The sequence below is a fragment of the candidate division KSB1 bacterium genome (assembly GCA_034506335.1).
GTDB lineage: Bacteria > Zhuqueibacterota > Zhuqueibacteria > JANLFK01 > Oleimicrobiaceae > Oleimicrobium.
The window spans coordinates 1-55,815 of sequence record JAPDPR010000017.1 but is presented as its reverse complement, the minus strand read 5'-3'; the positions used below and the strand labels follow the sequence as shown (position 1 = coordinate 55,815).

Sequence of the window (55,815 nt, the reverse complement as noted above, 5' to 3'; positions counted from 1 at the left end):
GGTGTGGCGCTGAGTCGCGAAAGGGCTCTTCTCCGCAAACCTTGGCCGTGGTTGGGATTTGCATGTGGCCTTGTGCTCCTTACGCCGCATTTCGCATGGTTGCAGAGAGAGGGTTTCTCTGGAGAAAGGGCGACTGCCGCGGTGCAGGCTATCTGGGGTGGCACAGGACACGGGGTGCTCGCGCCGGCACTATCCTCGCTGGCAGTTGCTCCACTTGCGCTGGCGGGCCTCCTTCGCCTCCTTTTTGGCAAAGCCGGGCGTGGGTTGCAAGCCCTCGGGTGGGCAAGCGTGTGTCTGCTGGGGGGCCTTTTCTTTGGGTTCAGACCCCATACCGTTGCGGCTGCAGTGGTGCCACTGGTTGCAGCAGGCGGGGTTGCCCTTGAGCAGATGCAAACGTGGCCGGGTCCCTGGCTTCGGCGTGTGGTGGTCGCATTCGTCCTTGTCGTGGGATTAGTGGGCCTGCCACTCAGTCTGCCGGTATTGCCCGCGGATACGACTTCTCGCTACGCAGCATTCCTGCGCGATGAGCTGGGCGCTTCGGAGCCCCTGCGGTGGGAAGATGGGCACACGCACGAGCTACCCCAGGATTTTGCCGACATGTTAGGGTGGGATAGCCAGGTGGCCACCGTAAGCTTGATCTACGGCAGCCTTCCGCCAGAGCTCAAGGAGCAGTGTGTGATTGTGGCTGCAGACCGGGGACAGGCAGCCGCCGTCAATGTGCTGGGGCCCCAGTATAGTCTTCCGCGTGCGGTGAGCACTGATGGGGACTACTACCGGTGGGGGCCAGGCCCGCTGCCGGGTGAGGTGCTGATTGCCATAGGAATGTCTCCGGAAAGCTTAGCTTCCCACTACGACGTCGTGGAGACGGCAGCTTCCGTGGTGACCAGATTTGCCCGGCAGGGTACTGTGCATGTGCTTGTCTGTGCTCAGCCGCGCATGCCTCTGTCGCTCCTTTGGCCCAGGCTGCGGCAGTTCACCAAAAGGTGAAGGCGACATGCAGCGTCTCACGGCGGTCGCATGCCTTCTCACCTCAATGACCCTGATTGTCGTCGCTCCCGCCGCCCAGCAGCGCGAGCGCTTTCGTGTCTACGCCCCCACCCGGCACGATGTGGAGACAGTACTTGCGCAAGACGTAGAACTTCTTGCCACCGACTTTGGCCGATCCCTTGACGTGTTCTGTACAGCGGAGACGGCGAAACTTCTCCAATCTGCCGGCCTGCAGGTACAACGCCTAATCGGGCCCCTCCCCGACCCCCGTGCGCAGGGCTTTCACACCTACGAGGAAACGAAAGCCTTCCTCCTGCAGGTGGCTGCCGCCTACCCTTCGATTGCGAGGCTCGACTCACTGACGTCATCCGTGCAGGGCCGCGGCATCTGGGCGTTGAAAATCTCGGATAACCCTTTCGAGGATGAGGACGAGCCGTGCCTGCTCGTGGAGGGGTGCATTCACGGCAATGAGCACCATTCTCTGGAAGCCTGTCTCTACTTCATCAACTACATGGTCACTCGCTATGGAACCGATCCCGAGGTGACCTCTTGGGTGAATGAGCGAGAAGTTTGGGTGGTGCCGTTAGTCAACCCGGATGGGCACGAGTTAAACAGGCGCACCAATGCTCATGAGGTGGATCTCAATCGCAACTTTGGGTATTGGTGGGGTTTTGCTGCCTCCAGCTACGGGACCGCGCCGTTCTCTGAGCCGGAAAGTAGGGCCATCCGCGACTTGGCAGAGAGTGTGAGACCATATGGGTCAATCGCGTTCCACACGGCTGGGAGGCTTGTGCTATACCCGTGGGCCTACATCGACAGTCCCCCCACCCCGGACGACCGTCTCTTTGCGCTGGTGGCAAGGGAATTGGTCGACTCTATCAACGCGGTCTCTACGTTAGGGCGATACAGTTTCCGCCGGTCGGGCACCTGGTACTGGCACGGTGGCGAGCACAACGACTGGATGTATTCGCAATACGGAATACTGTCGTTCACCATCGAAATGATGGATAGCCAGACTGCACCTCCTTCGGAAGAGGAGAACAAGGCGGTCCTACCAGCTTTGCGGGTCATGCTGCGGTTACCGGACCGCCGCGCGGTCACTGGGCGTGTCACCGAGGCGGTGAGTGGTCTCCCTTTGCCCGCGCGGCTGTCGGTCTTGGAGCTATTCGACCCTGACCAACCTGTGTGGAATCTGGCTGAGCCGGTCTTTGGACGCTTCATCCGTTTCCTGTTGCCTGGGGCATACACGCTTGAGGTGCAGGTTCCCGGCTATCCGCGGTATCAGTTTCCTGTGCTTGTGAAGACTGGCGATGCTCGCATTGAGCACAATCTGGTCGTGAGGGGTGGCGCCGACCTGGTCGTACAGCGCATCGTGGTATCCGACGGACCCGGAGCGGGAGAACAGGGCGACAGCAACGGTCAGATCAACCCTGGAGAAGTGGTGGCGCTTGTGCCGCAGGTGTACAACAGAGGGGGAGGTCTGGCTTCCGCGCTGCGCGCGGTACTGCGCTCCGCGTCGCCCCTCGCCCACATTGTCACCGCCTCCCTCTTTTTGGGCGATGTCCCGGCTGGAACAGAAGTGGTTGGAACGCCAGGCTTTCTTGTCCGGGTTGGGCAGCAGGCTCGCCCTGGGGAGGCGCTTCCTCTCGAACTCCGTTTTGCGGCTGCAGATGGCTATCCATGGTCAGAGTTCACTCAGGTCCGACTCCAAGGGTTCAACGACGACATGGAGAACGGATGGGATCAGTGGACTCACGGCGTCTTTCCGGATGCCAGCAACACAGTGGACGACTGGCAGTATGGTCTTGTGCGTGGAGAAGGAGGTGACCCCGGCACTGCCTACTCAGGGCGCTTCGTGTGGGGGAACGACCTGGGAGAAGGTGCCTATGATGGTCGGTACGCGAATGATGTGCATAACTACTTACAGATGCGCACGCTGAACTGTCGGGGCTGGTTGCAGGTGTACCTGCATTTTTACCGCTGGCTGACGGTGCAGCAGGGAGATCGGGCCTACATCACCGTCAATGACCGCGTGGTCTGGGACAACCTTTCCCATGCCTTCAGCGAGGCGAGCTGGTCATATCAGGTCGTGGACATCTCCGCGGCGGCTGCTGATAGGGACTCTGTGGTGGTGCGCTTCTGCCTTCGCACCAACAGCTCCGGCACTGCCGGTGGATGGACCATTGACGACGTGATGGTGAGCGACAGAGCGCAGGTAGGAGTGGCCCCCACCACCGCGCCGCCCATGTCGCACCTCCTTGCTCAGAACTTCCCGAACCCGTTCAATTCAGCTACTACCTTTGTGTTTACACTCCCGGAACGGATGCACGTCTCACTCATCGTCTACAATCTTGACGGTCAGGAACTAAAGCGGCTGGTGGACGGCGTTCTGCCTGCCGGTCCGCACCGGCTTTCCTGGAACAGTGAGGACGAGCAAGGGCGAAAGGTAGCCACCGGTATCTACCTGGCCTCTTTGTGCTCCCGGCTCGGCGCCCAGACCCTGAAGCTGGTGTGTGTGCGGTAGTAAACTGCGAAAGGTCAGAACATGAAGAGCAATCCACTGCGCGATTCCACGTTGCGTTGGCTGCTCGCCGTCCTGCTCACGGTGCCGTTCTTGGCTTTTCAGCGGCGAACAGGACCCACGTACCCGGTGCGAGGCAAAGTGGAGTTAGGCGGTGCGTCAGTTTCCTATCGCCTGCCTCGATCGGCCTCTGTGGGTGCTGACGCCGTCGTGCGCATTTCCGTTCCCGACACCAGCATTTGCGGCTCGCTCTCTTATCGACGCTACAAATCTCTGGATGCGTGGGCGGAGACGGCTTTGCGCCGTGAAGGCGAGTTTCTCGTGGGCGAATTGCCAGAACAGCCTCCGGCCGGCAAGGTTATGTACACGGTCACACTCAGGAAGGAAAGCCAGACGGTGACCCTTCCCATGCAACCGGTGGTGCTGCGCTTCAAGGGGAAAGTTCCCGTCGCGGTTCTTGTGCCGCATGTTCTTTTCATTACGCTTGCCATGCTTTTCTCGACGCGTGCAGGAGTCGAAGCGCTTGCCCGCGCGGGCCAGCCGCGCAGATTCATGCTCTGGACCATTGGGCTCTTCCTCGTGGGCGGATTCATTCTGGGCCCCGTCGTGCAGAAACTGGCCTTTGGTGCGTTCTGGACCGGTTTCCCCTTCGGCCACGACCTGACCGACAATAAGACGCTCGTCGCCATGTTGGGGTGGGTGGCGGCATGGAAGGCGACGGCTGGCGGCCGCAAACGCCGCGGGTGGGTCATTGGTGCAGCCTTGCTCATGGTTGTGGTGTACTTGATCCCGCACAGCCTGCTGGGCTCTGAAATCGACTTTACGTCGACTGGCCCTGGCCGGTGATTCTTGCCAAGAAAGCCATTGCTTTTTTGCCATCATTTTCGTAGAATTAGTGCCGCGCGAGGTGGTCAGGGGAAAGCTAAAAGACTTTCCCGTGAGCCTCGCGTTTGTAATTTGTCAGGCGGAACAGTCCAGGAGTTTCAATGAGTCTCAGTTACATTGCCAAGACGATCAAGCCTTCCCCGACGCTGGCCCTGAATGAAAAGGCGGCCATCCTTAGGGAGAAGGGCGAGCCTGTAATTCACCTTGGCGGGGGAGAGCCCAAGAGCCGCGCGCCCATCGACGCCATTGTGGCTGCCGCAGCCCACTTGAACACCGGCGAGGTGCGCTATGCACCTCCCGATGGCATTCCCGCGCTGAAAAAGGCTATTATCCGCTACACTGAGGAACACTATGGGCGCCTCGTGGCCCCGGAAAACGTCATAAGCAGGCAATCATGGTCGCACTGCAGGCAATTCTGAATCCTCAGGAGGAAGTGATCTTCCCCGCACCGTACTGGGTGAGCTACCCCGACATGGTGCGCTTGTGTGGGGGGGTCCCCGTACCGGTCTTGCCGGAGGACGGGACCTTCTACCCGCGGCTCCAGGACATCGAACAGCGCGTTGGGCCCTATACCAAGGCCGTTATCATCAACAGCCCGAACAACCCCACGGGCGCCATGTACAGCGAAGAGTTTGTCGCCGACATAGTGGAGTTTTGCGAGCGGCGCAATCTCTACCTCATCATGGACGACATCTACCATCGCCTTCTGTTTGATGGACGCAAGCCGATTAGTTGCTACAAGTACGCCAAGGACCTCTCGGAAAACTCAAAGCTGATTGTCATCAATGGTGTCTCTAAGCAATATGCGATGACTGGTTTTCGCATTGGCTGGGCGGTGGCAAATAGGAAGCTCATCGAAGCGATGACCAATATTCAGGGGCACCAGACTTCGGGGCCCTCGGTGCTCTTGCAGGTGGCGGCGGTGGGAGCGCTCAACGGACTGCAGTCGTGCGTGGAAAACCTGCGTGTCACCTTGGAAAACAACCGCAATGTCATGATTGATCGCCTGTCTTCTTTCGAAGGGGTGCGCGTCACCAAGCCGGACGGTACCTTCTATTGTTTCGCCGATTTTAGCGCCTACAGCAAGGACTCGACCAAACTCTCCAATTTCCTCATCGACAAAGTCTTGGTCTTGACGGTGCCAGGGGTGGAGTTTGGCCTGGAAGGGTACTTGCGCCTGAGCTTTTGCGGTTCGATTAAGGACATCACCGAGGGTATCGAGCGGATGAAGTGGGCGTTAGACCTGCAGTCGCCAAATGAGCTCTACATTGGAGATCGCAAGTTGGTGAGGGATTGGGCATGAAGTACCTGGAATTCGACACGCCGGCGAGCAAGCAGGCAAAGGAGCTAGCCTCCGACTTTGGGCTGAGCAACCACGGCCTCTCCTTTTTGGACAGGGTGTACTGGAATCTCCCCGAACCTGCTCTGTACGAGGAGGCGGTGTTTCGCAATGAAGGGCACATTCTTGCCCAAGGACCATTGGTGGTGCACACCGGCAAGCATACAGCGCGTGCCGCGGCTGACAAGTTTATCGTGCGGGAGGCTTCGACCGAGGACCGCATCTGGTGGGGTGAGTACAACCGACCGTTGAGCGCAGCCAAGTTCAACGAGATTCTAGCCAGAGTGCAGGCCTACTGCCAGGGGGAGGAGCTCTTTGTGCAAGACTGTTATGTGTGCGCCGACCCTGCCTACCGCATGCCCATCCGCATCGTTACGGAAAAAGCCTGGCAAAGCCTCTTCGTGCGCCACATGTTCCTGACCACTTCCAACCAGGAAGAGCTGAAGCATTTCGTGCCCGAGTTCACCGTACTAGCGGTGACAGGGTTCAAGGTCGACCCCCGCATCGACGGCACGCGCACAGAAACGGCCATCCTGTTGAATTTCGGCGAACGGCTTGGCATCATCGCGAATACCCTGTACGGCGGCGAAATCAAGAAATCCATCTTTACCCTACTCAATTTCCTCCTCACGTTTGAAGACGTGCTGCCGATGCATTGCTCGGCCAATGTGGGCCCGAAGGGTGACGTGGCGCTCTTTTTTGGGCTGAGCGGCACTGGCAAGACCACGCTATCTGCCGACCCGCGGCGCCGTCTGATTGGCGATGATGAACATGGATGGAGCGCTGAAGGGGTTTTCAATTTCGAAGGAGGGTGCTATGCCAAGGTGATTCGGCTGTCGCCAGAGCACGAGCCCCAGATTTGGGCAGCCACTCACCGGTTCGGCACTATCCTCGAAAACGTTGTCTACGACCCGGTCTCTCGGCTCATGGACCTTGACGACGACATGATCACGGAGAACACTCGGGCGTGTTATCCTCTGGAGTTTATCCCTAATGTGGTACCGGAGGGCTATGTCCATGCGCACCCGAAGAACGTCATATTCCTGACCTGCGACGCCTCCGGCGTACTGCCCCCCATCGCTCGCCTCACGCCCGCGCAGGCGCAGTACCACTTCATCAGTGGCTACACCTCAAAGATCGCCGGCACCGAAATCGGGTTGGGCATCGAGCCGCAGATAACTTTTAGCACCTGTTTTGGGGCACCTTTCATGGTGCGTCATCCGTTCGAATACGCCGAAATGTTGAAGAAACGCCTCATCCAGCACAAGGCGCAGTGTTGGCTGGTGAACACCGGTTGGGTAGGCGGACGTTTTGGCGTGGGAAAAAGAATCAGCATTCGCCACACGCGCGCGCTGCTCAATGCCGCGCTGGAAGGGAAGCTGGATGGCGTGGAGTACCGCAAGGACCGGATCTTCGGGTTTGACGTGCCGCGCACCTGTCCGGACGTGCCCGAGGACGTGCTTGACCCGGCCAGCTCGTGGGGGGACAAAGATGAGTACTGGAAGAAGTACGACGCACTGGCGGCGCGTTTTATCGAGAACTTTAAGCTCTTCGCCAGCGGCTGTTCCCAGGAGGTGCGGGACGCGGGACCAAAGCGTTTAGCCCAAGTGTGAGGAGTGCCCTACCCCGGAGTAGCGCCGCTCAATCTTGGATGATTGTTTTTGCCTTCGGTAGCGTGGGGCGCTTTGTCCGCCTTTGACGCATTCACGAGAGAATTCGCCTCCTCACCGCGGACTACGCCGATACTAGATTATTTTTTTGCGGGGTGTTGGTGAGCGTCATCGCATCTCTGCTCTCACGTGTTATTGGAGCCGTAACCCCTGGCAGTAGACGTTTATCACTGAGCCCCTGTGGGGGTGGGGGCGCGCCATTCAATGAAGATTCATCGGCGCGGCTCTGCGTTTTTCCGCTTCTCGCATCGGTGTACCTCCTTGTAACTATCTTCGACCCTTCCGCGATTTCGTGCCATTGCCGTAAGCAACAGTAGGTAATTTTTACCCCCTGATGGGTCTTTTTTGCCTACAGCTGGACGGCCCCTGATCCGGCAGCACAGTGATTGGGGTGCCACGGAGGCCAATGGGCTCGTGAGAGGGTAGTTGTAACTTGCTTGAGAAACAAATGATTAGCGAGTACAGCTGGTCAGGGGAGCATGAAGGAGTATCGTCGGCCACAGTTGCGGGGAATGGTGCCAAATTTGCCCCGATAACACAGCTCAAACTGTGCGAATGGCGCGTTGGGGACGAGCAACGAGGCGATCATGGCAGACGGCCGAGGTTTCGTCGATCTGGTCAGCTTTCTTTCCTCCAGGCAAGGACAAGGGGAACCCCTTGGTGCGGTGCCGCGCCGGGTCATACCCTCTCACCGCGTAAAGGTGGAACCGAACCCGGTCCAGATCGGTGCGGGCGGGCATTGTGGAGGAGAGCCAAAGGTCCGGGTGCACACCCGCGATAACGTGGTGCAGCGAATAGAGATCCTCTGTGCATGCGGGCGGACTATCGAACTAGCATTGGATTATGGCGATGGGCGGACAGCAGAAGGGCAACGGTCGTAGCGTAGCTACCGGACCCAGTGCCCAGACCGATGGCTCCGTTCGTCCCGCTGCGGCAGTGGGTGGAGAGCTGGCGTTGGGCGCCGCGCTGGCCGACTTTAGCCAAGCAATGGCCTCCATTACCAGCGCCCACCAAGAGTTGAGCAGGCGAATTGCCGAGCTGGACCTACAGCTTGCTCAGCGCAACGCAGAGCTGGCGCAGAGTCTGCTCGAGACGCAGCGCCTGAAGACCTATCTCAACTACATTCTTGACAGCATGTCCAATTGCCTGGTGGTGGTGGATCGTGCGGGTACCATCACCCTTTTCAACAAAGCGGCGGAGCGCCTGACGGGTTACCAGGCAAAAGAGGTAGTCGGCAGGCGCTACGAGGATGTGTTTCGCTCGTGCACCACGGATGCTTTTGCCCCTTTGCACGTGGTGAGCTCGGCGAGCGGCGTATCGGAGGGGGACAAGGAGATTGTGGGCAAGTCAGGTCAGAGGATACCAATCAAGTTCGCTTGCTCGCGGCTGACCGATCCAAGCGGACAAGTGTTGGGTGCCATCGAGGTGTTCAGCGACCTGAGTACCGTGCGGCTTTTGGAAGAGCAACGCCGCCGCATCAGCGTGCTCTCTGCGTTGACGGAGATGGCAGGAGTTGTCGCCCACGAGATACGCAATCCCTTGCAGGGAATCGCCGGCTACGCTGCACTGTTGTCGGAGGAGCTCCCTATCGATGATCCCCGGCACGGGATGGCCAGGCAGATCCTGGAAGGCGTGCAACGTCTGGATGAAATTGTCAACAATCTTCTGCTCTTAGTGCGCCCCGGGAAAGGTTTTCTGACCGGTCTTGACCTCACGGCGTTTCTCCGCGAGTTTGTCGCCTCCTGCCGCAGGCGGTTCGGGAGCCATAGCTCGATCCTGGTTGAGGAAGACATGCCCACTCGTTCCCTTTTCGCAAAGGCGGACCCGGTCCTTTTGGAACGTGCACTCTGGAGCATCGTGCACAACGCGGTTCAGGCTATGCCTGAGGGAGGCAAGCTCCGCGTGGCGTTGCGCAGGGCCGCAGGATCCGGACAAAGGCAGGGCGCCTGCCAGATAACAATTGCCGATACGGGCTTGGGCATGTCCCGCGAGGTGATGGATCGCCTGTTCATGCCATTTTTCACCACCAAGGAGCGCGGGGCGGGTCTGGGCCTGGCCATCGCGCGGAACCTCATCGCCTTCCAGCAGGGGGAGATTATGGTGCGCAGCAGTGAAGGCAATGGTACATGCGTGACTGTTACCCTGCCGTGCGTGCGAGGCGTGCATGAGTAGACTCGCAATACTCGTGGTGGAAGACGACCCTCTCGGTGGGCGCTTTGTGCGCGACGCCATCCAACGCTGGGGCTATGACGTGACTCTGGTGCAAGATGGTGCCTCGGCGTTAGAACTGGCCTCACGGCAGAGCTTTGCTCTGGTCCTGACTGACCTGAAAATGGAAGGCGTCAACGGCATGGATGTCCTTTGTGGCATCAAAAGGCTCCACCCGGATACTGAGGTGGTGATCATGACCGCCTACGGCACCATCGACAATGCCGTGGAGGCGATGAAGAAAGGGGCCTTTGATTACATCACCAAGCCGGTGGCGCCGGAAGAGCTGCGTCTCGTGGTGGAGCGGGTTCAAGAGCGCCAGCAGCTCCTGGCCGAGAACCGCTTTCTGCGCGCCGAGCTGCAAAAGCAGCAGGGCGTGAGCACGATTCTTGGCCAGAGCCTTGCCATGCAGCGCATCCGCGAGACGGTGCAAATGGTGGCCCCCACTTCGGCGGCAGTGCTCATCGAAGGGGAAACGGGGACCGGAAAAGAGGTCGTGGCCAATGCTATCGAGCGCGCCAGCCCCCGCCACGGAAAACCATTCGTGAAGGTCAACTGCGGCGCATTACCCCACACTCTGCTGGAAAGCGAGCTCTTCGGGCACGAACGAGGCGCTTTCACCGGCGCGGTTGCCCAAATGAAAGGGCGATTCGAGCTTGCCGATGGCGGTACGATGCTATTAGACGAAATCGCCGATCTGGACAAGGCAATGCAAGTGAAGCTGCTGCGCGTGTTGCAGTTCGGTGAGTTCGAGCGTATTGGGAGTGGGCGCACCCTGCAGACAGATGTGCGCATCATCGCCACCACCAACCGCAACCTCTTGGAAGAGGTGAAGAAGGAGCGCTTTCGCAAAGACCTCTACTTCCGCCTGAACACCCTGTGCATACGCATCCCGCCCCTCCGGGAGCGGCGCGAGGACATTCCTTTGTTAGCCGAACACTTCCTTGCCCGCTTTGCGGCACGCAACGGAGAGCGTAAGAGACTCTCGCCGGAGGCTATGCGCGTACTCATGGAACACAACTGGCCCGGGAATGTCCGCGAGCTGGAAAGTGCCATTGAGCGAGCGGCGGTTCTCAGCAGGGGCATTGAGATTCTTACCCCGGAGCATTTCCCGTACATTCGTGAGCATGCCGAGCTTCTACAGACGGACAGCCCCTCACCACTTGTGACTCTGGCCGATGTGGAGCGAGCCCACATCCTCAAGACCCTGCAGCAAATGCAGGGCAACAAGACCCAGACGGCTCGTGTTCTCGGCATCACCGTCAAGACCCTCCGCGCCAAGCTGCGGGCTTACGGGATTGCAGAGTAAGACAGTCCGACACGGTCTCACCGGCCTGAGCGGCCCTTGGGCCACGTGATCCGTTGCCCGGGTGACTCGCTCCGTGCTCAAGAAATCGCTCCTCTGTTGGTGCACTTGTCCCGCTACCCCTGCTGAGTAGGACCTCACCGAAACCATAGCCCTTCTCGGCTGTCGCTTCTCCTCCTAAGGCGCAGCACGTGGTCAACCCAATTGGGCGATCGTGCCGGACGTCGACCGGCACGAACCTGGTGTAAGCAAGTCTCCCCGCGCCGAGTTGTGTGTTGCCACCCTGCCTGCGTGAAGCGGTGTGAGTGAGGCTCAGGGCTTCCACATTGCCGCCGGGACTGCGACCTCACTGGCCCAGTTGAAGTCTCGCCCCCTCCAAAATGCCCACTTGGCAGAATCTGCGGCAGGTGCTGGTTCGCTAGCTGAGAAGGGCTTCTGCCTACCCGGGGCCTCCCCTCAAGTTTCTGCCGTCCATTGCCTCGCCAATGTGAGAAAGCCGGTTCTTGGAGCTCCTGCTGCGTGTGCGGGAGGGTAAGAAGGACGCGCGGGGCACATGTGCGCAAATCGCCCTGTTCCTCCCATAGCTTCGAGCGTTGTCCGCGCCTCTTCCGTTGGACAGAGTGAGGCACTCCGAGCTCTGCCTTGTTCGACACATGCGCCACCGAGTGTGGCATGTGCTGGACAGTTGCGGGCTGCATTGGGCACTGCCCTCTACAAACCTAAGATTTTGTTTTCCTAATATCTGGTGCTTCCGATCGGTGGCCGGTGTGGCGTGTGCTACACAGTAGCCCTGGCGCCACATCCAATGAGGTGGTCTAGCCTCGCTTTCCTCATGGATTAAGCTGCGTAAAAACAAATTGATGGTCCCACCACGGCAAATCTTTCTACATGGCACATAACTTGTAAGGCACGGCGTGCGTAGTGGACAATCGCCGGTGGTCGTGCGACTGCAGGCCACGGCGGCTTCCGGCAAGCAAACGGGCCGGCAGAAGGCGCCATACGGCTATGTTTTCAGACGAGTAGGCCAGCAGCTTGGCGGTCTTGGAGCCACCGCTGTGGTGGAAGTGAGGTGAGGATGGTGGGCGGATGTCCATCCCGACGGCGGAGCCGTCCTCTTTGCCGTCGGCATGTCATTTCTTGTGGGAATGCTCTCGCTTGGGCTGCAGCCTCTTCCGCCCCTTTTCAGGGGCCTCTGCACACCTTCGCTTCCCAGTCCTGTGCCCTCGCATTGTGCCTGTGGTTGGTTCGTAGATCGAGCGCCCCGTCCCGTGGAAAATGGCCCGCGCCGAACTGTGCACGCAATATCGATTAGAGGAGGCTGAATGACTTTCGCTGCATTCATGGGAGAACGAACATGAACGAGACCGTCTGTACTCCCCAACCACGAGCTGCGCAGACAGGTCGACCATCGCGCCGAGAGATTAGATGCGCGGGCGACCGAACTTTCCGTGAACTGGTGGAAGGGGTCAAAGACGTGGTGCTGCATCTCACCGCGGATGGGGTTATCCAGTATTGCAGTCCGGCCATCAGGCCACTTGCCGGCTATGATCCTGAGGAGGTGCAGGGTACGGATGTGCGCGGGTACTTTGCCGACCCGTTCGAGCAGCGCAATGCGTGGAGGAGCCTCGGGCGAGCGGTGCGCACCGGCGCGGATACAACAATTGAATTTCTCCTGAGGACCAAAGGGGGGCGTCCTGTACCGGTAGAGGTTACCGTCAGGCCGTCCAGGGCAAGAGGCGGTCTTGAAGGGGTTTTGTGCGTCATGCGAGACGTCAGCGCGCGGAAAGAAGCCGACGCCGCTCTGCAGGAGAGCGAGCGCAAGTTCAGGGCCATAACCGATAACCTAGAGGTGGGGATATTTCGCACTTCTGCAGGAGCGGATGGACGTGTGCTTGAGGCAAATCCGGCACTGGTGAGCATGTTCGGCTACGCGAGCAAGGAGGAGTTTATTGGCACAAGGGTGAGGGACCTGTACGTGGACCCAGCGGACCGTGCGGCGTTGGTAGCGCGTATCAAGGCTGAAGGCGTGCTCAAGCGTGCCGAGGTTCCCTTTAGAAAGCGGGACGGCAGTCGGATGTGGTGTGCGCTCACCGCGGTGGCAGTCCGTGACCAGCGAGGGCGGGTGCGGTACTATGATGGCCTGGTGGAAGACATCACCGCACGCAAGCTCACGGAGTTATCCCTGCGTGAATCCGAAGGGCGCCTGCGGCACGTGGCCGAGCAAGTGCACGCTTGGGTGTGGGAGGTGGATGCTTCCGGCCGCTACACCTACAGCAGCCCCTTGGTCAAGGAACTGCTGGGCTACGCGCCAGAAGAGCTCGTGGGCAAGAAAGGCTTTTGCGACCTTCTCCACCCCAGCAAGCGCGTGGAATATGAGCGCGCACTCCTGCGCCTGCTAGACGCCCGGGCCCCAATTCATGACTTTGTCGCGCCTTTCCAGCACAAAGACGGCGGGACATTGTGGCTTTCGCGCAACGCGGCGCCAATCTACGACACAGGCGGCAACTTTTCTGGTTACCAAGGGGCCGACATCGACGTCACAGAGAGGCACTTGCAAGAGGAGAAGATACGGCAGCAGCGCACCTACTTGCAGGCGCTCATCGAATACAATCCTCTTGCGGTGGTGGGCATGGACGCTGAGGGCAGAATTACGCTGTGCAACACCGCCTTTGAGCGTCTGTTCCAGTACGAGCGCGGGGAAGCGATGGGGAAGCAGGTGGACGAGCTGCTAGCCGGAGAGGGGCAATTGGCCGAGGCAAGGGATCTGACCAGTCGGGTGATGGCCGGCGAGCGCGTGCACGCTATCACCCGCCGCCGGCGCAAGGACGGTGCGGAGGTGGACGTGGAGGTTTTCGGTGTGCCTGTCATGATCCAGGGCGCCCGCTACGGCGCCTTCGCTCTCTACCAGGACATCAGCCAGCGCAAACGCGCAGAAGAAGAGCTCCTGAGTTCCTTGAAGGAAAAGGAGATCTTGCTCAAGGAGATCCACCACCGAGTGAAGAACAACATGCAGGTCATCTCCAGCTTGCTGAGTTTGCAGTCCTCTTACATCACCGACCCACGCGCCCTGGCCATTTTCAACGACAGCCAAAACCGAGTCAAGTCCATGGCGCTGATCCATGAAAAGCTCTATCAGTCCAAGAACCTGGCCAGGGTTGATTTTGCCGAGTACGCGCGGAGCCTCACAAGTCATTTGTTCGACTCCTACGGTGTGGACCCAGAGCGCATCGGCATGGAGATAGAAATCAACGGGGTGGAACTCGCCATCGACACGGGCATATCGTGCGGTCTGATCGTGAATGAGCTTGTCTCCAACGCGTTGAAACACGCGTTCCCGAACGGCCGCAAAGGGCAGGTAACGCTAAGGCTGGAGCGCGTGAATGGCTCGTACGTGCTCAGCGTGAGCGATGACGGGGTGGGCTTCCCGTCGCATCTTGATTTTCGCAACACCGAATCGTTAGGTCTGCAGCTGGTCAACACGCTGACGGACCAGTTGGAAGGGAACATAGAGCTTCTGTGCAATGGAGGTGGGACCACCTTCACCATTTGTTTTCCTGATGGAAGCACTAGAGGGTGATCGATCCGGCGGTAGGAGCACATGTGCCACGAACGAAAGAGTAGGGACTGTCACATGGATCGAGCTGCGCGAATTATGGTCGTTGAGGACCTCAACATCACCGCTCTTGACCTGAAGAACAGGCTGCGGAAGATGGGATACGAGGTGCCAGCGCTGGCGGGGTCAGGAGAAGAGGCAATCCAGAAAGCGGAGGAGACCCATCCCGACTTGATCCTTATGGACATCCGCCTCAAGGGCGAAATGGATGGCGTCGAGGCAGCCGAACGGATCAGGGCGAAGCTGGACATCCCGGTCATCTACCTGACTGCGCACGCGGATGACAACACTCTGCAGCGGGCTATGGTCACAGGCCCATACGGCTACGTGCTAAAGCCATTTGAGGAGAAAGAGCTGCGCATTACCATTGAAATGGCCTTGCATCGACATCGCGAGGAGGCGAAATCGCGGGAGCAGACTGGCGCTCCCGCTGTGGCAGAATGATTCTTACCTCCGTGTCGGATTAGGGCTCCCGTGGGAGTCCTTTTGCTGTCGGAGGCCAAGGCACAACTAGGGCGGGCGAACTGAGCCCCAGGTTTGCCCCGTGAGCAGTTCGGGGCAGATCCGACGGAGAGACCCCAGGGTCGCACAAGGAACGCATGCATATGGAGCAACACGTGAACACTTACTCGCCATCGGGGAGACCCCTTCGACACACCAAGATCGCGGTGCTTGTCCTTGCCTTCGTCTTGATCTGCGCATTCCATGCCTATTACTACTTCTTGAGGGGGCTGCCCGTGGGGAAGGACCTCGTGGCCTGGCTGCTGGCGGTAGGCGGTGCCACAGCCCTTGTTGAGGCCAGCTTTCGGCTCTTTCGGCGTGAACAGGCGAGCCTGACGCACGAAATCGAGCTCTGCAAACAAGCGGATGCCCGACGCGAAGATGAGCAGGAGCGGCTGCGACGTTTCAATCGAGCGCTAGCCAGGATATCTGGAGCGCCTTTGCTCTACAGTGGCAACCTCAGCGCCGCACTAGACCAGGTCACCGAGACTTCTGCTCATACACTGGAGGTGGAGCGCGTGGGGGTGTGGCTCTTTGTCGAGGAGCGGACCAAGATTCGCTGCCTCAACCTCTACGAACGCGGGGCTAATCGCCACACCTCCGGTCACGAACTTGAGGCGTCGCGTTACCCTGCCTACTTCGCCGCGCTGGAAGAGGAGAGGATTATTCCCGCGCACGATGCCCGTACCGATACCACTACGTGGGAGTTTGCCAACGACTACCTTGTGCCGCTGGGAATCAGCTCTATGCTGGACGCGCCCATTCGTGTGAACGGCCAGACCATGGGCGTGTTGTGTCATGAACACGTAGGGGCGCCCAGGCAATGGACCGTGGAAGAACAGGCCTTTGCCAGTTCCATGGCGGACATGGTGGCCCTGGCTATGGAGGCGAGCGAACGTCGTCGTGCCGAGGAGTCGCTACGGGAGAGCGAGCGGAGCCTGCGCAGCATCTTCGACAACATGCAGGACATCTACTTTTACGCAGATACTTCCGGGCTATTGCGCAACGTGAGCCCCGCGGTTGAACGATACGGGTACAGGCGGCAGGAGCTCCTTGGCAGGCACGTGGAAACGGTATTCTTTAGCATGGAAGAGCGGGAGCGCTTCCTGGCAGAACTGGCGAGGGAGCGGGCGGTGAGCGATTTCGAGGTGCGCCTCAAATATGCCGACGGCACGCCGTTCTCTGCTTCGATCAGCGCCCGGCTGATCCTGGGCGACGATGGCCGCTGCTTGGGGACCGAGGGGATTGTGCGTGACATTTCCGAGCGCAAGCGCCAAGAAGCAGCCCTGAAGGAGGCCAAGGAGCTGTACGAGACTCTGGTGCGCACCTCGCCGGAAGCCATTTTGGTGGTAAACCCGATGGGGATCTTCACTGAGGTGAATGAACGCGCCGCACAGCTCTTCGGGTTCGCCTCGGCTGCGGAGATGGTGGGGACGCAGGTGGGCGTGTTTCTGCCCGAGGCGGTCCGCCAATGGGCGCGAAGTTCTCTCCCCTCCTGTCACTCAGAAGAGGTCCTGCAAGCGGAGCAGATCCTCTTGCGGCGAGACGGCAGTTCCTTCATTGCCGAACTGAGCGTCTCTGCCCTTTGCACCGCCGACCAGCAGCTGTGCGGGTACGTGGCCATAATAAGAGACGTGACGGTCCGTAAGAAGGCAGAGGAAGAGATCGAGCGGCGGCAAAAGTACCTGGAATCGGTGCTGAACAACTCACCCAGCGCCATTGTGACCCTCGACAATGAGCATCGGGTGGTCGAATGGAACAAGGCCGCCGAGCAGATTTTCGGCTATCGCCGCGAGGAGGTTCTGGGCAAGGACCTGGACGGGTTGATTGCCACCGGTGCCGTCCACGAGGAAGCAGCAGGGCTCACCCGGCACGTGTTGAGCGGCAAAGACATCCTGGCGCACGAGGCTGTGCGCATACGCAAAGATGGCACACCGGTCGACGTGATCGTCTCCGGCTCCCCCATTCGCGTGGGAGAGACGCTTCACGGGGTGGTGGCCGTGTATACCGACATTTCCGAGCGCAAGAGGCAGGAGGCTGAGCTGCGTGCCAGTGAGGAGCGCTTCCGGAACTTGGTGGAGAGCTCGCCGGAGGGGATCGTCATCCACAGCCAGGGGAAAGTCATATTCGCCAACCCCGCTGCTGCCCGCATCATGGGTGCCAAGAGCCCCGAGGAGATGCTCGGCGCCTCGGTGATGGATTTTGTCCATCCGGACTATCGCCAGATAGTGCTGGAGCGTGTGCGCAAGATGATGGAGACCGGCGAACCCGCGCCCCCCATCGAGGAGCAGTTCCTGCGCCTGGACGGCAGCGTGCTGGATGTAGAGGTGGCTGCCTCGCCCGTGGTATTCGCCGGGCAGAAGGCTTCGCAGGTGGTGTTCCGCGACGTCAGTGCCCGCAAACGCGAGGAGAAGGTGCGCGAGGCGATCTACAAGATCTCCGAGGCCGCCAATACCGCCGCCGACTTGCAGGGACTGTTCGCGTCCATTCACGCCATCGTGGGCGAGCTTATGCCGGCCCAGAACTTTTACATCGCGCTTCTTGACCAGGAGTCCGGCATGTTGAGCTTCCCGTACTTTGTGGACGAAAAGGACGAGCCGCCAAGCCCCCGCAAACTCAAGAGAGGGTTGACAGAATACGTGCTGCGCACCGGTGAGCCACTGTTGGCCTCGCGCGAAGTCTTCGCGCAGTTGGTCGAGCGCGGCGAGGTCGAAGCCATCGGTACCCCCTCGGTGGACTGGCTCGGAGTCCCATTGGTGGGCACCCAAGGAATCATCGGGGTATTGGCGGTACAGAGCTACACCGAAGGTATTCGCTTCGGCGAGGAGGAAAAGCGGATTTTGCAGTTTGTCTGTAACCAGGCGGCCATGGCCATAGAGCGAAAACGCACCAACGAACAGCTCAAAGCTTCGCTGCGGGAAAAGGAGGTCCTGCTCAAGGAGATCCACCATCGGGTCAAGAACAACATGCAGGTCATCTCCAGCATGCTCAACCTCCAGTCGGGGTGTGTTGGTAATCCTGAAGTGGTGGCGGTTCTCAAAGACAGCCAGAACCGCGTCCGGTCCATGGCGCTGATCCATGAGAAACTGTATCAGTCCAGAGATTTGAGCAGGATTGACTTTGCCGACTATCTGCGCAAGTTGACCGACGATTTGTTCCGCTCCTATGGGGTGAGCCCTGAGCGCATCGCGCTCGTGACGCATGCGGAGGGGGTCTCTTTGGGCATCGACGCAGCCATCCCTTGTGGCCTGATCGTCAACGAGCTGGTCTCCAATTGTTTGAAGCATGCGTTCCCAGCAGGAAGGAAGGGAGAAGTGCGTGTTGCCCTGGTTCCCAAGAACGGCATGTATGAGCTCATGGTGCGGGACAACGGCGTGGGGTTTCCAAAGGGTGTCGATTTTCGCAATACTGAATCCCTTGGCCTGCAGTTGGTCACCACCCTGACCGACCAGCTGGAGGGCACTATCGAGATGAATTCCAACGGGGGTGGCACCGAGTTCAGGATTTTGTTCAGGCGCGACCAATAGCGGCGTTCACCCAAGCGACTGAGCGGCACAGAGGCACGAGCGAAGGTGAGACTATGGAAGCGAAAGCCCGGGTGTTGATCGTGGAAAACGAGGTTATTGTGGCCAAGGACATGGAGGGGATCCTCCGTAGCCTTGGCTTTGTCGTCTCAGGCATCGTGCGGACCGGTGAGGAGGGGGTCAAACGCGCCCGCGAAGAGCAGCCGGACCTAGTCCTCATGGACATCGCCCTCAAGGGGGAGATTGACGGGGTGGAGGCAGCCAGGCAGATCAAAGCTACCCACGACATCCCGGTTGTGTATGTGACCGCCCTCACGGACCGTGGCACCTTCCAGCGGGCCAAGGAGACCGAGCCCTACGGTTTCATCTGCAAGCCGTTTGAAGAGAAGGATGTGCAGGCTGTAGTCGAGCTTGCGCTGCTCCACAACCAGCGCCAGAAAAGGCTGAGGGCAACGCAGGAGCTCATGACCGCAGCCCTCGACCAGATGGGTGATGCGCTCATTTTCGCCAACCTGCGAGGGGAGGTGGTCTACCTGAACGAGCTAGCCGAGGCCCTGACCGGTTGGGCCCAAATGGAGGCGGCGGGCATGCCGGTGATGCAGTTGTTTGCCTCGACCTCTGCAGAACCGGCCCCGGAGCTTTCTTCTCTTTGCCCCACTATGAGGGACCCCACGCCGTTTGCCTTCGCCTTCTGCGCGCGGGACGCCCGGCAGGTGTCGATTGAAGGGACGATGCATCCTCTGCCGGGCCGGGACCGGACGACGGTGGGCTACATGTTACGCTTCAAGGCCAAGGCGTGCGCTTCAGTGCCAGAAACAGCGTCGGTGCTCCAAAACGGCTAAGGCCATGGAGGATAGGGAGGAAATCATGGGAAAGCCGTACATTGTGCTAATTGAAGATGACCCGGACGACAGGCGTCTCACGGTGCGCCTCTTGCGTCAGGCGTACGTGGATGGAGACATTGTCACCATGTCCAGTGGTGGCAGGGCGTTGCAGTTCTTGTTCGGCACAGGCGAGTTTGCGGATCGAGACCTGGCGCATAAGCCGGAGCTCATTCTGTTGGATTTGCGCCTGCCGGACATGCACGGGTTGGAGGTCCTGCGCTGTCTGCAGGCGGATGCACGCACCAAGGACATTCCTGTGGTCGTGCTCACCTCCTCGCATTCCGAGGAGGACCTGGTGGAAAGCTACCGCCTGGGCGCCACCAGCTACCTGCGCAAGTCCGCCGCCCAAATTGGTTTGTGTTGCCTGGTCGGCCGCATGTCCAAAGGGCGCGCGCTGGAACAATCCGCCGCGGATTAAACGAGCAGAGATCAAAGGAGCCAACTGAGAAAGACAAAAGGGAGGACGATGAAGAGAGCCCGTGCTGTCCGTGCGGCGGTGGAGCTGGGTGCCTGCCAGAGGCCGGTTGTTTTTGTGCGGGAGCTGATGCGGTTTGTGGATATTCTGGAGCTGCGACGAGTCCTCTGCAGGCGTCATCGAGGGGGAATGTTGGTGGCGATGACTCCGTGCCTTGTGGATGCAATTGCAGAGCGCATGCTCGGCAATGTGCCCCACCAGGTGGTACATCCGCCCTTTGATGAGCGTCGGGTGGCGGAGGCGATAACATTGGTGAGCGAAGCTGACGACATGCCCTTGGTTGTGGTAGAAGTGGCCCATCCTGAGGACGCGGGCAGGGTAGGCCAGGCAGTGACCAGCGCCCGAACCTACCAGGTTGCGTGTGCCGCAGACCTGTACGGCACAGGTAAGGTCGGTGCCAGGCGGTTCGCTGTGCCTGTGCGGAAAGCGACGCCTCCGGCTCAAATCGTAGGCTGAAGGGCGGAACCCTGAACCGATTAGGTGCAGCCACGGAGGTGAAGCGAGAGAAATCGCGCGACCGGCCCAGTGCCCGGCCGGCAGAGGCAACCTGGACGCTCCCGGCCCGATGCGGCCCACTTTGTCGCAGGTTTTTGTCGAACCAAGGGGACAACCCCCGGCTGCACTGTGACTCCGCGAGGCAGGCGGCACAAGAGAGGGCCAGGGGGCCGGTTCGGCTGGAAAGAAGAATCGGGTACAAAAGTGGAGGCCAGACAAGGGGTGCTGGGGCCCCGGCGTGGCCACGGAGGCCGTAAGCTACCGTGGTGGGAATGCACGCCGTGGAGAGACTCGCCGCGCGCCGTGCGGTGTGACCTGCGCGTTAACGCCGGCGGCGAAAAAGGCCTGAGCGTCCATTGACACATTGGGTGGAGGTTGTGGAGGTGGATGATGGAGAGCGTCAATCGCGGAAGTAAGAGACCGCGCTGGATGCGGCAAGCAGGGTCTTCTGAGCGCGAAGTGCAAGGGGAGGCGGGCAAACATGTCCCGGTCAGGCTTTGTGTGCTCTTGATCCTTAGTGTAGCGGCCAACGGCACGGCCCACGTCATTCCCAAGGGCTTCAGCCACCTGGGCGTGGCGGAGGGTTTGTCCCAGAGCATGGTTTATTGTATTGCTCAGGACAGCATGGGGTTCGTCTGGTTCGGCACCGAAGACGGCTTGAACCGCTACGACGGTTACGCCGTGCGCGTGTTCCGTTCCGACCCACGCAAGTCCGGTTACGCCCGTGCAAATCCGCTCATCAACATCTATGCGCTCTCCGCCGATCGTCGGGGGGGCCTGTGGATCGGCTCCTACGGAGGGGGCCTGAGCTACTACGATCCAGCTGCCGACACGATCCGGACCTTAACCCATTCACCGGGGGACAGTGCCGGCCTCAGCAGCAACAACGTGGGCGGTCTGTGGGTGGACCGGGACGGGTTTGTCTGGATAGCCACGCTGGGGGGTGGCTTGAGCCGGTTAGATCCTGCGACCGGTTCCTTTGTCCACTACCGTGCCGACGCCCTCGATCCCCACGCGCTCAGTAGTGACTACGTGCGTTGCGTGTACGAAGACGATGCAGGCCGCCTCTGGGTCGGCACTGAGGGGTATGGTTTGTGCCTCTTGGAACGGGGCACGGGTCTGTTCACACGCTACCGCCACGATGCTCGCAACCCAAAGAGCTTGGTCGACGACTATGTGCGGGGCATCTGCGGGAGCCGCAGGGGCACCCTGTGGTTGGCAACCGATGGCGGCCTGGAAGAGTTCGATCCAGAAGAGGGGGTGTTCGTCCACCACCTAGGCCGCACCCGCCCCAGCCGGGACATTCCCACCGAGCGCCTTTGGACGGTGCACGAGGATGACCAGGGTACGGTGTGGTATGGCACACGGGGCGGCGGGCTGGTCAGATATGACCCCGCCACCGGCCATGCCCTGCGTTACGCCCCCGACCCGAAGGACCCCGCTTCCTTACGTAGCGACATCATCTGGAGCCTGCTCCAGGATCGCAACGGGGTGCTTTGGGTCGGCACCATGAACGGCGTGAGCACCTTCAAGGGGCACCTGAGCAAGTTCGCTCTCTACCGCCACGACCCGGATAACCCGAGCTCTTTGTGCGACAACTCCGTGCGTGCCTTTCTGGAGGATCGGCTTGGCGATCTCTGGGTGGGCACCGACAATGGGCTTTCGCGTATGCGGCGCCGTGGCACTGGGCAGGTGGAGTTTCAATCGTATTTCTTGGATATGACGCCCTTTAGCGCCACTACCGGCAGGCGGGTCTTTGCGCTGGCGGAGGACTCGCTCGGCCACGTGTGGGTCGGCACCTACGGCGGAGGTCTGGTCCGCATCACCCGCAGTACAGGGAGCATGAGGCGCTACCGTGCCAATCCCTCTGACCCCACGGCCCTGCCCGGCGACTACATTCGCGCCCTGTATTGCGACCGCCGGGGAGTGCTTTGGGTGGGTACCACCGACGGCCTGGCGCGCCTTGAGCCGGGGGGCACGGGTTTCCGTCGGTTCAGAGCAGCCGAAGGTGACTCTGCCTCACTGAGCAGCAATTGGGTGTCTGCCATCTGCGAGGCGGACTCTGTCTCGCTCTGGGTTGGTACCAGAGAGGGTCTTAACCTTTTTGACCGCCGCACTGGGCGCTGTCGCCGCTACCTCCACCGGGAGGACGACCCGCAGAGCCTGAGCACCGACTATGTGATCTCGCTCTATCCTGACGCGCAGGGCACCCTGTGGGTGGGCACTCTCGGCGGCGGCCTAAACCGGTTGGACCCAGGGACCGGGAAGTGCGTGGTCTACACCGAGAGGGACGGCCTTGCGAACAATGTAGTGTATGGCATCCTGGCTGACCGTCGGGGACGGCTGTGGCTGAGCACCAACAACGGCCTGAGCGTGTTCGACCCGGCTCCCGGCACATTCCGCAACTACGATATCGCCGACGGGCTGCAGAGCAATGAGTTCAATGCAGGCGCGTATCTGGCCGGCCGCGATGGCACCATGTACTTTGGCGGCGTGGAGGGCTTTAATGCTTTTGTGCCCGAGCGGATCCAGAATGATCCGACTCCTCCGGTGGTGCTGTTGACTGGGTTCAGCCTATTCAACCAACCGGTGCCTGTGGGCAGGCCGTACAACGGGCGGGTTGTACTGGATCGCCCTATTGGCCAGACCAGCTTCCTGCATCTGCACCACACCGACCGTGTGATCACTTTCGAGTACACCGGCCTCCATTTTGTGTGCCCATTGCGCATCACCTATGCCTACAAGATGGAAGGCTTTGACCCAGATTGGAATTACGTAGGTTCGCGGCGGCACGCGACCTACACCAATCTGCCGCCTGGCAAATACCAGTTCAAGGTCAAGGCCGCCAACATGGACGGAGTGTGGAGCCAACCGCGGGTCGTAGTGGCGGTGGAAGTAATGCCGCCGTTGTGGGACACATGGTGGTTCAAGACGGGTGCAGTCGTTGTGTTCGCCCTCCTTGGGTTTGCCGCCGTGCAATGGCGGACGCGCGCAGTCATCAGACGTAATGCCGAGCTAGAAGCACGGGTGGAGCAGAGGACGGCCGAGCTGCGCAAGGCCAATGCCGAGCTGAACGCGGAGGTCAGTGAGCGACGGCGCGCAGAAGTGGCCCTCCGCGAGAGCGAAGACCATCTTCGCACCCTGGTGGACTCCACTGTGGCAGGCATCATCACCATTGACGCCAAAACGCACAAAGTGGTGGGCGTCAACCGTGCCGCTGCCGGGCTCATCGGACTGCCGGAGGAGCAGATCCTCGGCAAACCCTGCCATCAGTTCTTGTGTCCGACCGAACCTGGCCAATGCCCAGTGACCGACCTGGGTCGCGAGCTGGATTATGCGGAAAGCACGCTCCTGACGGCACACGGGGAAGCGCTGCCGATCATCAAGACGGTGGTGACCGTGCGGCGGCGAGGCAAAACGTTGCTGGTGGAGAGTTTCCTGAACGTTGCCACCCTCAAACAGGTGGAGCAGGCCCTGCGGGCGGAGCGGGAGCAGCTCATCTCCGTGATGGACAGCATCAGCGAACCTATCTATGTGGTGGACATGGACACGTATGAAATTCTGTTCGCCAACAGAGCGCTGCAACGCGCATTCAACATACCGCTGGTGGGAGGCATTTGCTACCGGAATTTTCAAGGATACGATGCCCCATGCTCCTTCTGTACCAATGACCGCATCCGTCAGCTCAACGGCGAACCCTACGAATGGGACTACCACAATCCGGTCCTGGACCGCGATTTCCACCTGGTGGACAGGGTCATTCGCTGGCCCGACGGACGGTCTGTGCGCTTCGAGATGGCTATCGATGTTACCGAGCGCAATCGTGCCATGGAAAAGCTGACCGCATCCCTCAAGGAAAAAGAGGTCCTGCTCAAGGAGATTCACCACCGGGTCAAAAACAACATGCAGGTGATCTCCTCGATGTTGCGGCTGCAGGCGGGGTACATCCAGGACCCGCAGGCCCTGGAGCTCTTCCAGGAGAGCCAGAACCGCGTCAAGTCCATGGCCCTCATCCACGAGAAGCTTTATCAGTCGCAGGATCTAGCACGCATCGACTTTGCGGACTATCTGCGCAACCTCACCAGTCACTTGTTCCGCTCCTACAGCGGTCGGCCGGATGTGACTCTGAACGTCGAGGTCGGCGATGTACATCTGAGCGTGGAGACCGGAATCCCCTGCGGCTTGATCGTCAATGAGCTGGTCTCCAACGCCCTCAAACACGCCTTCCCCGGAGGCAGAAGCGGCCAGATCACGGTGAGCCTGCAGCGCAACAATGGCACCTATGTGCTGAGCGTGAAGGACGACGGGGTCGGTTTTCCAAAGGACGTGGATTTTCGCAATACACCTTCGCTGGGCCTACAGCTCGTCAACACGCTCACGACGCAGTTGGAAGGCTCAGTGGAGCTGATTAGCAACGGGGTCGGAACGGAGTTCCGTATCCAGTTTCCGGCAGAGGAAAGGGGATAGCATTCCTGCCCTAAATGGGCGGGAGGCATGGCGAGGACAACACAAATGGAAGATGCCAAGCGCATTCTGGTGGTCGAAGACGAGAGTCTGGTGGCAGCTGACTTGTCCAGGCTGTTAGAAAGGCTTGGCCACCGGGTGGTGGGACATGCCGCCTCGGGTAAGGCGGCGTTAAAGGCAGTGGAAGCGGAACGGCCCGACCTTGTACTCATGGACATCGGACTGAAGGGCGAGCTGGACGGCATCCAGACCGCCAGCGAAGTCTACTCCCGTTTCGGTGTGCCGGTGGTGTTTCTGACCGCGCACTCGGACGAAGCTACGCTCCAAAGGGCCAAACAGGCGCAGCCCTTCGGCTACATCCTCAAGCCCTTTGAGGAGCGCGAGGTGCTTGCGACCGTGGAGATGGCCCTGCACCGCCACCGGCTGGAACAGGTCCTGCGCGAGAGCGAGCAACGGTTTCGCGCGGTTGTAGATAGCGCCAGCGAGGCCGTCATCATCGCCGACGAGAAAGGAGATATCCTCTTCTGTAACCAGGCGGCGATGCGGGTGTTTGGCTACACGACCGCCGAGCTAGTGGGCAGGTCTCTCACCGTCTTGATGCCGGAGCGTTTCCGAGAACGCTTCAGAGGCCTCTTTCAGGAAGAGGCGCGCAAAGAGCGGGTGCTCTTCGAGGGGCGTACATGCGAGTCCGTGGGGTTGCGCAAAGATGGCACCGAGTTTCCGGCTGAACACTCGCTAGCCTCCTGGTGCGTGGGCGATCGTACTTTCTACAGCGCCACCATCCGTGACCTGAGCGAGCGCAAAGAAACTCAGGAGACCATTCGGCACAAGGAGATCATGCTCAACAACATCATCGATTCCACCCGCGATGCGATGATTGTCGTCGACCGCCAGGGCAAGGTGAAGATCTTCAACCCCGCGGCGGAGGCGCTATTCGGTTACAGCAAGGACCAGATGCTCGAGCGCAAAATCGATCTGCTTTTCGGTCCGGACTGCGTGCAATTGGTGAAACAATGCTTTGCCGGGAAGGAGCCTGCAGGGCCCGATCAAGTGTTAGAGATGGAGGCCAAGGGCAAGGACAAGCTCCTACCGGTAGAGCTGTCACTGTCCAAAGTCGCGCTCAACGGCAAAAGCCTGGTGGTGATGCACCTCCGCGACATTACTCGTCGCAAGGAAGCAGAAAAGCAATTGCGCCAGAGCGAGGAGCGCTACCGGCAACTGAGCGAGAACCTCCCGGTGGTCGTCTACAGCTGCCTGCCGGACGAAGCGCTGCGCTTCCTTTTCATCTCGGGCAAGGTCGAAGAGCTGACCGGCCACGCCCCCGGGGAGTTTGTTGGCGATGCGGGGCTGTGGTGGCGCCTGATCGACCCTGAGGATCGGAGCAAGGTGCGGGACCAGCGCGCATTGCCTGGCGATACCGGGCAGAATGGGTTTCAGATCGAGTACCGCATTGTCAGAAAAGACGGCACCACCAGGTGGGTGCGCGAGATGGCAGTGCCGGTGCGAGACCCCGAGGGCCGGGTAGTGACGGTGAGCGGCTTCATTGAGGACATCAGCGAACGCCGGTGGGCGGCGGAGCGTCTGCGGCGGGTGAATCGCGCCCTGCGCGTGCTGCGTGAGGCGAACAAAGTGCGCTTGGGCGCGCGGGACGAGCAGGAACTCTTGCAGCGCACCTGCGAGGTCCTGGTCAGAGAGGGGAACTACCGGCTGGCCTGGATTGGGGTAGCCGAACACACGCGCGGTAAACCAGTGCGGCCGGTGGCGCAAGCCGGATTCGAGCAAGGGTACCTGGAAGGGCTGCGTATCACCTGGGCGGACAGGCCGCGCGGACGGGGACCTACCGGTACGGCTATTCGCACCGGCGCACCGGTGGTGTGTACCGACATCGCCACTGACCCGCGTTTTGCCTCCTGGCGCGAAGAAGCGTTACGCTGCGGCTATGGCTCCTCCGCCGCCATCCCCATCATGGTCGAAGGCAAAGTGTTCGGCGCCCTCAACGTGTATGCACAAGAGGCCGATGCCTTCGATGCTCAGGAGATCGAATTGCTCAATGAACTAGCGGCGGACATCGGGGCCTCTGTCGCCACACTCCGCGCCACCGCGAGGCGTGAAGAGCTCGCGAGGGAACGAAAGGACTATGAGGAGCGCTACCGTGCCCTGTCTGTGGGGAATGTCCACCCCGCGGCGATAATGGAGGGCTCAGGCGAAGCACTGCAAGCCAACCTTGCTGCTACGGCTATGTTGGGCGGCAATGGGCATCTTACTCGGGACAGGCGGACGCAGCGAGATGCGAGTAAAGACCGCGAGAAAAGCGAGCACAAGAGGACACCTGAGGGGCACGCACGTGTGAAAGGCCAAGAGAAGACGGTCAAATATCACACCGCCCGGGCTACTTGGGCAGGCAAGCGGCTCCTGGTCGGCGTGGGTACGGATCTGACCGAAGCGAAAGGGGAGAAAGAGCTCCGTGAGACGGCGGAGCACCACTATCGGGTTCTCGTGGAGAACGCGCACGAGGCCATCGTCGTGGTGCAGGAACACCTCATTGTCTATGCCAACGCGCGCATCAGCACCATCACCGGGTGGGGTCCGGAAGAGCTGGTGGGTTCGGCGTTGGAGCGGTTCGTCCACCCTGAGGACCGCCAGTCGATCATGGCGCAATATGAGAAGCGCATGCAGGGAGAGAAGACGCCTGGGTTCGGAGTGACGCGCGTGTTGGCCAAAGACGGCAAGACACACTGGGTGGAGTTCAACGCGGTGAACTTTGCCTGGGAAGGGCGCCCGGCCCTGCTGCTTTTCATCACCGATGTCACCGAGCGTCATCAGGCTGAGCAAGCGCTCCTCCAGGAGCGTGATTTGCTCTACGCGCTCATGGACAACGTGCCAGACTATGTATTTTTTAAGGATAAGAACTCGCGCTTTGTCCGCCTGAACAAGGCCTTTGCAGCAGCCCTAGGCCTCAAACACCCGCGCGAGGCCATAGGTAAGACCGATTTTGACTTTTTCCCACCCGAGGATGCGCAACGTTTCTTCGAGGACGAGCAGCGGGCCCTGCGTACGGGTCGGCCCATGGTCGGGCAAGTAGAGCGGACCATCACGCCTGACGGCCGGGTGACGTATCGCTCCAAGACCAAGGTGCCCATTCGTGACCGGGATGGGAACGTGGTCGGCTTGGTAGGTGTTTCGCGCGACGTGACCGACTTGGTGCAGAAGGAAAAGGCCCTGGCCGAGAGTGAGGAAAAATACCGAAGTCTTGCGGACCGCCTGCGCGACGGGATTGTGGTCATTCAGGATGGGGTCGTGCGCTACGCCAACCCCGCTCTTGCAGCCATGTGGGGTGGAACAGCAGAGGAGCTCTTGGGCAGGCCCATGGCCGAATTTGTGCCGCCAGAGGAGCTGCCCCGCCTTGTGGAGCGTTACGAGCGACGCATGCGCGGCGAAGAGGTTTCTTCGCTTTGCGAGACGGTACTGGTGGATCGGTCAGGGGGCCGGCATGAGGTGGAGCTGAACGCCGGACTCGTCAACTACGAGGGCAGGCCGGCCGACCTGGTGGTGGTGCGCAGCATTGCAGAGCGACGCAAGGCGGAAAGGGCCCTGCGCGAGAGCGAGGAGCGCTACCGGTACATTTCGCAGATGATCTCCGACTACGCCTACTCCTTCCGTGTGGAGCCTGATGGCACTATGACCGGGGAATGGCTCACTGACTCATTCACTCGCATCTTCGGCTATACCATGGACGAGATCGATGCGCGGGGAGGGTGGCGTTCCATGCTGCACCCGGAGGACGTTCCTGCCGCCTTGGCACACGCGCGCAAGGTCCAGCAGGGCGAAGCGGATACCGCTGAATTTCGCTTCTTGACCAAAGACGGGCAGGTGCGGTGGCTGCGCGACTATGCCATACCCGTGTTCGACCCCGCGGCCGGCCGTATCACGCGCATCTATGGGGCAGCACAAGATATCACTGAGCAGCGGAAGGTTTCTGAGGCGCTGCAAAAGAGCGAGGAGCGCTTCCGCCGCCTGGCCGAAAACGCGCAGGACATCATCTATCGCTACGAGTTTGTCCCCAAGCCGGGCTTCACGTACGTCAGCCCGGCCGCAACTGCCATCACGGGCTATACGCCAGAAGAACACTACGCCGACCCCCAGCTTGGGCTGCGCCTGGTGCATCCGGAGGATCGCCCCATCCTGGAGAAGTATTTCCAAGGCCAGGTGGACAGCACGCCCGTTGTGCTGCGGTGGGTGCGAAAGGACGGCCGCATCATCTGGACCGAGCAGCGCAATGTGGCCATCCGCGATGAGCAGGGGAACTTAATTGCCATAGAGGGGATCGCGCGGGACATCACGAGACGCAAGATCGCCGAGCAGAAGCTGCGCGAGAGCGAGGCACGGTATAACGCCTTCGTCAACGCCACCAGCGACATGGTGTTCCTGAAGGACCAAGAGTTCCGCTACCTAATGGTGAACGCAGCCATGGCCGCGTTCTATGGGCTGCCAGCGGAAGAGGTGGTGGGCAAGACGGATTTTGAGCTGATGCCGGAAGGTCCCGCGCAACGCTGCCGAGAGACCGACCTTGAGGCCTTGGCGCGCGGATGCCCCGTGACCAATGAGGAGGTGGTGGGGGACAGAATTTTCGAGACCACCAAGTTTCCGGTGGTGGCTGCTGGGAAGCGGGCGGTTGGGGGCATCATCCGTGACGTTACCGAACGGAAGCGCCATGAGCAACAGCTCCAGCAGGCCCTCTCGCTGCTGCAGGCGACGCTCGAGGCAACCGCCGATGGCATTTTGGTGGTCGACCATCACGGAAAGGTGCAGAGCTACAACCGCAAGTTCCAGGAGATGTGGCGCATCCCTGAGGAGCTGCTAAGCACACGTGACGATGACGCCCTCCTGGCATACGTGTTGGGTCAACTCAAAGAGCCCGAGCGGTTCCTGACCAAGGTACGGGAGCTGTATAGCAACCCGGAGGCAGAAAGCTACGACGTGCTCGAGTTCAAGGACGGACGGGTCTTTGAGCGTTACTCGCGGCCGCAACGAGTGGGCGAGACAGCAGTGGGCCGCGTGTGGAGCTTCCGGGATGTGACCGAGCGGGTGCAGGCGGAACAGCGACTGCGCGATCAAGAGGCACAGGTGCGGGCGCTTGTGGATGCCGCGCTTGATGGTGTAGTCATGCTGGACCAGGAGGGCAACGTGACCCTGTGGAACAAGGCGGCGGCGCACATATTCGGTTATGGCGCTGAGGAGATTGTGGGGCGCAACCTGCACGCGGTGCTGGTGCCGGACGAACTGCGCGCGGCGCACGATGCCGCCTTTGCCCGCTTCCGCGCCACAGGGCAAGGCGCGGCCATCGGCAAGACACTGGAGTTGAACGCCCTCCGCAAGGACGGCTCCCAGTTCCCCATTGAGCTGTCGCTGTCCGCCGTGCAGTTCAAGGGTGCCTGGCATGCCATCGGCATAGTGCGGGATATCAGCGAGCGCAAGGCCATGGAAGCACGCCTGCGCGAAAGCGAGGAACGTTATCGCGCCTTGTTCGACCGCTCGATGGACTGTGTATTCCTGCATGACTTTGAAGGCAAATTCTTGGACGCCAACCCTGCGACCCTGAAGCTCTTCGGCTACAAGGAGGAGGAAGTCCAATCCCTCGCATTCCAGGATGTGCTGGATCCCCAGCAATTGCCTTTGGCGCTGCAGACATTAGACGAGCTGGTGAAGACTGGTCAGCAGTGTGCCACTACTGAGTTCCGCGTGCGACGTAAGGATGGCACCTATGTGGACGTGGAAACCACTTCTTCAGTGATCGTGCGTGATGGCAAACCGTACGCCGTCCAGGGGATAGCCCGCGACGTTACCGAGCGTAAACGGCTGGAAGAGGAACTGCGCTGGGGTTATCAGTCGCTGGCGGCGCTCAATGAGTTGCTGTCCCTGTCGCTGTCGCAGGTGCCTTTGGATACACTGCTGGAATGGGCCCTGCAGAGGGTCACCCAGGTGCAATTGCTGTCGGTGGAAGCGAGGGGCGCAATCTTCTTGGCCGAGCCTGGCGAACAGGTACTGCGCCTGCGGGCACAGGTGGGGATGGCGCCTCCGGTGCTGGCGGCCTGCGCGCGCGTGCCTTTTGGCCGCTGCCTGTGTGGGCGCGCCGCCAAGGAAGCAACCCTCATCACTGCCGACCGTGTGGACGAGCGCCATGAGGTCAGTTACGAAGGGATAACGCATCACGGCCACTGTTGCCTGCCGATCAAATCCGGAGGGCGGGTGCTGGGCATCCTGAACCTGTACCTGCAGGAGGGTCTAGCCCTCGAGCCGCGCCAGGTTGAGTTCTTGCAGGCGGTGGCGGACGTGCTGGCAGGCATTGTGGATCGTCGCCGCGCAGAGGAGCAAATCAAACAGGCCTTGGAGGAAAAGACCGTGCTCCTCAAGGAGATCCACCACCGGGTGAAGAACAACATGCAAGTCATCTCTAGCATGCTGCGCCTGCAGGCAGGCTACCTCAGCGATGCGCAGGCGTTAGAGGCCCTCAACGAATGCCAGAACCGCGTAAAGACCATGGCCCTCATCCATGAGAAACTATACCAGTCCAAGAACTTGGCCATGATCGACTTTGGCGAGTACCTGCACAGTCTCGCTGGGCAGGTGGTGCGCTCCTATGGCCAGCGTGCCGCCGAAGTCCAGACCAGGGTGGAAGTTGAAGACATCTTCCTGGCCGTAGATACTGGCATCCCCTGCGGGTTGATCGTCAACGAGTTGTTGTCGAATGCCCTTAAGCACGCTTTTCCTGACGGCAAAGGGACGGTGGTGGTGAGCATGAGTCGATCTAACGGCCAGTACGTGATGAGTGTGGCCGATGACGGAGTCGGTTTTCCCAAAAAGATTGATTTTCGGAATACGGATTCCCTTGGCTTGCAATTGGTGAACACGCTGGTGGGCCAACTGGAAGGGAACCTGGAATTGATCAGCAATGGAAGGGGCACTGAGTTCCGCATCACGTTTGCGGCGCATGACCATTGATGCCGCAGCATTGCGCCGGTGTAGGTGCAGTGCATGCTGCAAGTTAACCCGTCGGTGGAAGCGGGAAGTGTGGCGTAAGGTGAGGTGGTGAGGATGGAGAAAGAGAGCGAGGTGCTCGCTGGACGCAGTGCAGGAGTGCAAACCTGGAAGCAGACTCTGGCGCAGCTTCGACCGGTGCTGGACGCGATGCAGGTGGCGGCAGTAGCCCTGCGCCGCGGGCGGGTGGTCTTTCGCAACCCGGAGGCCCAGCACTTGCTTAATGGCTGTTTTGCGAAGAATGGAAGGCAGAGTCAAAGCTTCCTAAGCATCGTCAGGCCGGGGGACCGCCAGACCGTAGAGCACTGGTTCGCGCAGTTGAAGGTCCATTCGGGACCAGTGGGCGGCCCTCTGCAGGTGATGGGCGACGGCGGAGCACCCACGCGCGTACGGGCTACGTTTGCGGCTGTGGGCGAACGGGGCGAGGAGCTGGTCGTCGGCACCCTGGTGCCGGAAGGAACGAAGACCACCGCTTTAGCCCACGGACAGGAACTCTACCGCCTCATTCTGGACAGCGTGAACGACGGCATCGTGATGAGTCAGAACCATCGCTTTGTCTTTTTCAACGCGCGCTTTGCGGAGATGTTGGGCTACCAGCCCGATGAGCTGATGAGAATGGACTACAGGGAGCTGCACACCGAGCGAGGAATGGAGATCCTCAGCAAGCGCGCCCTGGCCCGAGAGCGCGGCGAGCAGGTGCCTGCACGGTACGAGACGACTTTTCGTCGCAAAGATGGCACAGAGCTGGAGGTGGAGGTGAACGTGGCGATCGTGGACCACCGCGGTCGTCCCGCCACTTTTGCCGTGATCCGGGACATTAGCGAACGCCAGTGGATGGCAAAGATGCACGCCGCCCAGCTCGAGCTGGCGCTGGCTCTGAGCCGTGCCACTGACCTGGAGGAATGTCTGCGCCTGAGCCTGGAGGCGGCCCTGCGCCTTTCCGACATGGAGTGCGGTGGGATCTACCTCCTTGACGAGGCTACCGGCGGCCTGCAGCTGATGTACGAAAAGGGCCTGCCCCAAGAGTTTGTGGCGCGCGTCAGGCACTACGGGCCTGATTGCCCCAACACCCATTTGGTCAAGCAGGGCAAATCCATCTTCACGACGTATGCGGAGCTCACGCGTCGGATGGGTACACCATCCCAAGTCCCTTTGCGCGCTATCGCCGTGGTGCCGATGGTGCACAAAGGCGAGGTGATCGGGTGTATCAACGTGGCCTCGACCTCTCTCGATCAGGTGCCCTTGCGGGCCCGGGGCGCTCTTCATCTCCTCTCTGCCCAGGTGGGGGACGCCGTGGCGAGGCTGAAGGCGGAGCAGACCCTGCACGATCGCGAGGAACGCCTGGAGGCCATCGTGCAAGGAATGAGCGAAGGGCTCGTGTACTGTGATGCGGAGGGGAGGATTCGCTTCGCCAACCGCCACTTCTGCCAGATGACGGGCTACTCTGTTGAGGAGCTGATAGGGCACAAGGGCATAGACCTGCTGCTGGCTCACAAGGGGGAGCAGGATGCGGTGCGTGAGTTCTTGACAGCCTGTCTCCAGGGCCAAAGAGCGGAACATGAGGTGCAGCTCCGCAAGAAAAGCGGCGAGCGGCTCTGGGTACGTTGCGCCTTCGCGCCCCTCCATGACCCCCACGGTCAGGTAATGGGTACAGTTGCGCTGGCAGTGGACATCACCGAGCAACGCCGCGCCATGTCGGTGCTTTCCCTCCTCTACAATATCTCCAGCGCCGGCAACAGCGCCATAACCCTGCACGAACTGTTCCGTGCCATCCACATGGCGCTGATCGAGTGTCTGGACTGCACGAATCTCCTGGTCGGTTTGTGCGACTACCAGAAGGGTCAAATTGTCTTTCCTTATTGGGTGGACGAACGAGACAGCTATGAGATGCCCCTCCCTCTGTCAGCTTCGGAGTCTCTTGCTGGCCGGGTGATCCGCTCGCGTACCCCGTTGTTGGTGCGAGAGGCCGATTACGACGAGCTCGTCGCCAAGGGTGAGCTCAGATGCTGGGGAACGAAGCCTAAGGTGTGGCTGGGTGTGCCATTGCAAGATGGCGAAGAGGTCATTGGGCTCATCGCGGTGCAGAGCTATACCGACCCCTTCCTGTACACGGAAAGGGACGTGGAGCTGCTGGAGGTGGTGTCACACCAGATCGCCAGCGCAATCAAACACAAACGGGCAGAGGAGGAGCTGCGGCGCAGCGAAGAAAAGTACCGTCTGCTGGTGGAGAACGTCAACGACGCCATCGTCATCAGTCAGGATGACCGCTTCATCTTCTTCAATCCCCAGTTCGCGCGGCTTTTGGGCTATGAGCCGGAAGAGCTGCTCAACAAGGACTACCGCGACGTGTACACGGCACGCGGGGTCCAGGTGCTCATGGAACGGCAGCGACGCCGGCAGGCAGGCGAGGAGGTGCCCAGCCGCTATGAGACCACCTTCCGGCGCAAAGACGGGTCCGAGATTGAGGTGGAGGCCAACGTCACGATCATCACCTACCAGGGGCGCCTTGCCACCTTTGCCGTGATCCGGGACATCAGCGAGCAGAAGAAAGCACGGGCTGCCCTCGAACGGCATGCCATGCTGTTGCAAGCTGCCGTCGAAGTGGGGCATGTGGCCGCCAGTGTGCTTGACCCCGATGTGCTTACGGAACAGGTGGTGCATCTGGTGCGCGAGCGATTCGCACTCTACTTCGTGGGCCTTTACCTGGTCGATGAAAGTGGTCGGTGGGCGGTGCTCCGGGCGGCGACCGGCCAGGCGGGAAAAGCCCTGCTGGCACAAGGGTACAAACTTCCTGTGGACGATACCTCGATGACTGGCTGGTGCATGGCCCATGCCCAAGTACGTGTGGCGCAATGCACGCGCGAGGACTCGGTCCACTTGGAGCATCCTTTGCTGCCGGAGACACGATCGGAGGTGGCTCTGCCCCTCATCGCGCGGGGTCGGGTCATAGGCGCGATGAGCATACAAAGCCAAGAGGTGAACGCGTTTTCTGACAATGATCTCGCTGTCCTGAAGGTGATGGCCGACCAGGTCGCCATCGCCATTGCTAATGCCGAACTGTACAAGGCATTGGCCAGGGAACAAGCCCTCATGAACGCGCTCATGGATTCTATCCCTGACAACATTTACTTCAAGGACGCAGAAAGCCGTTTCATCAGGGTCAGCAAATCGCTGCTGGAAAAGTTTGGAGTGCAAGACCCAGCCCAAGTGCTGGGCAAGACCGATTTCGACTTTTTCACTGAAGAGCACGCGCGGCAGGCATACGAGGACGAGCGGGAGATCATGCGCACAGGGAGGCCGATCCTGGGCATCGAGGAGAAGGAAACCTGGCCGGATGGTTCGGTGACCTGGGTGCGCACCTCCAAGCTGCCACTCCGTGACGAGGAAGGGCATATCGTCGGCACCTTTGGCATTTCCAGCGATATTACCGCGCGCAGGAAAGCCGAACAGGCACTTGCCAAGGAGCGTAACCTCCTGCGCACGATCATCGACGCCCTACCCGACTGCATCTTCGCCAAGGACGGAGAACTACGCTTTACCCTCAACAACACGGCGCATTTGCATGCGCTTGGTGTGCAGTCGCAGGCAGAGGCGCTGGGCAGGACTGACTTTGATTTTCGTCCCATCCAGACGGCGGAACGCTATGCCGCAGAGGACCGGATGGTACTACAATCCGGGCAGCCGCTGGTAAACCGGGAGGAACAAACGGTGCTGCCCAATGGCGAGCTTGGGTGGCTGTTGTGCACGAAGGTGCCCCTGCGTGACGAAGAGGGGAGGGTGATTGGGCTGGTGGGCATCAGCCGCGACATTAGCGCGCAGAAGATGACCCAAACCGCACTGCAGGCCTCGTTACGGGAGAAGGAGGTCCTGCTCAAGGAGATTCACCACCGGGTGAAGAACAACATGCAGGTCATCTCCTCCATGCTGCGCCTGCAGTCCAATTACATCGAGGACCCCCGAACCTTGGAGCTCTTCAACGAGAGCCAGAACCGGGTGCGCTCCATGGCGCTCATTCACGAGCAGCTCTACCGCTCCGATGACCTGTCCCGCATCGATTTTGGCACCTACGTGCGCACCCTCACCAGTCAGGTGGCGCGGTCTTATGAAAGCAACGCCAGCATTTCCCTCCGGGTGGAGGTGGAGGGCATCGCTTTGGGCGTGGACACCGGCATACCCTGCGGCCTCATCATCAACGAGCTGGTGTCCAATGCATTCAAGCACGCCTTCCGCGGGCGAGAGCGTGGAACCATCTGCGTCCGAATGTGGCGGAGTGCAACAGACATTGTGCTGAGCGTATCCGACGACGGGATCGGCTTCCCCAAGGAGATCGATTTCCGCAACACCGAGTCGTTGGGCTTGCAGTTGGTCACAACCCTGACGGATCAGCTTGAAGGCTCCATCGAATTGAAGAGCGAGGGCCAAGGTACGGAGTTCGTTATCACCTTTCCGGCGCACGACGCGGGCCAATGAGGAAGGAGCTCGGTCGTAGAGACGGGTCCAGCGCCTTGCTGGGGCAGAGGGTCGTCATGGCAGAGAGCGCAAAGATACTTGTCGTTGAGGACGAGCAGATTGTCGCCCTGGATATTCAAGGGATGTTGCGCCGCCTGGGGTACACGGTGACCGGGCTTGCGGCCACCGGCGAAATGGCCATCACCAAGGCCGAGCAGACAAAGCCAGACCTGGTGTTGATGGACATCAAGCTGAGAGGCGACATCGACGGGATAGAGGCCGGTCAACAGATCAAAGCGCGTTTTGGCATTCCGGTCATTTACTTAACGGCAAACACCGACCAGGACACTTACGAGCGCGCCATGGCCACTGCTCCGCTGGGGTATCTGCAAAAACCCTTTGAGATCGACGTACTCGCTGCCGCCATAGCCAAGGCCGTCGAAGCGATCCGTGCAGACGTGCACCATGTTCCTGCCGAGGTACGGGAAGGGTGAGACTGGCAGTGGGAAAACCACAGAGGTGACGGAAAGATGAGTGGCGCACCGCGGATTCTGGTAGTCGAAGACGAGTCAATTGTGGCCAGAGATGTGGAGAGCATGCTGCGCCAACTGGGGTACGACGTAGTGGGACTTGCTACATCCGGGGAGAGGGCCGTCGCCATGGCACAGGAGAAGAGGCCTGACCTGGTGTTGATGGACATAAAGCTGCGGGGTGCGATGGACGGGGTGGAGGCTGCTGAGCGCATCACCAGCTCCTTGAGCATCCCGGTGATCTTTGTCACCGCCAATTCCGATGACCTGACACTGCAGCGCGCCAAGGTCACGACTCCCTTTGGTTATGTGCTCAAACCGTTTGAGCCGCGCGAGCTCCATATCGCCATCGAGATTGCATTGTATCGCCATGCTGCCGAAAAAGAATTGGCCAAGGTGCATGAACAGAACGCACAGCTGCTGGCCGCCGTTCCCGCAGTGCTGATAGGTGTGGACAAGGACGGGCATGTCATGCACTGGAACCGACAGGCGGAGCTGGTCTTCGGTGCACCGGCAGCAGAGGTGGTGGGGCTGCGGTTTGAGAGGTGTCCCGTGCAGTGGCCGTGGCAGCGTATCCTGGCTGAGGTGGAGCGCTGCTGCAAGGAGCACCAGACGGTCTCGCTGAAAGAGCTGCGCTACCAACGCCCGGATGGGCGCGAGGGATTCCTCAACGTGACCATTAGCCCCTACCTTTTGCAGAATGGCGGCAAGTCGGGCTTCTTGGTGGCGGCAGAGGAAGTAACCGAACACAAGATTCTCCAGCATCAGCTCATGCAAGCGCAGAAGCTGGAATCCATCGGGCAGCTGGCGGCAGGCATTGCCCACGAGATCAACACCCCCACACAGTTCATCGGCGACAACACCCGCTTCTTGCGCGAGGCCTTCGCTTCTCTCTTGGGTGTAATAGAACAGTATCGCCGACTCAAGCAGGCAGTACGGAGCGGCCAAGCGACGCCGCAGCTGCTCGAATCTGTCGAAGAAAAGGAAAGTGAGGTCGACCTGGACTATGTGACGCAGGAGATTCCCCTCGCGATACAGCAGTCACTCGAGGGGATCGAGCGCGTGGCCAACATCGTGCAGGCCATGCGCGCCTTTAGTCATCCAGGCGGGCAGGAGAAAACGGCCGTGGACCTGAACAAAGCAGTGGAGACCACGGTCACCGTGGCTCGTAACGAGTGGAAGTACGTCGCTGATATGGAATTGGACCTGGACAGCACCTTGCCGCACGTGCAAGGACTCCCCAATGAGATCAACCAAGTGATTCTCAACATCCTGCTCAACGCCGCGCATGCGATCAGGGACGTGGTGGGAGCGCGGCCCGAGCGCAAAGGAAAGATCACCATTCGGACGCAACGGAACAACGGTTGGGCCGAAATCCGTATCAGCGACACCGGCACAGGCATTCCGGCTGCCATCAGGCATCGGATTTTTGATCCTTTCTTTACCACGAAGGAGGTTGGTAAAGGCACGGGGCAAGGTTTGGCCATTGCCCACAACGTGATCGTCGAAAAGCACGGCGGTTCCATCACGTTCGAAACTGAAGAGGGCAGAGGGACCACTTTCATCGTGCGTCTGCCGGTCGACGGGTCCTGAGGAAGGCACCATGAAAAGACGCGTTCTGTTTGTCGATGACGAACCGCGGGTGCTCCAGGGGTTGCAGCGTCTCTTGCATCCCATGCGCAGCGAGTGGGATATGCGCTTCGTGAGCGGAGGGCAGGAGGCTTTAGCTCTCCTGGAGGAAGAGCCATTTGATGTGGTGGTCACCGATATGCGCATGCCCGGCATGGATGGCGCCGAGCTCCTGGAACGAGTCCGGCAGCGGCAGCCGCAGACGGTGCGCATTGTGCTGTCCGGCTACTCGGACCGGGAGACGGTCCTGCGCTCAGTGGGGACTGCTCATCAGTACTTGGCCAAGCCGTGCGACTCTGACCTGCTGCGGAGGGTAATAAGCCGTGCGTGTGGGCTGCGGCAATACCTTGCGCAGGAGCGGTTGGTCAAGCTGGTGGCGCAGATGACCACCTTACCCAGCCTGCCGGCTCTCTACCAGAGGGTGCTGGCTGAGGTGCAGGCCCCTAATGCTTCGATCCGCACCGTGGGACAGCTAGTGGCGCAGGACGTGGGCATGACCGCCAAGGTGCTGCAGCTGGTAAACTCGGCCTACTTTGGCTTGCAGCGTGCCATTGCCGACCCCGTGGAGGCGACGATTTACCTGGGGCTGGACACGGTGCGCGCCCTGGTGCTCGCAGCAGGGGTGTTCGCGCAACTGGAACAACGGCAGATCGAGTGTGGTCACGTCGAAGAGCTGTGGCAGCATAGTCTGTGTGCGTGTGGCCTGGCGCGCCTCTTGGCCCGGCACTGGGGAGCCGACGCACGCACCACAGACGAGACCATCATGGCGGGTATGCTGCACGACGCAGGCAAGTTGGTGCTGGCGACCAATTTCCCAAATGAGTACGGCAGAGCACGGATACTCGCGCAGCAAAGAGGCGTGATTATGCAGCAGGCGGAGGAGGCAGTCTTTGGTGCGGGTCATGCGGAGGTGGGTGCATACCTCATGGGTCTCTGGGGGCTTCCAGATCCTGTGGTGGAAGCTATGGCTTACCACCATGCCCCGCACCGGTGTGAGAGCCTCCAGCGTGGGCCCCTTGCCGCAGTGCACATTGCAGATGCCGTGGCCCACAGCATAGAGCCAAACAGCAGCGGACTACCTCAACCCACGCTGGAGGCCGACTACCTGAATGCCTTAGGCTTGCCGAATGCTTTGGACCATTGGCACACGCTCTGTGCCTCAGCGCAGGAAAGGGGGTAGGCAATGAGTGAGCGCGTTCTTTGTATCGATGATGACCCGAACATTCTTGCCGGGTATCAGCGTATCCTTCACGCGCGCTTTCGCTTAGACACCGCGCGCAGTGCCAAGGAGGCCTTGAGCAAAATTCAGCACGGCGAACCTTACGCAGTGGTGGTGTCGGACTTGCGCATGCCGGAAATGGATGGGATCGCCCTGCTCACCAAAGTGCGCGAGCTGAGTCCAGACACGGTGCGCATCGTGCTGACTGGCTACGCTGACATCCAGATGGCGATGGCGGCGGTGAACGAGGGAAGCGTGTTTCGCTTCCTTGCCAAACCCTGCCCGCCTGAGCATTTCGCCAAGGCGCTGGAAGCGGCATTGCGCCAGTACCGCCTGCAGCGTGCCGAGCGGGAGCTCCTGGAGCTCACCCTGCGGGGCGTGGTGGATGTGCTGGCCGAAGTGCTGGCAATGGTGAACCCCCTGGCCTTCAGCCAGAGTACCAGGCTCCGGCGGATCGTTCGCCACATGGGTCAGACCATCGGCGTGAGCGACCTGTGGCAGTACGAAGTGGCGGCCCTCCTTTCGCAGGTCGGGTGTCTTGTATTGCCGCAGGACCTGTTGGAAAAGGTGTATGCGGATCTGCCGCTCAGCGAGGAAGAGGAGCTTATGTATGCCTCGCGCACCACAGTGGGCCACAAGCTCCTCAGCGCTGTGCCGCGCATGGAGAAGGTAGCTGCAATGATAGCTCGCCAGAATGAGTCGTTTCCTCCACGCAAGAGCGTGGAAGAACTCCGCCAGACCGATCCGGAGCTGTTGGGGGGACAAATGATTAAAGTGGCTCTGGCCTTTGACAATCGGCTCCTTGCCGGTGCCAGCCAGGAGCAGGCGATCGGCGCATTGGCGATGCGTGACGAAGAGTTCCAGCCCCATTTGGTCGCCACGCTCTACTCGTTACCTTCATTGCGGGTGGAGATGAAAGAGGCATTCGTACGCGTCCGGGACCTGAACACCACCATGGTGCTGGCAGAGGATGTGTTCACGCGGAACGGACTCCTGTTGGCGAAGAACGGGCAAGAGGTGAGTATGGCCCTCCTCCACCGGCTGCAGAACTTTGCCAGGCGGATTGGCGTGCGCGAGCCTATTCGAGTATTAGTGCCGCGCGTTAAGGAAGAAGAGACAGCTAACACAATGGTGGGATGAGGCGAGATGCCCCATAAGGTCTTGTTTGTTGACGATGAGCCACACGTGCTCGCTGCGTTGCGCAGGGCATTACACAGGGAGCCCTACCAGGTCCTCTGTGCCTCGTCAGGGACTGAGGCCCTGCGCCTCATGGCCGAGACACCAGTTGACGCGGTAATCTCTGACGAACAGATGCCGGGCATGAGCGGCTCCGAGCTGCTGGCTGAGGTCCGCCGCCGCTACCCTGAGACAGTGCGCATGATGCTTACGGGCAATGCGACCTTGAGTACGGCCATCCGTGCCATAAACGATGGCGAAGTCTATAGATTTTTCACGAAACCGTGCAATGAGTTGGACTTGGCGACCACCATTCGCCACGCCTTAGAGCAGAAGGACCTGGTTGAGGAGAACCGCCGCCGCACAGTCGAGCTGGCGGAGGCGAACAAGGAGCTGGAGTCATTCAACTACACAGTCTCCCACGACTTGCGTTCGCCTTTGCAGTGCATCGAGGGATTTGCCCAGGCCCTGGAAGAAGATTATGGCGAGCGATTGGACGAACAAGGTCGCCAGTACCTGTTTCACCTGCGCACTGCTGCCCGGCGCATGACTCAGCTGGTGAATGACCTGTTGGCGCTTTCCCGTACTTACCGATGCGAGTTGCAAATAGCGCGCGTCGACCTTTCGGCAATGGCAAAGGAAATCGCCGCTGGTCTTCGTTTCGCACACCCTGAACGCAATGTACGTTTTGTGATTGCCGAGGCAATGTATGCCTGGGGGGATGCCCGTTTCTTGCGGGTCGTGCTGGAGAACCTGATCGGGAATGCGTGGAAGTTCACATCGCGACACGCGGAGGCAACCATAGAAGTGGGAATGAAGCGCGAAGACCTGCCAGAAAAGGCAGAGGGGCAGCCGGTCTATTTTGTGCGGGACGATGGGGCTGGCTTTGACCCGGCTTATGCCGACCGGCTTTTCACGCCCTTTCAGCGGCTCCATTCACTCAGCGAATTCGAAGGGAACGGGATCGGCTTGGCAACGGTGCAGCGCATCGTGACCAGGCACGGCGGCAAAGTGTGGGCGGAAGGTCAGGTGGAGCGAGGGGCAACGATCTACTTCACCCTTCCGGAACGTGAGGGCTGTACACATGCACAAGAAGCACATACTGTTGGTGGAGGACAATCCGAGCGACGAGGCGCTGACCATGCGCGCCTTGCGCCGGAGCGGTGTACCCTGTGAGGTAACGGTCCTCAGGGACGGGGCAGAGGCATTGGATTATCTCTTCTGCACTGGCCCCTACCAGGGGCGGGAACCGGCTGGGCTGCCGGACCTTGTTCTGCTGGATCTCAGGTTGCCGAAAGTGGATGGCTTGCAGGTCCTGCAACGCATTCGCGCCGACCAACGCACCGCGGCCCTGAAGGTGGTGGTGCTCACCGCCTCGGATGCGGAGAGCGATTTGGTTCAGGCCTACGGGCTCGGGGCTACCAGCTACCTGCGTAAGGCCGTTCGCCAAATGGGCATAGCCTGGCTTCTTGCCGATGAGGCGAGCAAGGGCCAACGTCATTGATGGCCGGCGAACTAGCCAAAAACGCATCGATGAGCGGCACTCAAGCTTTCCCGATCTCGGTAGGCTGAGGTGCCGTTGCCGGGAGGAGTGGTTGTCATGCGCGTCCGGTCAACTGCAATGCTGATGTTGTTGCTGTCACTTTGGGGAGCTCCTAACACTGCGGAGACTTTGTCTCTGCGAGACCCTGGTGCGCACAACGCGCTAACCGCCCAGGTGGTTACCCATAGAGCGCATGACGCGCAGGGTTTCGGTCTCACTATCTACCCGGGTGCCCTGGGGCTCCACGAAGGCTGTGGTTTTCTCTCCAGTTGGACGACCTCGCGTTTTACCCAACTTATCTGGCTGCAGGCTCTCGTCGTGTTTGGCTTGTTGATCTTGCTTGTTCTGGGGCACAGGTGGTTGACCCGTTCCATCCGCCAAAAGAACAGAGAGCTGCAAGAGCTAAACGTGCGGCTGAGCGGGGAGATCGCCGAACGGCAGAAGGCCGAGCGCCGCCTACGCGAAGCCCATGAGCAGCTCGAGCGGCGTGTTCAGGAGCGCACCGCCGAACTGATGACTACCAACGCAGTGCTGCAGTGCGAAATAAGCGAGCGCACAAGGGTGGAGCAGGCGCTCAGCGAACGGTTGGCATTCGAAGAGTTGATCGCCGTCTTAGCGAGCGACTTTGTGCGCCTCCGCGGCGAAGAGGTGGACTCTGGCATCAACCGCACCCTGGCATCGATTGGCTCTTTCGCCAAGGTGGACCGCAGCTACGTGTTCTGTTTTTCGGAGGATGGCTCCACCATGAGCAACACCCACGAGTGGGTGGCCGAGGGCGTTACTCCGGAGATGCAGAATCTACAAAACATTCCAGTGGACGTCGTCCCATGGTGGATGAAGCATCTCCGCGCTCTGGAGAACATCTACGTACCGTGTGTGGCCGATCTCCCTGAGGAGGCAGCGGCGGAAAAGGAAATCCTGCAAGCCCAGGGTATCCAGTCGGTAATCGTGGTGCCGATGGTGTCAGGCGGCGAGTTGATTGGCTTCCTCGGTTTCGATTCCGTGCGGGCGCAACGAGAGTGGCCCGAGTCATTCATCGTGCTGTTGCGCGTAGTGGGGGAAATGCTGGCCAACGCCATCGCGCGGAAGCGCGCCGAAGAAAAGATCAGACTGGCAGAGGAACGGTACCGCGCCATCGTGGAGGGGACCCAGGCCTTCCTGATGAACGTGGATCTTCACGGCAGAATAACTTACGCCAACGAGGCGGCAGTACGCGCGCTCGGGTTCACTAGCGCAGATGAGGTGCTCGGCCAGCGCTACCTGCGTTTTGTCCATCCCGAGGACCGGCGGCGTGTGGCAGAGGCGTATAAACAGCAAGTTCTCACCCGTCAGAAGTCGCTTTTCATGGAATTCCGCACGCTCGACCGAAACGGCAAGGAACGGTGGTTTTCCTTCATGACCAACCCGATGATAGAGGGCGACCACGTCGTGGGACAGAATGGCGTGGCCCATGATATCACCGCGCGGAAAGTGGCAGAGGAGACGCTGGCCGCCTCGCTCAAAGAAAAGGAAATGCTGCTCAAGGAGATTCATCATCGTGTGAAGAACAACATGCAGGTGGTGTGCAGCCTGCTCAACTTGCAGTGCGACCGTCTCACCTCCCCAGAGGCCATACAGGCGCTGCGCGATAGCCAGAACAGGGTCAAATCCATGGCTCTCATCCACGAAAAACTCTACCGTTCCGCTAGTCTGTCTGAAATCGACTTTGGCGAATACTTGCGGAGCCTGGTTGACAGTCTAATGCGCTCGTATGCCACCAATGGGCAGGTGCACGTTGATCTTGCCGCAGAGAGCACCAGTCTTGGCATCGACAGCGCCATCCCCTGCGGACTGATCGTCAATGAGCTGGTGAGCAACGCGCTGAAGCACGCCTTCCCGAAGGCCAGAGCCGGGATGATTAGGGTCTCGTTTGCCCGCGAGAACGGCCGCTATGCCTTGCAAGTGGCTGACGACGGCGTGGGCTTCCCCAAAGGCCTTGATTTCCGCAACTCGCCTTCCTTAGGGTTGCAGCTTGTGAGCACTTTGGTCGACCAGCTAGAAGGGGAAATCGAACTGCATTCCAATGGGCGAGGGAGCCAGTTTGTGATTCGATTCCCAGCCCGGTAGAGCCGTGTGGGAGCCTGCCACTTGAGCCCCTACTTGCTCGTGGTGGCAGGAACGTGTTGCTGAAAGATCACCACCCTAAGAGGAGGCCATGGTGGGTCTATTCAGCGCACGGTCACATCAAGATATTCCGTCTTCTTGTCCCCCCTTTCGGGTAGTCCTCCTCAGGTAGGCAAAAAAGTTCTGGGAGGAGAAAAAACTACCCGTCCACGTCCCTTTCCACTCCGCCGATACCCGCGAGCGACACATCTTGGTTATCCTCCTACTACTTGATATTTTGATAGTTATCGAGCCTCTCTTTTCCTTAGGGAGGCCTAGGCTCGGGTGGCACATCTGTTGCCAAGGTGAGGGTGCGCTTCATGGCCAGGAAACTCTGGAGGGAACGGAATGCTCGACGGGATCTTTGCTCGCACATCGATACCTCTGCTGCACCGCATCCTGAACTTGACCACGGCGCGGGAGCGGGCCATCGCCTCGAACGTGGCCAATGTCAACACCCCTGGCTATCGTCGGAAGGACGTGGCCTTCGAGGAACTGCTTGCGGAGGCAACCGGCAGAGGCTTTCTCTCGGGGCTTAAGGCTCACGAGCGCCACATGGATGTTGGCGGGGCGCGGCTTGCGGGCGAGCAAGTGCCGCTGGAGGAGGTGCCTGGTACAGGTGGCGCGGCCAACGACGTGAACATTGAGACAGAAATGGTCGAGATGGCCAAGACGCAACTTACCTACCTGGTGTCGGCGCAGCTGATTAGCAATAACTTCAAGGCGCTCTTGGCCAGCATACGTGGCCGCACGTAGCAAGTGAGGAGTCTGAGGCATGGGATTGGAGCGGTTGTTTACGGTGCTCAACGTTGCCGCCTCAGGGCTGGCGGCGCAACGGCAGCAGTTGGATGCGGCTGCGAGTAACATCGCCAACGCCGAGACCCTGGAGACGCCCGAGGGCGGTCCTTATCGCCGACGGGACGTGGTGTTCCGACAAACCGGCGTAGAAAAGTTTTCCACTCTCGTGCAACGCGAGTTGGCGCGCCTGGGGCCGGTGGGCGAGCGTATCATGGCAGCGCGCGCACGACTGCTGGGTCATCGCTCCCCGGCCGTCGCCGTCGAGGCAAAGGAGGTAAGGGAGAGCAGCGACCAGGGGCAGTTGGTCTATGATCCCGGACACCCCCTCGCAGACGCTGAGGGCTATGTGCGTAAGCCAAATGTGAACATGGTTAAAGAGATGCTCTCGTTGATGACCGCCACGCGGGCCTATGAGGCAAACCTGAGCGTGGTGCAAGCCACTAAGACGATGGCAAAGAAGGCGTTGGAGATTTAGGAAAGCGTTGTCAGGATCGGGCGAGGCAGGGTATGCGGATCGATCTTGTAGTGGATTCTTTCTCCAATTATGACCAGCTTCGTGCACCTCAACGGGCCGGGGGCGAGCGATTTCACACCTACAACCGCAGCGCAGGTGTGACGTCCGAGGTGGGCAGAAAGGAGGATTCTGACAAGGTTATCCTCTCGGGCAATGTACCGCCTGCTACCCATGCGGAAGAGGAAAGCCCTCTGGATATGGCCGAACAGGAGATGTTGGGCCGTCTCTTTCCGCCAGGTCTTTTCGGCAATGGTGTGCGGGCATACCGGCTCGCTCAGGGCGGTGAGCCGGCGCCAAAGCTGGGGCAGCACATCGATGCGCGCACGTGAAGCGCAGCGGGCAGATCCGGCGTGGCATTGCAGAAAGGAAGCAATAGATGAGAATTGAACAGATCAGTAACCTCTCTAGCGGGTCCCTGCCACAATCCGAAAGGATCGGCGTGCCGCAGTCTGGGGAGGTACCAAGCTTTGGGCAGATTATCAACAAGTACCTGGACGAGACCAATCAGATGCAGCTCAAGGCCGGCGAGGCAGTTCGGCAAATGGCGTCTGGCCAGATCGAGGATATTCACGAAGTGATGATTGCTGTGGAAAAAAGCAGGGTGAGCCTGGAGCTGGTCATTGAGATCCGCAACCGCTTGCTGGAAGCCTACCGCGAGCTGATGCGCATGCAGGTGTGAGCCCCGGTGGAGGGTTGAGGAGCCATGGCTGAAGCTGCTACAAAAGGCAAATCCTTTTCCACGTGGTACCGAGAGGTTTCGGCACAGTACACCCCAGTGCAGAAGGTGGTGTTCGTCGTCACGCTCGCAGCCATTGTCGGTGGCTTTTTCTTCCTCTTGCGCTGGGCAACACAGCCAGAATTCGTCACCCTCTACTCGGACATGGACCTCAAGGACGGGGAAAAAGTCGTCGAGCTCCTCAGGAGCTCGAGGGTGCCATACCGATTGGAGGAAGGGGGAAGGGCCATTTTGGTACCCGCCAACCGGGTGTACGAATTGCGCATGAAGTTGGCGGCTGAGGACCTTCCGCGTTCGGGGAAAATCGGCTACGAGGTCTTTGACAAGAAGGACATCGGCGTCTCCGAGTTTGTCCAGTCGGTGAACTACCAACGGGCGCTGGAGGGAGAACTGGGGCGCACGATCCAAGCCTTGTCGGAAGTGGAGTTTGCCCGGGTGCACCTGGTATTCCCGAAAGATCGACTGTTCAAAGAAGATCAACAGAAACCCACCGCTTCGGTGCTCTTGCGCCTCCGCCCTGGGGCGCGGCTGCGCGAGGAACAGGTAGCAGGCATCGCAAATCTGGTGGCCAACAGCGTGGAGGGTCTTGACGAGCGCGATGTGACCATCGTGGACACCGAAGGGCGTATTCTTTCGGACAACACTGAGCGAGATTCCGTGGTCGGCCTGTCCGCGAGCCAACTGGAGCTGCAGAAGAAGGTCGAGGCTTACCTGCAGAGCAAGGCCCAGACGATGCTCGATGGCGTGTTGGGGCCAGGCAACGCCATCGTGCGCGTGGCGGCGGAGCTGAACTTCAAGAAGGCTGACAAGGTGGCGGAAAGCTACGATCCAGATTTGGCCGCGGTGCTAAGTCAGGAAAACCTTGAGGAGACGAGCGGCGATACCTCTGGGAAACCGCTGGTGAGCTCGCGGCGCACGGTCACCAATTACCAGGTCAGCAAGACGGTGGAACACGTGGTGGAGTCGGTGGGCAATATTGAGCGGCTTTCGGTGGCGGTGCTGGTCAACGGCGCCTACCGAACGTCGCAGGGGCCCGATGGCGGCACAGTGCGCGAATACGTTCCGCGCAGCGAAGAAGAGCTGAGTCGCCTGGAGGCAATGGTCAAGGGCGCGGTGGGGTTCAGCGAAGAGCGTGGGGACCAATTCGAGATCACCAACTTGCAGTTCGACACGAGCCTGTTGACCGAGGGCGAGGAATGGCTGAAGACCGTGCAGCGCAAGGAGCGCATGGCCTTCTATGTGTCGTTGGGGCAGAAGATACTGGTGGGGGTGCTGCTGCTGTTGTTGTTGGCGCTTCTGCGCTCGCGCCTGCGCCGGTTCCGGGGCTCGCTGACCGCTGCTGAGCAGCCTTCTGCCGAGCAGCTCATAGGGGCGAAGCGCGCTGAACTCGGTGCCGGACGTGAAGCCCCAGAGCTCAGCGAAGACGCAAAGGCGAGAGCCGAGCTGGAAAAGCAAGTCGTGGACTTTACCCGCGAAAATCCTCGCGCCGCTGCACGCCTGATCAGATACTGGCTAGTCGAGGAGTGAAATGGCGCCCAGCGAGAAGCTTTCCGGTCGACAAAAGGCCGCCATCCTTCTGGTTGCACTTGGCATGGACGCCTCCAGCCAGGTGCTGAAGGAGCTTTCAGAGGAGGAGCTGGAGCAGGTCACCAAGGAGATTGCCAATCTCGGGCACGTGCCTTCGGAAACCGTGCAGAGCGTGATCGCCGAATTCAAAGAGATGGCCATCGCTGACGAGTACGTGGCCGTCGGGGGGCTTGACTATGCGGTCAACCTGTTGCAGAGCACAGTAGGCCAGGTCAAAGCTTCTGAGATCATCCGCAAAGTGCATCGCTCCATGGAGCTGCAGGGTTCCATGCGCATCCTTGAGAAGCTGGATCCGGTGCAGCTTGTCAACTTCATCCAGAAGGAGCACCCGCAGACCATTGCCCTGGTATTGACGCAACTTGACGCCGAGCAGGCTGCCTTTGTCATGAGCAGCCTTCCTGAAGAAATCCGCAGCGAGGTGGCCTACCGCTTTGCTACGATGGACAGGGTCTCCTCTGAAATGATCGGGGAAGTGCAGAAGGTGCTCAAGTCGCGGTTGGAGTTAAGTGTCCACGGCTCCGAACTTGGCGGGGTCAAGGCAGCTGCGGAGATGCTGAACTTCTTGGGTCAGAGCCTGGAGCGCTCCATTTTGAAGGACATCGGCGCCCGCGATCCAGCCCTTGCTGAAGAGATTAAGAACCTGATGTTTGTGTTCGAGGACATTGTGCTGTTGGACGACCGCTCCATCCAGAGGGTGCTCCGGGAGGTACAGACCCATGACTTGGCGCTCGCCCTCAAGTCCACCACACCCGAGGTGAAGCGGCGCATCTACCAGAACATGTCGGAGCGCGCCCAGGCGATGATAGAGGAAGAAATCCAGTTCATGGGCCCCGTTCGCCTCAGTGAGGTAGAAAAGGCGCAAAAGGGCATCGTGGACATCATCCGCAAGCTGGACGAAGAAGGCGAGATCATCATCACTGGTCGCGGCGAGAAAGAGGAGATCATTGTCTAAGCATAGGCTAAAAGTAGGCGTGCCGGTTCGAGCCGTGTACGCAAGGATCGATGGCAGGCCCGTAGCAGTGGAACAGGTGCCGCAAAACGGAACGGACGACCGCACGCGTGTGGCGCAAGCGTATGCGCAAGGCCTTGCTGAAGGTAAGAAGGCGGGAAGCCAGGAGGTCTGGGCCCAGGTGCACGAACTCTATCAGCAGCTCCAGACCGTGGTAAGCCAGGTTGTGGCCGAGCAGCAACGTCTCGTCCGCGAGGCCGAGCCAGCGCTGGTTAAGCTGGTCATAGCGGTTGTTCGCCGGCTGCTCCGCCGAGAACTAAACCAGAACGGCCACTATGTGGAGGCAATGGTGAGAGAGGCGCTTCGCATGGTACACGACAGCGCACGCGTAGTTATTCGCCTCCACCCCGACGATTCCGCCCTCCTTCGCGACAAGGCACAAGAGCTTGGCGCGGAGATAGCCGATCTGGAAGTCTTGGAATTCAAAGACGATCCGCACATAACGCGTGGCGGGTGCATCGTGGAGACCGACCTGGGCACCATCGACGCGCGCCTTGAGGTGCAACTGGAAGAGATCTCCCATGAACTGGAGGAGTCATTGATTGGACAGTCCTGAGCGTACAACCATGGAGACTCTCCGGCGGCTGGACGAATGTGTGGCCAAAGTGGGACGCGCCACCACGGTGCGGTTCTTGGGCAGGGTGACGGACGTGGTAGGCGTGGTGATCGAATCGGAGGGGCCCAATGCGAGCATTGGCGATGTCTGCCTCATCCGCTCCCAGTCAGGCCACAGCGCGCAGGAGGCCGAGGTGGTTGGCATCCGGGGCCACAAAGTGCTCCTCATGGCACTGGGCGAGCTGAACGGCATTGGCCCAGGCAGCGTGGTGGTCCGCAAACGACAGCAGTTCACCACGCCGGTCGGTGCTGAACTGTTGGGCAGGGTCATAGACGGCTTAGGGCGTCCAATTGACAACAAGGGGCCACTGCGCGTGAGGCAGCGCCGCTCCATCTACCAGCCCGCGCCTGATCCCCTGTCGCGACGCAGAGTGGAACGACCTCTTGCCACTGGTATCAGAGCCATCGATGCACTGCTCACCTGCGGCGAGGGGCAACGCATGGGCATCTTCTCCGGCAGTGGCGTGGGAAAGAGCGTGCTCCTCGGGATGATCGCCCGCAACACCGACGCCGATGTCAATGTGATCGGCCTGATCGGCGAGCGCGGCAGGGAGGTGCGGGACTTCTTGGAGCGCGACTTGGGGGAGCAGGGGCTGCGACGCTCGGTGGTGGTAGTGGTGACCGGCGACCAGGCGGCCCTACTGCGCGTCAAGGGTGCCCTGGTTGCCACCACCATCGCCGAATACTTCCGCGACCAGGGACTGCGCGTGATGCTCATGATGGATTCCATCACACGGGTGGCAATGGCACAGCGGGAAATCGGTCTGTCGGTGGGAGAGCCTCCGACCACGCGCGGCTATACCCCCTCGGTCTTTGCCTTCTTGCCGAAGCTGTTGGAACGGGCCGGGAATACCCAGTGCGGCAGCATCACTGGACTCTACACAGTCCTGGTGGAAGGTGATGACCTGAACGAACCGGTCTCCGACGCGGTGCGAGCCATCCTTGATGGACACGTGGTGCTGTCGAGGCGCCTGGCCAACGTGAACCATTACCCGGCCATCGACGTCTTGGCCAGCACCAGCAGGGTGATGATCGATGTGGTCTCGCGGGAACACCTTGAGGCAGCGCGCAAGGTGGTCGAAATCCTCTCCGTATATCGCGAGGCCGAGGACCTCATCAACATCGGCGCCTATGTGCCGGGCAGCAATCGAAAAGTTGACTATGCCCGGAGCATGATCGAACGCGTCAACGCGTTTCTTCGCCAGGGCATCGACGAAAGAGTGGATTTTGCGAGAGCCGTGCAGGAGCTCAAGGCTCTGGTAGGGTAACAAGAACCGTGCGGGGGAAGAAGCAATGAAAGCCTTTCGTTTTCCTTTGCAACGCGTGTTGGATGCGCGCAGGCACAAGGAAGATGCGCGCAAAAAAGAGTTGGCAGCAGCCAAGCAGGCCGAACTGGAGGCGCAAGAACGCCTGCGCCTGCTGCAGGATCACAGCGCTGAGGTTCGGGGTGAACTGGGTTGTCACGTGGGCAGAGTGTTCAAGGCGTCAGAGATGAGCCTTTACTACGCCTATTCCCAGCAGCTACAGCACCACATCGCGCAACAGGAAAAGGTTGTGACGCAGGCGGCTGCCATAGTGGCCGAAAAGCGGGAAGCCCTGCTTGCCTCATCCAAGGAGAAGAAGGCGCTGGAGAAGCTGAAGGAGCGAATGAAAGATCGGCATCTCGTCGAAACGAACCGGGAAGAACAGACCATGCTTGACGAAGCAGCGGCCAGGCTGGGCGCAAGGAAGGTGTCAGTATCATGAACGATCCAAAACCATCTCTTCCCGAGAGCGTGAACATGCCCTTGGCGGCAGAGACGACGCAGGGCAAGTCGCTTCTTGTCGTAGGATTAGTCTCGACGTTGTCGTTTGCCGCCTTGGTAGCGGCCTCTTACTTCAAGTTTGTGAAGCCCCGTTTGGAGTCACGGATAGCTACCATGGCTGAAGTGGACAGCCTGACTGCGGTCGGTCCTGTCAGCATGGACAGCATTGGGATCGTGTACCGCGACACTCCAATCCCCAAACGCCTTGAGGCGACACCCGACACGGCCACGGGGGAGCAGAAGCCTCAGTTGAAAATGAGCGACGATTTTATCCGCGTCGTCGAGATGTACGAGGCACGCATAGCCAGGCTTGAAGAGAAGAACTACCTGCAGCAGGTGAAGATCGACTCGTTGGAAAAGGAACGGCTGACCAGGCAAGCGGAGATCGACAGCATTAGCAATGTGCTTTTGCGGAAGCTGGCAGCCCAGGTGGCTCCACCAGCTCCTGCAACCAAGGTGACGGTTAAACAGCCTACGAGGACCGGCATGGGTGCCCGCGAATTGGCCAAGATTTACGACGCCATGCCGGCGCAGCAGGCCGCAGCTGTGCTGTCGCAGTTAGAGACCGAGACCGTTGCACAGATTCTTGTGCTCCTGCGCGAGCGCCAGGCAGCAAAGATCCTCTCGGCCATGGACAGTCAAAAAGCTGCCGAAATCAGCCGCATGATAGGGCGCTAGTACGGAGGCGAGCCACGGCACGCATTTCCCACATAGGCCCTAAACAGGGCGCCACACCGAGGGATACAGGACCACACGGGGGTGAGAAACCCTCGAAGGTGGCGTTCGTCCAGACCCTGACGCAAGCGCTTGCTCCACAGCACGCGGAGAGGGGCGACGCCAGACAGGCGGGCGCCCCGCCAGGAGCGCACAGATGGCTGCCAGCAGGCACGGTCTCCGGTTGGCTCATGCTGAAGGGAGGCACCTGCTTTGTGAGGCTGGATGAGCGCGCCATGCTCCTTCCCACATTGGACTCACATTCCGCGCAGCTTGAGTGGCCTGTGGGACCGCTGTCAGCGAGTCCTTGGGCGTCTGGGGCGACGAGTTGGGGCACGGCTGTGGAAGTGGCCAGCGATTCTGTGGGTGCTCGGGTCCCGGCGCGCGTACCTGGCGCACGCAACACCGTGGGCGTTACCCCTGACCGCGCGGAAACGGCAAGGGAAGACGTGTCTTCTGGTGAGTTCCGCCGGGTACACGAGCCTGCTCGCGCGCGCAAGGGAGAACTCTCCGGCCTCACTTCGGCGGTCAAGGGTTCAGTCCCCGGGCGCAAGGCGATGACGGTGGACGGCTTTGCGAGTCGGGAGCTCCAAATACTGGCGCAAGGCTCGCGCGACGCCATGGTAACGAATCTGTCGCACCCTGCGGCCTTGTCGGGGCCGATGAGGCTAAACAGGCCTGCGGTTGGGTGGCATCTTGCATTCGACGCAGCCTCCATTGCAAGACAGGGCTTTGCGCTAGCCGTTTCGCCGGAGGAGCGCGTTTTTCTCGCGGGTATGAATCATCCCTTGCTCGACGCAGAGAAGCAGCCTGGCGCAGGAGAGAAGAGGCGCGTTCGAGCCAGCGTGGGAGTGGAGGCTTCCATGCAGCGTTCAAGCCTCCCTCCTGTGAGTTCGCCTGAACCAGAGAGGCAGCTGCGCGTTCGGGGTGGGTCGGCCAGATCAGAGGGCACAGCGGAAGATCCTCCTTTAAAGGAAGGAGCAGGAGGCTCCAGACCCCATAATCTCCACCAGGTGGACTCTCGCACCGCGGGAGTGGACTCTACTTCGCCGACTCCGTCCGGGCCTCAGCACGGATTGTCGCCCAGGGAAAAGGGGGACCACCTCGTTGCAGCGGCAAAGCCCCAAACGGGGACTACTTCACAGACGGGGGCGGAACGGAGGGGCAGGGGGTGCTCTTCGGCCACCGAAGTACTAACGCCGGGCGATTCTTGGGGCGAGGCCGATATCGCGAAGGGGCCAGCTGTGAGCATGGACCACACCTGCGAGACACGGTCGAGTCTGCAGGGCTCGCTCCAGAGAGTCGTTGTAGCACCCGCCGCCCTCAGGGGGCAAGATTGTTCGGCAGGCCCGGACTTGCCTATTGCGCCTTCTGCCACTCTAAAGGCAGGGGTGTCAGGGCCGACGTTCCCCACGGCATGGACAAGAAAAGCGGACCTACGGAGCCTCGTGGTTCCCGTTTCTATTCTGGCAAGCGCACTGCGCACAGACGACGCGCCCCGAGCGGCAGCATCTTCGGGAATGGGCACGCACATGGTGCCGCACGCTTCCGTCACCCAGGCAAGAGGGGATACTCTGCCTGCCGGGGCAGGGGAGAAAGCGGCGGCCCGCGCGGTGATCACCGCCCAGCCGACTGGAATTAGTTCCACGGCCGGAGGGGCTCAGCGGCTGGCTGCAGGGGATGCATCGCCTGCGCATGAGCCCAACGAGGTGACAACTCAGGGTATCCCCACCGATCAGGATGGTCCGGCAGACGCCGGGCAGAGAAGGGCCGTGCCGAGGAGCGCCGGGCGGCCTGGTGAGCCTGCTCTGCGCGGCACACCGAAGAAGGCCTCACCTCTTGTCGGAATGGGGGTATCAAAGGCGGTCAAGACTCAGGGTATCGGGTCCGCCATGGTTCGCCAAGGGTATGCCAGACTGGCTGGACCAGAGAGCTCGTCAGGCCGCTCGGAGATGGCTGCGCTCGCTTCGGTGCGCCAATCTCAACGCACGCAGCCGCACGATGGGGGTGAGAACGGCGCCCTTCCCACTGAAGGGAGTGAAGCTGCGGGTTCTCGGCACGCGCGCCAGACATCGCATGACCCGTTCGCGCCAGCTCCTCCAGCACCGCGTCCGCATGGATATCCCCGGCCCCTTCGGCGGGAACAAGAGCTGCAACGCGGGCAGGGCAAGACGGTAGATTTCACCGGGGAACAACAAACCCAGACGGTTACTAGACTAGCTTTCGCAAAGGATGCGGGGGCATCGCAAGAAAGCCGGAATGAGCCAGCGGGGGTCAACGCCTCTGAGACCGCGGGAAAAAAGAGGAACGAGGGGACGAGGACAGTGCTGCCGCAAGCTGGTGGCGAAGGCCGCGGTCTTTACTCCGCTCCGGCGATGGGGGAGAAGGGTGGTCCTCGCTCCGCAGAGTCGGAAGTTTCTTTTGCCAATCCAGCCAGGAAGGCTGTAGCCGGGGAGGGATCGCACAAGAGACAGGCCGAGGAGGCCGTAGAGCCGCACCAGCCGGCACATGCGCTCTGGAGCGCTCCGGCCGAGGCGGAAATAGCAAAGGAGGAAGGCGGGCTTCACAGCGGCACAGCGGGCCCGGTAATGGAGCAGGGTCTCCGCTCGCTACCACCGAATGCTGTGGATGGTGGACACGCAGCGCGGCAAGGAGTTGCCCTTGGCAAGAACATCGGTCTCAGGGTGGAGGATAGGCCTACCGGACAAACGGAGGCCCGCGCCCCTGAGCAGTCAAAGCTCCCTGTCACTGCCTTGTCCAGCTGGCCGCCCGATGCCCTAGCGGCGGAGTCCGGTTTAGCCAGGGGATCGGAGCCACGGAGTGGACGACAATCGTTCTCGGCCGCCGCGAGTCGGCCCCAGGCGGCTTCACCTCGCCCAGAGCGGCTTCCTTCGGGGAGGAAGGTTCGCCCGCAGGAGACCCACGTGGCTACCGAGACCTTTTCCACTGCAACGCCTGAAGCCGGCTTTGCTGGGAGACCCGTGGCTCAGGAGAACCTACCGCATCAAAAAGCTTCAAGCACCACAAACGAACAGCGGGCGCCGGAGCGCATTACCCGAGCTTCGGATGAAGGTATCGCAAGGAGACGTCCGCAAGCCTCCGCCCAACGCTCACGACTCGGCGTTGGCGTGCAACGGGCGCACAACCCTAAAGTTGGGTCAAGCTCTTTGGGCATAGTGGAGCGCACGGAAGACCTGAAGGCGAGGGGCCTCGTAGTCTCCCCCGGTGCACAAACTCGGGAGGAAGCCCAGACGAGCCAGTTTTCGGAGCAAAGGGCAGACGCCGTCCGGCGGCCCCGGCCTGCTGAACCGGAAGAGGGGAAACCAGTGCGGGCGCCCGAGCAACCCCAGAAGGGAGCGGGTTCCGCAAAGGCCATTGTCGGCGGCGAGAAGCATGCCATCGGGAAGTCATTCTCTGGGAAGAAACCGCGGGACCTCGGTAG

35 protein-coding genes are annotated in these 55,815 nt (G+C 60.4%); all 35 read left to right on the top strand.

The features are described 5' to 3' along the window. Window positions 1-987, top strand: a 987-nt coding sequence (locus tag ONB25_07180) for a hypothetical protein (GenBank protein ID MDZ7392657.1), incomplete at its 5' end; no start/stop codon positions are given. A gap of 7 nt (window positions 988-994) precedes the next feature. Beyond that, window positions 995-3,511 (top strand): M14 family zinc carboxypeptidase, encoded by a 2,517-nt coding sequence (locus ONB25_07175; GenBank protein MDZ7392656.1) that lies wholly within the window; start codon window positions 995-997, stop codon window positions 3,509-3,511. A 21-nt stretch (window positions 3,512-3,532) separates the two neighbouring features. Then, the gene (locus tag ONB25_07170) at window positions 3,533-4,354 is read left to right on the top strand and encodes a hypothetical protein (GenBank protein ID MDZ7392655.1); all 822 of its coding nucleotides are present in this window, start codon (window positions 3,533-3,535) and stop codon (window positions 4,352-4,354) included. A 140-nt stretch (window positions 4,355-4,494) separates the two neighbouring features. Next, a complete protein-coding gene (locus ONB25_07165; GenBank protein MDZ7392654.1) occupies window positions 4,495-4,812 on the top strand; it encodes a hypothetical protein in 318 nt (105 codons plus the stop codon). Beyond that, a complete protein-coding gene (locus ONB25_07160) occupies window positions 4,788-5,696 on the top strand; it encodes an aminotransferase class I/II-fold pyridoxal phosphate-dependent enzyme (protein MDZ7392653.1) in 909 nt (302 codons plus the stop codon). Before ONB25_07165 ends, ONB25_07160 begins: the two co-directional genes overlap by 25 nt. Then, window positions 5,693-7,345, top strand: coding sequence for a phosphoenolpyruvate carboxykinase (ATP) (gene pckA / locus ONB25_07155; protein ID MDZ7392652.1), 1,653 nt, complete (start codon window positions 5,693-5,695; stop codon window positions 7,343-7,345). The genes ONB25_07160 and pckA overlap by 4 nt, the downstream gene beginning before the upstream one ends. 644 nt (window positions 7,346-7,989) lie before the next feature. After that, entirely contained in the window at window positions 7,990-8,283 is a 294-nt protein-coding gene (locus ONB25_07150) for a hypothetical protein (protein MDZ7392651.1), read from the top strand. Further along, window positions 8,252-9,574 (top strand): ATP-binding protein, encoded by a 1,323-nt coding sequence (locus tag ONB25_07145; protein ID MDZ7392650.1) that lies wholly within the window; start codon window positions 8,252-8,254, stop codon window positions 9,572-9,574. Before ONB25_07150 ends, ONB25_07145 begins: the two co-directional genes overlap by 32 nt. Continuing rightward, window positions 9,567-10,919 carry a sigma-54 dependent transcriptional regulator gene (locus tag ONB25_07140; GenBank protein ID MDZ7392649.1) on the top strand — a complete coding sequence of 451 codons (1,353 nt, stop codon included), beginning with the start codon at window positions 9,567-9,569 and terminating at the stop codon, window positions 10,917-10,919. The genes ONB25_07145 and ONB25_07140 overlap by 8 nt, the downstream gene beginning before the upstream one ends. A gap of 1,351 nt (window positions 10,920-12,270) precedes the next feature. Then, on the top strand, window positions 12,271-14,493 hold the full coding sequence (locus ONB25_07135; protein MDZ7392648.1) for a PAS domain S-box protein: 2,223 nt from the start codon (window positions 12,271-12,273) through the stop codon (window positions 14,491-14,493). Between the two features lie 54 nt (window positions 14,494-14,547). Further along, the gene (locus ONB25_07130; GenBank protein ID MDZ7392647.1) at window positions 14,548-14,973 is read left to right on the top strand and encodes a response regulator; all 426 of its coding nucleotides are present in this window, start codon (window positions 14,548-14,550) and stop codon (window positions 14,971-14,973) included. 161 nt (window positions 14,974-15,134) lie between these two features. Next, window positions 15,135-18,557 (top strand): PAS domain S-box protein, encoded by a 3,423-nt coding sequence (locus tag ONB25_07125; GenBank protein ID MDZ7392646.1) that lies wholly within the window; start codon window positions 15,135-15,137, stop codon window positions 18,555-18,557. A 53-nt stretch (window positions 18,558-18,610) separates the two neighbouring features. Beyond that, the gene (locus tag ONB25_07120; protein ID MDZ7392645.1) at window positions 18,611-19,396 is read left to right on the top strand and encodes a response regulator; all 786 of its coding nucleotides are present in this window, start codon (window positions 18,611-18,613) and stop codon (window positions 19,394-19,396) included. Between the two features lie 25 nt (window positions 19,397-19,421). Beyond that, the gene (locus ONB25_07115) at window positions 19,422-19,856 is read left to right on the top strand and encodes a response regulator (protein ID MDZ7392644.1); all 435 of its coding nucleotides are present in this window, start codon (window positions 19,422-19,424) and stop codon (window positions 19,854-19,856) included. Between the two features lie 48 nt (window positions 19,857-19,904). After that, window positions 19,905-20,369 carry a hypothetical protein gene (locus ONB25_07110; GenBank protein MDZ7392643.1) on the top strand — a complete coding sequence of 155 codons (465 nt, stop codon included), beginning with the start codon at window positions 19,905-19,907 and terminating at the stop codon, window positions 20,367-20,369. Between the two features lie 426 nt (window positions 20,370-20,795). After that, window positions 20,796-24,875, top strand: a complete 4,080-nt coding sequence (locus tag ONB25_07105) for a PAS domain-containing protein (GenBank protein MDZ7392642.1) — start codon at window positions 20,796-20,798, stop codon at window positions 24,873-24,875. A gap of 27 nt (window positions 24,876-24,902) precedes the next feature. Continuing rightward, window positions 24,903-31,871, top strand: a complete 6,969-nt coding sequence (locus tag ONB25_07100; GenBank protein ID MDZ7392641.1) for a PAS domain S-box protein — start codon at window positions 24,903-24,905, stop codon at window positions 31,869-31,871. Between the two features lie 93 nt (window positions 31,872-31,964). Beyond that, entirely contained in the window at window positions 31,965-36,377 is a 4,413-nt protein-coding gene (locus tag ONB25_07095) for a PAS domain S-box protein (GenBank protein MDZ7392640.1), read from the top strand. Between the two features lie 56 nt (window positions 36,378-36,433). Next, a complete protein-coding gene (locus ONB25_07090; GenBank protein MDZ7392639.1) occupies window positions 36,434-36,850 on the top strand; it encodes a response regulator in 417 nt (138 codons plus the stop codon). A gap of 36 nt (window positions 36,851-36,886) precedes the next feature. Continuing rightward, window positions 36,887-38,479 carry a response regulator gene (locus tag ONB25_07085; protein MDZ7392638.1) on the top strand — a complete coding sequence of 531 codons (1,593 nt, stop codon included), beginning with the start codon at window positions 36,887-36,889 and terminating at the stop codon, window positions 38,477-38,479. A 10-nt stretch (window positions 38,480-38,489) separates the two neighbouring features. Next, window positions 38,490-39,695, top strand: a complete 1,206-nt coding sequence (locus ONB25_07080) for a response regulator (protein ID MDZ7392637.1) — start codon at window positions 38,490-38,492, stop codon at window positions 39,693-39,695. Between the two features lie 3 nt (window positions 39,696-39,698). Beyond that, window positions 39,699-40,874, top strand: coding sequence for a response regulator (locus ONB25_07075; GenBank protein ID MDZ7392636.1), 1,176 nt, complete (start codon window positions 39,699-39,701; stop codon window positions 40,872-40,874). 6 nt (window positions 40,875-40,880) lie between these two features. After that, window positions 40,881-42,086 (top strand): response regulator, encoded by a 1,206-nt coding sequence (locus ONB25_07070; GenBank protein ID MDZ7392635.1) that lies wholly within the window; start codon window positions 40,881-40,883, stop codon window positions 42,084-42,086. Then, window positions 41,995-42,414, top strand: a complete 420-nt coding sequence (locus ONB25_07065) for a response regulator (GenBank protein MDZ7392634.1) — start codon at window positions 41,995-41,997, stop codon at window positions 42,412-42,414. Before ONB25_07070 ends, ONB25_07065 begins: the two co-directional genes overlap by 92 nt. A 96-nt stretch (window positions 42,415-42,510) precedes the next feature. Beyond that, window positions 42,511-44,559 (top strand): PAS domain S-box protein, encoded by a 2,049-nt coding sequence (locus ONB25_07060; GenBank protein ID MDZ7392633.1) that lies wholly within the window; start codon window positions 42,511-42,513, stop codon window positions 44,557-44,559. A gap of 384 nt (window positions 44,560-44,943) precedes the next feature. Continuing rightward, complete coding sequence (gene flgB, locus ONB25_07055) at window positions 44,944-45,351, top strand: flagellar basal body rod protein FlgB (protein ID MDZ7392632.1); 408 nt, start codon at window positions 44,944-44,946, stop codon at window positions 45,349-45,351. Window positions 45,352-45,370: 19 nt separating this feature from the next. Then, the gene (gene flgC, locus ONB25_07050; GenBank protein ID MDZ7392631.1) at window positions 45,371-45,868 is read left to right on the top strand and encodes a flagellar basal body rod protein FlgC; all 498 of its coding nucleotides are present in this window, start codon (window positions 45,371-45,373) and stop codon (window positions 45,866-45,868) included. Between the two features lie 32 nt (window positions 45,869-45,900). Next, window positions 45,901-46,236 (top strand): hypothetical protein, encoded by a 336-nt coding sequence (locus ONB25_07045; protein MDZ7392630.1) that lies wholly within the window; start codon window positions 45,901-45,903, stop codon window positions 46,234-46,236. Window positions 46,237-46,283: 47 nt separating this feature from the next. Beyond that, on the top strand, window positions 46,284-46,586 hold the full coding sequence (fliE, locus tag ONB25_07040; protein MDZ7392629.1) for a flagellar hook-basal body complex protein FliE: 303 nt from the start codon (window positions 46,284-46,286) through the stop codon (window positions 46,584-46,586). A 24-nt stretch (window positions 46,587-46,610) separates the two neighbouring features. Continuing rightward, entirely contained in the window at window positions 46,611-48,170 is a 1,560-nt protein-coding gene (fliF, locus tag ONB25_07035; GenBank protein MDZ7392628.1) for a flagellar basal-body MS-ring/collar protein FliF, read from the top strand. A 1-nt stretch (window position 48,171) separates the two neighbouring features. Beyond that, a complete protein-coding gene (fliG, locus tag ONB25_07030; GenBank protein MDZ7392627.1) occupies window positions 48,172-49,182 on the top strand; it encodes a flagellar motor switch protein FliG in 1,011 nt (336 codons plus the stop codon). Continuing rightward, window positions 49,175-49,795: a FliH/SctL family protein gene (locus ONB25_07025; GenBank protein ID MDZ7392626.1), complete on the top strand. Its 621-nt coding sequence runs from the start codon at window positions 49,175-49,177 to the stop codon at window positions 49,793-49,795. The genes fliG and ONB25_07025 overlap by 8 nt, the downstream gene beginning before the upstream one ends. A 10-nt stretch (window positions 49,796-49,805) precedes the next feature. Then, window positions 49,806-51,122, top strand: coding sequence for a flagellar protein export ATPase FliI (gene fliI, locus ONB25_07020; protein MDZ7392625.1), 1,317 nt, complete (start codon window positions 49,806-49,808; stop codon window positions 51,120-51,122). Between the two features lie 25 nt (window positions 51,123-51,147). After that, window positions 51,148-51,600: a flagellar export protein FliJ gene (gene fliJ, locus ONB25_07015; GenBank protein ID MDZ7392624.1), complete on the top strand. Its 453-nt coding sequence runs from the start codon at window positions 51,148-51,150 to the stop codon at window positions 51,598-51,600. Further along, window positions 51,597-52,337, top strand: a complete 741-nt coding sequence (locus tag ONB25_07010) for a hypothetical protein (GenBank protein ID MDZ7392623.1) — start codon at window positions 51,597-51,599, stop codon at window positions 52,335-52,337. The genes fliJ and ONB25_07010 overlap by 4 nt, the downstream gene beginning before the upstream one ends. Window positions 52,338-55,815: the final 3,478 nt, after the last annotated feature.

Coding starts and splice junctions, on each gene's coding strand:
- ONB25_07150 (MDZ7392651.1), top strand. CDS start 7,990: ATGGCAGACGGCCGAGGTTTCGTCGATCTGGTCAGCTTTCTTTCCTCC.
- ONB25_07065 (MDZ7392634.1), top strand. CDS start 41,995: ATGCACAAGAAGCACATACTGTTGGTGGAGGACAATCCGAGCGACGAG.
- ONB25_07120 (MDZ7392645.1), top strand. CDS start 18,611: ATGGAAGCGAAAGCCCGGGTGTTGATCGTGGAAAACGAGGTTATTGTG.
- ONB25_07070 (MDZ7392635.1), top strand. CDS start 40,881: ATGCCCCATAAGGTCTTGTTTGTTGACGATGAGCCACACGTGCTCGCT.
- fliF (MDZ7392628.1), top strand. CDS start 46,611: ATGGCTGAAGCTGCTACAAAAGGCAAATCCTTTTCCACGTGGTACCGA.
- ONB25_07135 (MDZ7392648.1), top strand. CDS start 12,271: ATGAACGAGACCGTCTGTACTCCCCAACCACGAGCTGCGCAGACAGGT.
- ONB25_07170 (MDZ7392655.1), top strand. CDS start 3,533: ATGAAGAGCAATCCACTGCGCGATTCCACGTTGCGTTGGCTGCTCGCC.
- ONB25_07045 (MDZ7392630.1), top strand. CDS start 45,901: ATGCGGATCGATCTTGTAGTGGATTCTTTCTCCAATTATGACCAGCTT.
- ONB25_07130 (MDZ7392647.1), top strand. CDS start 14,548: ATGGATCGAGCTGCGCGAATTATGGTCGTTGAGGACCTCAACATCACC.
- fliJ (MDZ7392624.1), top strand. CDS start 51,148: ATGAAAGCCTTTCGTTTTCCTTTGCAACGCGTGTTGGATGCGCGCAGG.
- ONB25_07095 (MDZ7392640.1), top strand. CDS start 31,965: ATGGAGAAAGAGAGCGAGGTGCTCGCTGGACGCAGTGCAGGAGTGCAA.
- flgC (MDZ7392631.1), top strand. CDS start 45,371: ATGGGATTGGAGCGGTTGTTTACGGTGCTCAACGTTGCCGCCTCAGGG.
- ONB25_07090 (MDZ7392639.1), top strand. CDS start 36,434: ATGGCAGAGAGCGCAAAGATACTTGTCGTTGAGGACGAGCAGATTGTC.
- flgB (MDZ7392632.1), top strand. CDS start 44,944: ATGCTCGACGGGATCTTTGCTCGCACATCGATACCTCTGCTGCACCGC.
- ONB25_07165 (MDZ7392654.1), top strand. CDS start 4,495: ATGAGTCTCAGTTACATTGCCAAGACGATCAAGCCTTCCCCGACGCTG.
- ONB25_07125 (MDZ7392646.1), top strand. CDS start 15,135: ATGGAGCAACACGTGAACACTTACTCGCCATCGGGGAGACCCCTTCGA.
- ONB25_07140 (MDZ7392649.1), top strand. CDS start 9,567: ATGAGTAGACTCGCAATACTCGTGGTGGAAGACGACCCTCTCGGTGGG.
- ONB25_07160 (MDZ7392653.1), top strand. CDS start 4,788: ATGGTCGCACTGCAGGCAATTCTGAATCCTCAGGAGGAAGTGATCTTC.
- fliG (MDZ7392627.1), top strand. CDS start 48,172: ATGGCGCCCAGCGAGAAGCTTTCCGGTCGACAAAAGGCCGCCATCCTT.
- ONB25_07085 (MDZ7392638.1), top strand. CDS start 36,887: ATGAGTGGCGCACCGCGGATTCTGGTAGTCGAAGACGAGTCAATTGTG.
- fliI (MDZ7392625.1), top strand. CDS start 49,806: ATGGAGACTCTCCGGCGGCTGGACGAATGTGTGGCCAAAGTGGGACGC.
- ONB25_07060 (MDZ7392633.1), top strand. CDS start 42,511: ATGCGCGTCCGGTCAACTGCAATGCTGATGTTGTTGCTGTCACTTTGG.
- ONB25_07100 (MDZ7392641.1), top strand. CDS start 24,903: ATGGCGAGGACAACACAAATGGAAGATGCCAAGCGCATTCTGGTGGTC.
- ONB25_07010 (MDZ7392623.1), top strand. CDS start 51,597: ATGAACGATCCAAAACCATCTCTTCCCGAGAGCGTGAACATGCCCTTG.
- fliE (MDZ7392629.1), top strand. CDS start 46,284: ATGAGAATTGAACAGATCAGTAACCTCTCTAGCGGGTCCCTGCCACAA.
- ONB25_07105 (MDZ7392642.1), top strand. CDS start 20,796: ATGATGGAGAGCGTCAATCGCGGAAGTAAGAGACCGCGCTGGATGCGG.
- ONB25_07110 (MDZ7392643.1), top strand. CDS start 19,905: ATGAAGAGAGCCCGTGCTGTCCGTGCGGCGGTGGAGCTGGGTGCCTGC.
- ONB25_07080 (MDZ7392637.1), top strand. CDS start 38,490: ATGAAAAGACGCGTTCTGTTTGTCGATGACGAACCGCGGGTGCTCCAG.
- ONB25_07075 (MDZ7392636.1), top strand. CDS start 39,699: ATGAGTGAGCGCGTTCTTTGTATCGATGATGACCCGAACATTCTTGCC.
- pckA (MDZ7392652.1), top strand. CDS start 5,693: ATGAAGTACCTGGAATTCGACACGCCGGCGAGCAAGCAGGCAAAGGAG.
- ONB25_07115 (MDZ7392644.1), top strand. CDS start 19,422: ATGGGAAAGCCGTACATTGTGCTAATTGAAGATGACCCGGACGACAGG.
- ONB25_07145 (MDZ7392650.1), top strand. CDS start 8,252: ATGGGCGGACAGCAGAAGGGCAACGGTCGTAGCGTAGCTACCGGACCC.
- ONB25_07175 (MDZ7392656.1), top strand. CDS start 995: ATGCAGCGTCTCACGGCGGTCGCATGCCTTCTCACCTCAATGACCCTG.